At 62.8% G+C, this 40,753-nt stretch carries 38 protein-coding genes (1 of these 38 running past the window's edge); 6 read left to right on the top strand and 32 right to left on the bottom strand.

What is annotated here, in order from left to right:
- Positions 1 to 156 precede the first annotated feature (156 nt).
- From pssA to rluD, 6 genes are all read right to left on the bottom strand, one after another.
- Complete coding sequence (gene pssA, locus ACGLWX_RS16950; RefSeq protein ID WP_396241481.1) at positions 157 to 1,032, bottom strand: CDP-diacylglycerol--serine O-phosphatidyltransferase; 876 nt, start codon at positions 1,030 to 1,032, stop codon at positions 157 to 159.
- A gap of 206 nt (positions 1,033 to 1,238) precedes the next feature.
- Positions 1,239 to 1,730 (bottom strand): acetolactate synthase small subunit, encoded by a 492-nt coding sequence (gene ilvN / locus ACGLWX_RS16945; protein ID WP_252109586.1) that lies wholly within the window; start codon positions 1,728 to 1,730, stop codon positions 1,239 to 1,241.
- Entirely contained in the window at positions 1,730 to 3,454 is a 1,725-nt protein-coding gene (locus ACGLWX_RS16940) for an acetolactate synthase 3 large subunit (protein ID WP_396241479.1), read from the bottom strand. Before ACGLWX_RS16940 ends, ilvN begins: the two co-directional genes overlap by 1 nt.
- Before the next feature lie 432 nt (positions 3,455 to 3,886).
- The gene (gene clpB, locus ACGLWX_RS16935; protein WP_396241477.1) at positions 3,887 to 6,475 is read right to left on the bottom strand and encodes an ATP-dependent chaperone ClpB; all 2,589 of its coding nucleotides are present in this window, start codon (positions 6,473 to 6,475) and stop codon (positions 3,887 to 3,889) included.
- A 140-nt stretch (positions 6,476 to 6,615) separates the two neighbouring features.
- The gene (gene pgeF, locus ACGLWX_RS16930; RefSeq protein ID WP_252109583.1) at positions 6,616 to 7,383 is read right to left on the bottom strand and encodes a peptidoglycan editing factor PgeF; all 768 of its coding nucleotides are present in this window, start codon (positions 7,381 to 7,383) and stop codon (positions 6,616 to 6,618) included.
- Positions 7,380 to 8,339 carry a 23S rRNA pseudouridine(1911/1915/1917) synthase RluD gene (gene rluD / locus ACGLWX_RS16925; RefSeq protein WP_396241475.1) on the bottom strand — a complete coding sequence of 320 codons (960 nt, stop codon included), beginning with the start codon at positions 8,337 to 8,339 and terminating at the stop codon, positions 7,380 to 7,382. The genes pgeF and rluD overlap by 4 nt, the downstream gene beginning before the upstream one ends.
- Before the next feature lie 162 nt (positions 8,340 to 8,501).
- On the opposite strand from rluD, the gene ACGLWX_RS16920 reads away from it, so the two are divergent.
- Positions 8,502 to 9,317, top strand: coding sequence for an outer membrane protein assembly factor BamD (locus tag ACGLWX_RS16920; RefSeq protein WP_396241473.1), 816 nt, complete (start codon positions 8,502 to 8,504; stop codon positions 9,315 to 9,317).
- 236 nt (positions 9,318 to 9,553) lie between these two features.
- The gene (locus tag ACGLWX_RS16915) at positions 9,554 to 11,245 is read left to right on the top strand and encodes a methyl-accepting chemotaxis protein (protein WP_396241471.1); all 1,692 of its coding nucleotides are present in this window, start codon (positions 9,554 to 9,556) and stop codon (positions 11,243 to 11,245) included.
- An 81-nt stretch (positions 11,246 to 11,326) separates the two neighbouring features.
- On the opposite strand, the gene ACGLWX_RS16910 is transcribed toward ACGLWX_RS16915, so the two are convergent.
- Positions 11,327 to 12,958, bottom strand: coding sequence for an NAD+ synthase (locus ACGLWX_RS16910; protein WP_396241469.1), 1,632 nt, complete (start codon positions 12,956 to 12,958; stop codon positions 11,327 to 11,329).
- A gap of 218 nt (positions 12,959 to 13,176) precedes the next feature.
- Between ACGLWX_RS16910 and ACGLWX_RS16905 the strand changes: the two genes are divergently transcribed.
- Complete coding sequence (locus ACGLWX_RS16905) at positions 13,177 to 13,437, top strand: PP0621 family protein (protein WP_396241467.1); 261 nt, start codon at positions 13,177 to 13,179, stop codon at positions 13,435 to 13,437.
- Here the strand turns inward: ACGLWX_RS16905 and thiO are convergent.
- Entirely contained in the window at positions 13,434 to 14,531 is a 1,098-nt protein-coding gene (gene thiO / locus ACGLWX_RS16900; protein ID WP_396241465.1) for a glycine oxidase ThiO, read from the bottom strand. The two genes, ACGLWX_RS16905 and thiO, sit on opposite strands and share 4 nt — an antisense overlap.
- A gap of 110 nt (positions 14,532 to 14,641) precedes the next feature.
- Between thiO and ACGLWX_RS16895 the strand changes: the two genes are divergently transcribed.
- On the top strand, positions 14,642 to 15,160 hold the full coding sequence (locus ACGLWX_RS16895; protein WP_396241463.1) for a GspH/FimT family pseudopilin: 519 nt from the start codon (positions 14,642 to 14,644) through the stop codon (positions 15,158 to 15,160).
- Here ACGLWX_RS16895 and trxB read toward each other — a convergent pair whose 3' ends face one another.
- Positions 15,161 to 16,111, bottom strand: coding sequence for a thioredoxin-disulfide reductase (gene trxB / locus ACGLWX_RS16890; RefSeq protein WP_396241461.1), 951 nt, complete (start codon positions 16,109 to 16,111; stop codon positions 15,161 to 15,163).
- A gap of 348 nt (positions 16,112 to 16,459) precedes the next feature.
- Between trxB and acnA the strand changes: the two genes are divergently transcribed.
- Positions 16,460 to 19,195 (top strand): aconitate hydratase AcnA, encoded by a 2,736-nt coding sequence (gene acnA, locus ACGLWX_RS16885; protein ID WP_252109574.1) that lies wholly within the window; start codon positions 16,460 to 16,462, stop codon positions 19,193 to 19,195.
- Between the two features lie 114 nt (positions 19,196 to 19,309).
- Here the strand turns inward: acnA and ACGLWX_RS16880 are convergent, their stop codons facing one another.
- The 20 genes from ACGLWX_RS16880 to gloA form a co-directional block, all read right to left on the bottom strand.
- Positions 19,310 to 20,986: an NAD-dependent malic enzyme gene (locus tag ACGLWX_RS16880; protein ID WP_252109573.1), complete on the bottom strand. Its 1,677-nt coding sequence runs from the start codon at positions 20,984 to 20,986 to the stop codon at positions 19,310 to 19,312.
- Positions 20,987 to 21,152: 166 nt separating this feature from the next.
- Positions 21,153 to 22,379, bottom strand: a complete 1,227-nt coding sequence (locus ACGLWX_RS16875) for a YeeE/YedE family protein (protein ID WP_252109572.1) — start codon at positions 22,377 to 22,379, stop codon at positions 21,153 to 21,155.
- A 65-nt stretch (positions 22,380 to 22,444) separates the two neighbouring features.
- Positions 22,445 to 23,476: an AI-2E family transporter gene (locus ACGLWX_RS16870; RefSeq protein ID WP_396241459.1), complete on the bottom strand. Its 1,032-nt coding sequence runs from the start codon at positions 23,474 to 23,476 to the stop codon at positions 22,445 to 22,447.
- Between the two features lie 174 nt (positions 23,477 to 23,650).
- Positions 23,651 to 24,670, bottom strand: coding sequence for a tryptophan--tRNA ligase (locus ACGLWX_RS16865; protein ID WP_396241457.1), 1,020 nt, complete (start codon positions 24,668 to 24,670; stop codon positions 23,651 to 23,653).
- 50 nt (positions 24,671 to 24,720) lie between these two features.
- Complete coding sequence (locus tag ACGLWX_RS16860) at positions 24,721 to 25,194, bottom strand: hypothetical protein (protein ID WP_396241455.1); 474 nt, start codon at positions 25,192 to 25,194, stop codon at positions 24,721 to 24,723.
- Entirely contained in the window at positions 25,181 to 25,651 is a 471-nt protein-coding gene (locus ACGLWX_RS16855; protein WP_396241453.1) for a prepilin-type cleavage/methylation domain-containing protein, read from the bottom strand. Before ACGLWX_RS16855 ends, ACGLWX_RS16860 begins: the two co-directional genes overlap by 14 nt.
- Positions 25,648 to 26,049 carry a prepilin-type N-terminal cleavage/methylation domain-containing protein gene (locus ACGLWX_RS16850; RefSeq protein WP_396241451.1) on the bottom strand — a complete coding sequence of 134 codons (402 nt, stop codon included), beginning with the start codon at positions 26,047 to 26,049 and terminating at the stop codon, positions 25,648 to 25,650. The genes ACGLWX_RS16855 and ACGLWX_RS16850 overlap by 4 nt, the downstream gene beginning before the upstream one ends.
- Positions 26,050 to 26,469, bottom strand: coding sequence for a type IV pilin protein (locus tag ACGLWX_RS16845; protein WP_396241449.1), 420 nt, complete (start codon positions 26,467 to 26,469; stop codon positions 26,050 to 26,052). It abuts the gene before it with no gap.
- A 61-nt stretch (positions 26,470 to 26,530) separates the two neighbouring features.
- Positions 26,531 to 27,520 (bottom strand): 4-hydroxy-3-methylbut-2-enyl diphosphate reductase, encoded by a 990-nt coding sequence (gene ispH, locus ACGLWX_RS16840; RefSeq protein WP_396241447.1) that lies wholly within the window; start codon positions 27,518 to 27,520, stop codon positions 26,531 to 26,533.
- Positions 27,521 to 27,737: 217 nt separating this feature from the next.
- Positions 27,738 to 28,181 (bottom strand): FKBP-type peptidyl-prolyl cis-trans isomerase, encoded by a 444-nt coding sequence (gene fkpB / locus ACGLWX_RS16835; protein ID WP_252109539.1) that lies wholly within the window; start codon positions 28,179 to 28,181, stop codon positions 27,738 to 27,740.
- 10 nt (positions 28,182 to 28,191) lie between these two features.
- Positions 28,192 to 28,737: a signal peptidase II gene (gene lspA, locus ACGLWX_RS16830; RefSeq protein ID WP_396241445.1), complete on the bottom strand. Its 546-nt coding sequence runs from the start codon at positions 28,735 to 28,737 to the stop codon at positions 28,192 to 28,194.
- Positions 28,730 to 31,561: an isoleucine--tRNA ligase gene (gene ileS, locus ACGLWX_RS16825; protein WP_396241443.1), complete on the bottom strand. Its 2,832-nt coding sequence runs from the start codon at positions 31,559 to 31,561 to the stop codon at positions 28,730 to 28,732. The genes lspA and ileS overlap by 8 nt, the downstream gene beginning before the upstream one ends.
- Before the next feature lie 8 nt (positions 31,562 to 31,569).
- Positions 31,570 to 32,673: a bifunctional riboflavin kinase/FAD synthetase gene (gene ribF, locus ACGLWX_RS16820; protein WP_396241442.1), complete on the bottom strand. Its 1,104-nt coding sequence runs from the start codon at positions 32,671 to 32,673 to the stop codon at positions 31,570 to 31,572.
- Between the two features lie 126 nt (positions 32,674 to 32,799).
- A complete protein-coding gene (gene murJ / locus ACGLWX_RS16815; RefSeq protein WP_396241441.1) occupies positions 32,800 to 34,371 on the bottom strand; it encodes a murein biosynthesis integral membrane protein MurJ in 1,572 nt (523 codons plus the stop codon).
- A 70-nt stretch (positions 34,372 to 34,441) separates the two neighbouring features.
- Positions 34,442 to 34,708 (bottom strand): 30S ribosomal protein S20, encoded by a 267-nt coding sequence (gene rpsT / locus ACGLWX_RS16810; RefSeq protein WP_252109534.1) that lies wholly within the window; start codon positions 34,706 to 34,708, stop codon positions 34,442 to 34,444.
- Between the two features lie 237 nt (positions 34,709 to 34,945).
- Positions 34,946 to 35,752, bottom strand: coding sequence for a 3'(2'),5'-bisphosphate nucleotidase CysQ (gene cysQ, locus ACGLWX_RS16805; RefSeq protein WP_396241439.1), 807 nt, complete (start codon positions 35,750 to 35,752; stop codon positions 34,946 to 34,948).
- Entirely contained in the window at positions 35,753 to 36,283 is a 531-nt protein-coding gene (locus tag ACGLWX_RS16800; RefSeq protein WP_396241437.1) for a mobilization protein, read from the bottom strand.
- 10 nt (positions 36,284 to 36,293) lie between these two features.
- Complete coding sequence (locus ACGLWX_RS16795; protein WP_396241435.1) at positions 36,294 to 36,473, bottom strand: hypothetical protein; 180 nt, start codon at positions 36,471 to 36,473, stop codon at positions 36,294 to 36,296.
- Between the two features lie 128 nt (positions 36,474 to 36,601).
- Complete coding sequence (locus tag ACGLWX_RS16790; RefSeq protein WP_396241433.1) at positions 36,602 to 37,057, bottom strand: META domain-containing protein; 456 nt, start codon at positions 37,055 to 37,057, stop codon at positions 36,602 to 36,604.
- Positions 37,058 to 37,069: 12 nt separating this feature from the next.
- The gene (gene gloA, locus ACGLWX_RS16785) at positions 37,070 to 37,510 is read right to left on the bottom strand and encodes a lactoylglutathione lyase (RefSeq protein ID WP_252109530.1); all 441 of its coding nucleotides are present in this window, start codon (positions 37,508 to 37,510) and stop codon (positions 37,070 to 37,072) included.
- Positions 37,511 to 37,716: 206 nt separating this feature from the next.
- Here gloA and ACGLWX_RS16780 point away from each other — a divergent pair, with 206 nt between their 5' ends.
- Positions 37,717 to 38,808, top strand: coding sequence for a metal-dependent hydrolase (locus ACGLWX_RS16780; protein ID WP_396241431.1), 1,092 nt, complete (start codon positions 37,717 to 37,719; stop codon positions 38,806 to 38,808).
- On the opposite strand, the gene ACGLWX_RS16775 is transcribed toward ACGLWX_RS16780, so the two are convergent.
- The 3 genes from ACGLWX_RS16775 to ACGLWX_RS16765 all read right to left on the bottom strand — a co-directional run.
- Positions 38,805 to 39,524 (bottom strand): MliC family protein, encoded by a 720-nt coding sequence (locus ACGLWX_RS16775; RefSeq protein ID WP_396241429.1) that lies wholly within the window; start codon positions 39,522 to 39,524, stop codon positions 38,805 to 38,807. The two genes, ACGLWX_RS16780 and ACGLWX_RS16775, sit on opposite strands and share 4 nt — an antisense overlap.
- Before the next feature lie 82 nt (positions 39,525 to 39,606).
- A complete protein-coding gene (locus ACGLWX_RS16770; protein WP_396241427.1) occupies positions 39,607 to 40,113 on the bottom strand; it encodes a DUF3087 family protein in 507 nt (168 codons plus the stop codon).
- 125 nt (positions 40,114 to 40,238) lie between these two features.
- Positions 40,239 to 40,753 carry the end of a lactonase family protein gene (locus ACGLWX_RS16765; RefSeq protein ID WP_396241425.1) on the bottom strand. The gene runs 583 nt beyond the window's last position, so only the last 515 of its 1,098 coding nucleotides appear in the window; the start codon falls outside the window, past its right edge; it ends in the stop codon at positions 40,239 to 40,241.

Raw genomic sequence — 40,753 nt, 5'->3', positions numbered from 1 at the left:
TAACTTCCTGACAAACCGAAGGTTTTCACCTTCATTCACCGCCTGAAACGTTGTGCGTCCCCGGCAGCGGATGCGTACTTTACGGATTCACCGCCGAGAGCGCAAGGGCTTTTTTCAAAAAGATGCGCACCGACATCAGGGCGTCACATAGCGGTATCAGGCACGCCCCTTCTTGCCGCCGTTTTTAGCCTTGCGCATCACAGCGTGTACCGGCCCGGACAGCACGTAGGCGCCGAACAGTAGCAGCAGCATAGCGGATGGCTCGACCGAGATCATCACGAAACCGAGCACCACCGCTAGCAGCACCACAAACGGCACCGGCTTTTTGAAGTCGAGTTCCTTGAAGCTGTAGTAGCGGATATTGCTGACCATCAGGATGCCCGCCGCACCCACCAGCACCAGCATCAAAAGCTTGAAGCCGAAAGCGTCGGCGTCGAAGCTGTGAAAGGTCCAGACGCTGGCCGCGACCACTGCCGCTGCCGAGGGGCTCGGCAGGCCGATGAACCACTTCTTGTCGGTGCTGCCGATCTGGACGTTGAAGCGGGCAAGCCTTAACGCGGCGCAGGCTACGTACAGAAAGGCGACGACCCAGCCGGTCTTGCCGATATCCTGCAAAATCCAGCTAAAGGCCACCAGCGCCGGCGCCATACCAAACGAGATCATGTCAGCGAGGCTGTCGTACTCGGCGCCGAAAGCGCTTTGGGTATTGGTCATGCGCGCCACGCGCCCATCCAGGCCGTCGAGCACCATGGCGATGAAAATAGCGATGGCCGCCGAGCTGAAATCGCCGTTGATACCGGCCACCACGGCAAAGAACCCGGAAAATAGCGCCGAGGTGGTGAAGAGATTGGGCAGCAGATAAATACCCTTGCGGCGAATTTTTTTGCCGTCCTCGACGGACTCCTCGACCACCTCGGTTTCACGTAGAAACGCCGTGGCAAGGTCTTCGTTGCTCACCGATTCGCTATCGCGGTCGGGTTTGTAAGACGGCGGCGTATGTCCTGGCTCTTGATCGTGAGCGTCCTGATTCATGTGCGTCATCCCTAATTTGAAATCGTTTGTAGGCCAGTTTTCATTCTACACGCTACCCGGCCGGCGGCTACCGCGATTGCGGCCATCGCCACAGCCTGGCCCAAACGCCGGCGGAGCGCGACAACCAGCACGCCGCTATGCCTGCGAAGCGCTGACAAAAAAGCCGCCCCGTGGGGCGGCTTTTAAACGCAAGTGAAAAGCGAGCGCTAAAGCGACAGCACCTTGTCGCCCCGAGCGATACCGGAAACCCCGGTACGTGCCACTTCGAGAATGCCCACCGGCGCCATAGCCTGCAGGAACGCGTCGAGCTTGGCGGCATCGCCGGTGATCTGCACGGTGTAGAGGCTCGGCGTGACATCCACCACTTGGGCGCGGAAGATGTCGACCGTGCGCTTGACCTCGTCGCGGGCAGCGCCCAGCGCTTTCACTTTCACCAGCATCAGTTCGCGCTCGATGTGGTTGCCCTCGGTCAAATCCACCAGTTTGACCACGTCGATCAGCTTGTTGAGGTGCTTGGTGATCTGCTCGATCACACGATCGTCACCCACGGTGGTGACCGTCAACCGCGAGAGTGACGGATCATCGGTGGGTGCGACGTTGAGCGTTTCGATGTTGAAGTTACGCTGAGAAAACAAGCCCACCACACGTGATAGCGCACCCGGTTCGTTTTCCAGAAGAATCGAGATGATATGACGCATCAGGTACGCTCCGTTTTGGACAGCAGCATGTCACGCATCGCGCCGAGCGGCACTTGCATCGGATAGACGTGCTCGAAGGGGTCGACCTTGATATCGAGGAACACCAGTTCGTGCTTGTCCTCGAAGGCGCGGGCCAGCGCTGGCTCCAGCTCCTCTTTCGTGGTCACGGTAATTGCGGTGAACCCGTAGGCCTCGATCAGGAGATGGAAGTCCGGCAAGGATTCCATGTAGGAGTGGGCGTGACGCGACTTGTAGTTCAAGTCCTGCCACTGGCGCACCATTCCAAGCGACTGGTTGTTAAGGTTGACGATCTTCACCCCTACCCCGTACTGCTTACAGGTAGAGAGCTCCTGCATCATCATCTGAAAGCTGCCTTCGCCGGTGATGCAGACCACGTCATCGTCGGGGTAGCTTTTCTTGATCCCCATGGCCGCCGGGAAGCCAAAGCCCATGGTACCCAAGCCACCGGAGGTGATCAGCCGGTTGGGCTTGTCGAACTTGTAGTACTGGGCGGCAAACATCTGGTGCTGGCCGACATCTGTGGTGACGAACGCCTCTCCCCGGGTCACGCGGCAAAGCGCCTCGACCACTTCCTGAGGTTTGAGCGCCTCACCGGCGTTCGACGGCTCATAGAGCTTGCCTTCACGCTCGGCGCGCCAGCCGTCGATCTTCTCCCACCACTCGCCAAGCGCGTCGGTGTTTTCCACCGTGCGCCCTTGAACGAGGCTGATCATCTCGTCGATGACTCCGGCGGCAGGGCCGACGATCGGCACGTCCGCGCGCACGGTCTTTGAGATCGAGCTCGGGTCGACGTCGACGTGAACGATTTTCGCCGTGGGGCAGAACTTCGAGGTGTTGTTGGTCACACGGTCGTCGAAGCGCGCGCCGATGGCGATGATCAGATCGGCGTGGTGCATGGCCATGTTGGACTCATAAGAGCCGTGCATACCAAGCCACCCCAAACACTGCTTGTCGCTTTGCGGGTAGGCACCGATGCCCATGAGCGTGGTGGTGATCGGAAAGCCGAGCTTTTGAACCAGATCGGTCAGGCCTTCGCTGGCACGGCCCGTGACCACGCCGCCGCCGGTGTAGAACACCGGGCGCTTGGCCTTGAGCATCAACTCGACGGCCTTTTTAATCTGACCAGTGTGGCCGCGGCTGACCGGGTTGTAGGAGCGCAGCTTGACCTTTTTCGGGTAAGCGTACTCGTAGCGCTCGGTAGGCGCGGTCATGTCCTTCGGAATATCGACCACCACCGGGCCCGGGCGGCCGGTCGAGGCGAGATAGAACGCCTTTTTCAGCACGTCCGGAATCTCACTGGGGTGACGAATCGAGAAGCTGTGCTTCACGATCGGGCGGGTCACGCCAATGATATCGGTTTCCTGAAACGCGTCTTCGCCGATCAGATGGCTCATGACCTGGCCGCACAGCACGACCATGGGAATGGAGTCCATGTAGGCGGTGGCGATGCCGGTCACGGCGTTGGTCGCGCCGGGCCCGGAGGTCACCAGTACCACGCCGGGCTTGCCGGAGGCGCGGGCGTAGCCGTCGGCGGCGTGGGTCGCCGCCTGCTCGTGGCGCACCAGAATGTGTTTGACATCGTCCTGGCGGAAGAGCGCGTCATAGATATGCAGCGCCGCCCCACCGGGGTACCCATAAATGTATTCGACGCCCTCGTCTTTCAAGAAGCGGGCGATCATGTCTGCGCCGGAAAGCAGTTCCACAGTAATTCTCCCCTAAAGGTCTCGAGTGCGATCCGCAGATGGCTGCGGGGTCGAGTGCGGCGGTATGCCGCTGCCGGCGATGCCGACACCTGATGCCAAACCCTGGCATACGGCCCGGTTAGGGCCAGCACTCTCATCGGAGGCCGTGTTGAAACGGCCTCCTTTCGCGGCGGTTCACCGCGTCGGGGCATTGGCCAGGCCAAGCGGTTGACTTGAGCCCGGAAGTCCTTCGGCGGGTAAAGGCGAAAGCCTACCCTTCACGCGGGGATAGGGGGTTACCCGTGGGGTCCGCGTCCGCAAATCAGGAACCCACAAGATTCCAATAGCGCCTCTTGCCTGTCAACCTTTCATCGCCCCAAACCGGGGCGGGTGCACCAAAACAAAAACCCCGCCGGCAGGCCGGCGGGGTCGGGTCGATCGCGTCAAGCGCTATCAGGTGAAGACCAGCCTGCCCTCCTCAGCGCTGACGTGGATGGTCGCCCCCGGCGCGTACTTGCCGGCGAGCAGGTCCTGAGCCAGCGGGTTTTCGATCCGGCTCTGGATCGCTCGCTTGAGCGGGCGCGCCCCGAACACCGGGTCGAAACCGACCACCGCGAGCTGCGCCATGGCCTCATCGCTGACCTCGAGACTCAGGCCATGCTCGGCCAAGCGCGCCTGCAGACGCTCGAGCTGAATCGAGGCGATCGCCTGGATCTGCGCCTGACCAAGGGCATGGAACACCACCACTTCGTCGATGCGGTTGATGAGTTCCGGGCGGAAGTGATTGCCCACCACGTCCATCACCGCCTCCTTCATCGCATCATAGCCGGCGTCGTCGCTGGCCTCACCGCCCATACGCTGGATGATGTCCGAGCCCATGTTCGAGGTCATCACGATCACGGTGTTGCGAAAATCTACCGTGCGGCCCTGGCCATCGGTCAGGCGTCCGTCCTCCAGCACCTGCAGCAGGATGTTGAACACGTCCGGGTGCGCCTTTTCCACCTCGTCGAGCAGCAGCACCGAGTAGGGCTTACGGCGCACGGCTTCGGTCAGGTAGCCGCCCTCTTCATAGCCCACGTAGCCGGGAGGCGCGCCGATCAGCCGCGCCACGGAGTGCTTCTCCATGAACTCGGACATGTCGATGCGCACCATCGCCTCCTCGGTATCGAAAAGGAAGTTGGCCAGCGACTTGCAAAGCTCGGTCTTGCCCACCCCGGTCGGGCCGAGAAACAGAAACGAGCCGTTGGGCCGGTTCGGGTCGGCAAGCCCCGCCCGCGAGCGGCGTACCGCGTTGGCGACCGCCTCGACCGCTTCCTCTTGGCCGATCACGCGCTCGTGCAGCGCCTCTTCCATACGCAGAAGCTTGTCGCGCTCGCCTTCGAGCATTTTCGAGACCGGAATGCCGGTCCAGCGTGAAACGACCTCGGCGATCTCTTCTTCAGTGACGTTGGAGCGCAGCAGCTGGTGGCTGGCGATATCCGCCTCGCCTTCGCCGCTCTCCGCGATCTTCTTCTCGAGCTCGGGAATCTTGCCGTACTGGATTTCGGACATGCGGCCAAGGTCGCCCTGGCGGCGAGCCTGCTCGAGATCCAGACGCGCCTGCTCGAGTTCGGCCTTGAACTGGGCGGCGCCCTGAATGCTGGCTTTTTCGGCCTTCCAGATCTCGTCGAGGTCGGCGTACTCGCGTTCCAGCTCATGGATGTGATCGTTCAGCGCCTCGAGGCGTTTGCGGGTCGCCTCGTCGGTCTCTTTCTTGAGCGCCTCACGCTCCATTTTGAGCTGGATTAGGCGCCGGTCGAGGCGGTCCATCGATTCGGGCTTGGAATCGAGCTCCATGCGGATGCGCGAGGCCGCCTCGTCGATCAAATCGATCGCCTTGTCCGGCAGCTGGCGGTCGGTGATGTAGCGGGTCGAGAGCTTCGCCGCGGCGATGATTGCGGAATCCGTGATCGCCACGCCGTGGTGCACCTCGTAGCGCTCCTTCAAGCCGCGCAGGATGGCGACGGTGTCCTCTTCCGAGGGCTCGTCGACCAGCACCTTCTGGAAGCGGCGTTCGAGCGCGGCGTCCTTTTCGATGTACTTGCGGTACTCGTCGAGCGTCGTTGCGCCCACGCAGTGTAGCTCGCCGCGGGCCAGTGCGGGTTTGAGCATGTTGCCGGCGTCCATCGCGCCGTCGGCCTTGCCGGCACCGACCATGGTGTGCAGCTCGTCGATGAACAGGATCACCCGCCCCTCTTCCTGGGCGAGCTCCTTGAGCACCGACTTCAAACGCTCCTCGAACTCGCCGCGAAACTTCGCGCCGGCAAGCAAAGACCCCATGTCCAGCGACAGCACGCGCTTGTCCTTGAGCCCTTCCGGCACCTCGCCATCGACGATACGACTGGCCAACCCCTCGACGATGGCGGTCTTGCCCACGCCGGGCTCGCCGATCAATACCGGGTTGTTCTTGGTGCGCCGCTGAAGCACCTGAATCGTGCGGCGAATCTCGTCGTCGCGGCCGATCACCGGGTCGAGCTTGCCTTCGAGCGCCCGCTGGGTGAGGTCAAGGGTGTACTTGTTGAGCGCCTCACGCTGATCCTCGGCGTTGGCATCACTCACACTCGCGCCGCCGCGAAGGCTCTCGATCGCGCTTTCGAGATTTTTACGCTCGATGCCGGCCTCTTTCATCGCCTTCGCCACCGCGCCGCCGGCCTCCAGGGCGGCGAGCAGCACGAGTTCGCTGGCAATGAACTGGTCGCCGCGCTTTTGCGCTTCGCGGTCGGTGAGGTTGAAAAGCTTCACCAGATCGCGCGAGGGCTGCACATTGCCATCGAACTGGCTGACCTTTGGCAGGTCGTCGAGCTGACGTTTGAGCGCGTCGCGCAGCCGTGAACTCGCCCCACCGGTCTTGTCGATGAGCGCCTTGATACCGGTGTCGCGGGTATCGAGCAAGGAGAGCAGAAGGTGAACGGGCTCGAGCTGGTTATGGCCCTGGCCGACGGCAAGGGACTGCGCCTCGGCAACGGCGGACTGGAGCTTCGCGGTGAATTTATCGAATCGCATGGCATTCTCCTGGGATGGCCACGCGGTTGGACGCGCGGCGTGGCCCTGAACGGTTTCAATTTGCCAGAAAGTTTGGCTTGACAAATTAAATGGTGCCGATTCAGGGCGCTTTCAAGAGGTCATGCAGGGTTAAATTCGACTCACGCCGGGTCGTTGGCGAGCCAGATGACGCTGGCCATGCGCCCGGTGCGCCCCGAGTCACGGCGATAGGAGTAAAAGCGCGACTCGCAAGCGGTACAGAAGTGGCCGCCGCTGATGTGGTGAATGCCCAGGGTCGCCAGGCGAAAGCGCGCCAGCCGGTAAAGATCGGCCATGTAGTGGTTGAGCCGGTAGGGGCTGTGCTCGAAGGCGTCCGCGCTTTCCGGATGCGCACCGACGAAGGCGCCGTACACCTCCGGGCCGACCTCGAACTGGGCGTTGGAGATCGCCGGGCCCAGCCACACCAGAATGTCGTCGGCGTCGCAGTTCATCGCCGCGACCGTCGCCTCCAGCACGCCGCTGGCAAGCCCGCGCCAGCCGGCGTGGGCCACCGCTACCTGGCTGCCCTGGCGGTTACAGAAAAACACCGGCAGGCAGTCGGCGGTAAGCACCACGCAGGCGTACTCGCTAGTCGTTGCGATCGAGGCGTCCGCCTTGGGTGGGCTCGCTTGAAAGCTCTGCTGCACGCGGGCGCTGTGAATCTGGTCGAGCCACAACAGCGGGCGGTCGTCGCCGATCTCCTTTTGCAGCAGGCGCCGGCAAAGCGCCACGTGATCCGGATGATCGCCGACATGATCCGCCGGATTGAAGGCGGCGAAGTCGTTCTGGCTGGGGCCGGTTTCGCGGGTAGTGACGAAGCCGCGAACGTTGTCCGGCGCCGGCCAGTCCGGCACCACCTTACTCGGGTGCAGGTCGATGGCATCGCTCATCGTTTGGTCTCGCTATCGTCGCGCAGGTAATCCAGCAGCATCAAAAGCTCGTCGGGCAGCGACGCTCTAAAGGTCATGGGCTCTTCGCTGACCGGATGAATGAAGCTTAGCTTGCGCGCGTGCAGCGCCTGCCGGGGGAACTCGCGCAGGATTTCCTTCAACTGCTCGCCGGCGCCTGGCGGAAGGCGTGCGCGCCCGCCGTAGAGCGGGTCGCCGATCAGCGGGTAGCGGGCGTGGGCCATGTGCACGCGAATCTGGTGAGTGCGCCCGGTTTCGAGCTGGCAGCGCACGTGGGTGTGGGCGCGAAAGCGCTCGACCACGCGGTAGTGCGTGACGGCGGGCTTGCCCGAGGCGGTCACAGCCTGGCGCTTGCGATCCTTTGGGTGGCGGCCGATCGGCGCGTCGATCGTGGCGCCGGATACGGGCTTGCCGATCACCACCGCGTCGTACTGGCGCGAGACGCTTCGCGCCTGCAGCTGTTCGACCAGCCGGGTTTGGGCGGTCAGGGTCTTGGCCACCATCATCAGGCCCGTCGTGTCCTTGTCCAGCCGGTGGACGATCCCCGCCCGGGGGATCTCGGCAAGCGACGGGCAGTGAAACAGCAGCGCGTTCAAAAGCGTCCCGTCCGGGTTGCCTGCCGCCGGGTGCACCACCATGCCCGCGGGCTTGTTGAGCACGATAACCGCCTCGTCTTCGAACACGATATCGAGGGCGATCTCCTGGGCGGCGAAGCGCGTATCCTCCTCGAGGGTGGCGCAAAGGCGCAGGGTCTCCAGGCCGTGAAGCTTTGCCTTGGGTTTGGCGGTCGCGCCGTCCACGGTCAGCTCGCCGCCATTGATCCACGCTTTCAAGCGCTCGCGAGAGTATTCGCTGAACAACTCCGCCGCCGCCTGGTCCAGGCGAGCGCCCGCAAGCGCGGCGGGCACCTGGTGTGTGGCTTCGATGATGTGCGACATGCAGAACCTCTTAGGACGCAGACCCGAGCAGCAAAACGCGGTGATGCCTGCGTTTTGCGCCAAGGTGTTTTATAGTGGGCCAATTGCGACCTATTCTACCATTTCTACTTATGGCCATCTTCGCTTTTCGGTGATTGAGGCTTGTTTGCAACGAGGATGATGATGCGCGTTTTCTCCACTGCCCACCGCTTTGGCGCCGTAGCCTTGAGCCTTGCTCTACTGGCCGGCTGTGCCAGCAATAGCAACAACGATGACGCCGCCGAGCAGGATGAGGCCGAGTTCTCCAACGTCCAGGAGCGCGAGCTCTACGAGCTTGCCCGCACCGCGCTTGAAGACAACCGCTACCCCATCGCCATCGACCGCCTGGAAGCGCTCGACACTCGCTATCCCTTCGGCGCCCACGCCGAGCAGGCCCAGCTCGAGCTGATCTACGCCTACTACGAAAACGGCGATTGGGAAGAGGCGCGCGCTGCGGCCAGCCGCTTCATCCGTTTGCAGCCGGATCATCCTCAGGTCGACTATGCCTACTACCTGCGCGGGCTCTCCGCCTGGCAGGCCGGGCGCTTCAGCCTCGAGCGCCTGCGCCTGATCGACATTTCCAAGCGCGACCTGGGCGCCTCGCGGGACGCCTACAACGATTTCCGCGAGCTGATCCAGCGCTTCCCGCAAAGCGAATATGCCCCGGATGCCCAGCAGCGCATCGTCTACCTGCGTGAGCTTTTGGCCCAGCACGAGCTGCACGTGGCGGACTACTATCTGCGCCGCGGCGCGTATCTTGCCGCCGTCGAGCGCGGACGCTGGGTGATCGAAAACTTCCCCGAGGCCAACGCCACCCGCGACGCCCTGGCCACCATGATCGAAGGCTACCAGGGCATGGGCATGAACGACCGCGCCGAGGAAGTGCTCGCTGTGCTGCGTGAAAACGACCCGAATCACGAGCAGCTTCGCGGCGGACGTTTCGTGCCCAAGCACGGCTAATCCCCGCGCTGATAGCACTCGATAAAGCCCCTGATCGGCCAAGCGCCGGCCAGGGGCTTTTTTGTGGGCAAGCTTAGCGCCACTTGCCTATTCTCGAAAACTTCTGGCGGCCTTCCCAACTGGTACTTTTTAACTAACGATAATAAAAAAATATCAAAAAATGTTATGCAATATATGTACATCATTATAATATTGCATCAGCCAATAACAGCTATCGCTTCAAGGGAATTGTACGCATGTCCGCTCAACGCCAGCTAAAAATCAGTACCCGCCTCACCATCGCTTTCTCGATTCTGCTCTTTTTTCTTGCCGCGCTCACCGCCATCGGGATCTATCAGGTGGGCCAGATCAACCGTGACCTGGCCGAGATCAACGACGTCAATGCCGTCAAGCAGCGCCATGCCATTGACTGGCGCGGCAGCGTTCACGACCGGGCCATTGCCCTTCGCGATCTCGTCATTACCGCGACGGAAAATCAGTACCGCGACCTGAGTAGCGAAATCCAGCGGCTTCAGGACAACTACTTAAACGCCTCTCAGGAAATGGCGGAGATCACCCGCGAATACCCGGGCCCAGCTGAGGAAGCGCGCATTATCGAGAGCGTTCAGGCGCAGCAGGCATTAGCGCTCGAGCTGACCGAAGCGGTGGTCGGCGCGCGGCTGGCGGGCGACTTCGCCCAGGCGCAAACGCTTTTGATCGAACGAGCGGGGCCGGCGTACGCCGAGTGGCTGTCGCTTATCAACCAGTTCATCGACCTGCAGGAGCGGCTCAACAACGTCACCACCGACCACGCCCGAAACGCTGCCTCGAGCTTTCAAAACCTCATGCTCGGCCTGACCCTGCTGGCGCTGATCATCGGCGGGCTCATGGCGTTTTGGCTGTCGCGCCAGCTCTTGGGCGAACTGGGCGCCGAGCCCTTCGAAGTCCAAACGTTTTCCAACGCCATCGGTAACGGCAATCTGGCCGTGGCGAACGAGCGTCACAACAAGCGCGAACGAGGCATCATGGCCTCGCAAGTGGCCATGGCAAAGCAGCTCGAGGAGATCGTATTGAAAGTGCGCGGCTGTGCCGAGGCGGTGGCCAGCAACAGCGAGCAGATCGCCGAAGGCAATACCAACCTCGCCTCGCGCACCGAGCAGCAGTCAAGCGCTCTGGCCCAAACCGCGGCCGCCATGGAGCAGCTCAACAGCACCGTGACCCAGAACGCCGACAACGCCGAACGGGCAAGCCTGGAAGCGACGCAGGCGACCGCCACCGCTGCCCAGGGCGGCAAGGCGGTTCGTGAAATGACCACGACCATGAACGAGCTGGACCAAAGCTCCCAGGAGATTTCCGGCATTATCTCGACCATCGACGCGATCGCCTTTCAGACCAACATTCTGGCGCTGAACGCCTCGGTAGAGGCGGCACGCGCCGGCGAACACGGCCGCGGCTTTGCGGTGGTGGCCGGCGAAGTGCGCAATCTCGCCCAGCGAAGCGCCAGCGCGGCCAAGGAGATCAACGAGCTGATTTCGAAAAACCTCGAGCGCGTCAAACACGGCAACGAACGCGCAAGCCTGGCGCGTCAGTCTACCGAAGAGATTATCGGCGCCATCGAGCGGGTCAACGTCATCATGAACGAGATCAGCAGCGCCAGCGCCGAGCAGAGCGCCGGCGTACGCGAGATCAACCAGGCCGTTTCCGAAATGGATCAAATGACCCAGGACAACGCCAACCTGGTCAGCGAGAGCGCCAGCGCTTCCAATACGCTGCGCCACAATGCTCGGGAGCTCATAAACGCCATGCAAACGTTCAAACTCCCCGCCTCGACCTCAGCCTCGACCCCCACCGCGCCGGTATCGTCCGCCAGAGCCTTGGCCGCGACTCGCAACACGGCTTCCAAACCGCTCGTTCAGAGCCCCACGGAGCCCGCCTGGGAGAGCTTCTAACTTTTCATCGCTTTCTAACGCAAACAAGCCAGGCAATGCCTGGCTTGTTTTATGATTAAGGGCCGTTCACCGCGCGACTATTCAGTCGCCGGGCTGCCAGCCGTTGACGATCGGGTAGCGACGGTCGCGGCCAAAGCCCCGGGCGGTGACGCGCACGCCGACCGGCGCCTGACGGCGCTTGTACTCGCAGCGGTCCACCAGTTTGACCACCTGATAGACGTCGGCCTCTGTAAAGCCCTCGTTGATGATCGCCTCGGCACTCATGTCGCCTTCGATATAGCGCGACAGAATCGCGTCGAGCACGTCGTAATCTGGCAGCGAGTCGCTGTCCTGCTGGTCCGGGGCGAGCTCGGCGCTCGGCGCGCGTTTGATCACGCGCTCCGGCACCGCCGGCGACTGCGTATTGCGCCAGCGCGCCAGTTTGTACACCCAGCTCTTGTAGACATCCTTGATGGCGTTGTAGCCGCCGACCATGTCGCCGTAGAGCGTGGCGTAGCCCACCGCCATCTCGCTCTTGTTGCCGGTGGTTAGCACCATCAGCCCTTTCTTGTTGGAGATCGCCATGAGCAGCACGCCGCGACAGCGCGACTGCAGGTTCTCCTCGGTGGTGTCGCGCTCGGCACCGGCGAAGCTATCAGACAGCGTTTGGGTAAACGCCTCGACCATCGGCGCGATCGGCATGACGTCATATTCGACGCCGAGCATTTCGGCCTGCTGCGCGGCGTCCTCTTTCGAGATGTCCGCGGTGTAGTGATACGGCATCATCACCGCCTGCACTCGCTGTGGGCCGAGCGCGTCCACCGCGATCGCCAGTGACAGCGCCGAGTCGATGCCGCCGGAAAGCCCCAGCACCACGCCCTTAAAACCGCTCTTGTTGACGTAGTCGCGAAGCCCGGTGACCAGCGCGCAGTAGAGACTCTCCTCGGGTGATACCGCCTCTTCGATCTCGCCGGCCTCCGGCACCCACGCACCGTCAGACTCGACGAAGCTCACCGGCATCAGCCCGGCCTGCCAGTAAGGAGCAAGCACCTTGAGCGCGCCGCTTGCATCGATCACGCTCGAGCCGCCGTCGAACACCAGCTCGTCCTGCCCGCCGATGGTGTTGACGTAGACGATCGGCCGGCTCACCGCGCGGGCGCGCTGCTCGAAAAGCGCCAGCCGCTCGCTGGGCTTCTCCTGGTGATAGGGCGAGGCGTTGAGCGTGACCAGCACGTCGGCGCCGGCCTCCTTCGCCGCTTCGATCGGCGCGCTTTCCCACAGATCCTCGCAGATCAAAAGGCCGAGCCTTGCGCCCTTGTGTTCGAACACCAGCGGCTCGCGCCCGGCGGTGAAGTAGCGCTGCTCGTCGAACACCTGGTAATTGGGCAGCGCCTGCTTGGCGTACTCCGCCTGCCACTGCCCGTTGTAGAGCACGCCGGCCAGATTAAACCGCTTGCCGTCTCTCACGCCCGGGTAGCCGATGATCACTAGAACGTCGCGGGCGACTTTCTCGGCCATGGTGGCCCGGGCCTTTGCAAGGCGCGACTCCATCGAGGCCCGCAGCAACAGATCCTCCGGCGGGTAGCCGGTCAAAAACAGCTCGGGAAAGACCACCACGTCCGCCCGGTGCTCGATACGCGCCTCGCGAACGGCTTCGATCGCCTTGGCGGCGTTACCGGCAATATCCCCGACCAGTGGGTCGAGTTGGGCCATGACCAGCGTTAACTCTTGCATGGGGGGTAAAATCTCTTGAGAATCCTTGAAACATACCGTTTGGACGCGAAGCGCTCAAAAGCATACGGCGCTTGCTCGCCTCCAAACCGTACCGGGTCGCCCGCATTGTCCCGCAAGGGCTCGCCGCTGGCAAAGGGCGTGGGGCACGGTTAAGCACCTCGAGCGCCGGCGCCAGTGCGCACCCCGGTTACCCCCGTCCCGTTGGGAGCGATAAAAGGATGAACCTGTTGATCATTCGGCTACTTATTTTTGCGCTGGTGTTTTATATCGGCTTGAAGCTCTACGGCCGGTACCGTCAGCACAAACTGGCAAAAGATGAGACACCCCGGCGCGTGGAAGGCGGCGCCATGGTGCGCTGTCGCTGGTGCGAGGTGCACGTGCCGGAAAGCGAAGCGCTGCGCTTCGAGGAGAAGTGGTTCTGCTCCAGCGCCCATCGAGAGCGCTACATCGAGGAGCAGAAAAAGGATGATCCGGCCTAAAGCACTAGCCGCTCTTCGGTCGGCACAAAGGGCGCCGGGTCGATCAGCGGCGAGCGCTCCAACAGTGTATCGACCAGCAGATGCGTCGACGCCGGCGCCAGCACCAGCCCGTTGCGATGATGCCCGGCGTTGATATAAAGCGAGGAGTATCCGGGCACCGCGCCGATAAAGGGAAGCCCGTTTGGTGAGCCCGGCCGTAGCCCCGCCCAGTGGTGCGCTACCGGATAGCCGGCGAGCGCCGGCACGATCTCCTCGGCGCTTTGAACGAGCGAGGCGCGGGCGGCTTCATCGGTGGTCTTGTCGAACCCGGCCTCTTCGAGCGTCGACCCCACCAGCAGCAGGCCGTCACCTCGCGGAATGATGTAGCGCCCATCCTTGAGCACGACGCGCTCGACGAGCCCCTTCGGCGCTTGGTAGGCGATCATCTGCCCTTTCACCGGGCGCACCGGAAGCTCGATGCCAAGTGGCGCCAAAAGCGCCGCCGTCCAAGCCCCGGCGCAGAGCACTACGCGCGGCGCTCGCTGCTTGCCCGCCTGCGTCTCGATGCCCGTTACCTGACCGTGCTCGACGACCAGCCCGCCGACCTGTTGATGCTCGAAAAGCGCAACGCCCGGCATGGCCTCAAGCCGGGCGCGCAGCGCCTGGCCGAGTCGCGGATTGCGCACGCTTCCCAGGGTCGGCATCCAAAGCGCGCGATCGGCCGGGGCGGCCTGGGGCTCTTTCTCGGCCACGAAGGCGCGGCTGACGCGCTCCAAAGGCTTGCCGAACTGGCGCGACCAATTGAGTGCCGCCTCGTCGTCCTCGACGCTCAGGTACAAAAGCCCTTTCTGGCGATACTCCGGGTCGATGCCGGTCTCTTCCAGCAGGCGTAGCGCAAGCGTGGGGTAGGCGCCTTCCGACCAGCGCGAAAGCGTTGAGATCGCCGGGCCGTGACGCCAGGGATAAAGCGGTGAGACGATACCGCCGCCGGCCCAGGACGCTTCCTGACCGCACACGCCACGCTCGACGATCGACACCGTTTGGCCGGCGTCCGCCAATTGAAGCGCGGTCATCATGCCGATAACCCCGCCGCCTACAATCAAGAAATCGCTCACGATAACCGTTCCTTATTTCCTACACGCGTCTGCGCTCGCGCCTACCTTCTCCGATTCGAAGGCTGATTAATCTAGCATCAGGACACTCGGCGCCTTAGGAGGGCCGACTCATGCCTCGTTTGCTTAAGCGCTCACCCGCTGCAGGCGGCTTTACCCTGCTGGAGCTGGTCGTCGCGCTGCTCATCACCGCCATTTTGACCCACGGGGCGTACTTTCATCTTCAAGCCCTTGGTCATGCCGTCGCGCTCAAAAGTGAGATCAACCGTTTTCAGCGGGCGTTTTCGCTGGCGCGCAATACGGCCATTACCCAGCGAAGAACCGTCACACTTTGCCCCATCACCCAAGCGCGCCGGTGCAGCGATGACTGGAGCCAGCCGCTGGCGGTCATCGAAACCGCGCTCGATGGGGAGCGTGCGTCGCGGCGCGTGGTGCGTATCTTTCCCACGCACCCTGACAGTGACATCACCTACAACCGGGGCTGGAGGCAGGTGCGCTACACGCCGCTGGGCCACGCCAGCGGCTTCAACGGGACGTTTTATCTGTGTACTGGCGCCGACACCGGCCGGGTGCTCGTACTGAGCCAGCTCGGCCGGCTTCGAGTCAACGAGCAGCGTCTGGACTGCTCCTGATCAGGCGATGCCGTCCAGATAGCGCTCGGCATCAAGCGCTGCCATGCAGCCGCTGCCCGCCGAGGTGATCGCCTGGCGGTAGATATGGTCCATGACGTCGCCGCAGGCGAACACGCCGGGCACGCTGGTCGCGGTAGCGTTGCCTTCAAGCCCGGAATTGACGGTAATGTAGCCGCCCTTCATCGCCAGCTGCCCCTCGAAGATGCCGGTGTTGGGGCTGTGGCCGATGGCGATGAACAGCCCCGGCGCGTGCAATTCCTTGATCGTGCCGTCGAGCGTGGACTTCAAGCGCACGCCGGTCACGCCGCTGCCGTCGCCCAACACCTCGTCGACCTGCTGGAACCACTCGAGCGCAATGCTGCCCGCCTCGACCTTCTCCAACAGCTTGTCCTGGAGGATCTTCTCTGCGCGCAGCGTATCGCGGCGGTGTACCAGCGTCACTTTGGAGGCGATGTTGGAAAGATAGAGCGCCTCTTCCACGGCGGTGTTACCCCCGCCGACCACCACGACTTCCTGATTGCGATAGAAAAAGCCGTCGCAGGTCGCGCAGGCGGAAACGCCTTGGCCCATGAACTGCTGCTCGGTGGGCAGCCCCAGGTAGCGGGCGCTGGCGCCGGTGGCGATGATCAACGCGTCGCAGGTGTAGGTGCCGCTATCGCCCTTGAGGGTATAGGGCTTTTCGCTCAGGTTGACTTCGCTGATATGGTCGAACAGCACCTCGGTGTTGAAGCGCTCGGCGTGGGCCTGCATTTTTTCCATCAGCGCCGGGCCCTGAATGCCCTCGGCTTCGCCGGGCCAGTTGTCCACGTCGGTCGTCGTGGTTAGTTGCCCGCCGGCCTGAAGCCCGGTGATGAGCACCGGCTTCAGGTTGGCGCGAGCGGCGTAAACCGCCGCGGTGTACCCGGCAGGCCCGGAGCCGAGAATGATCAAACGTTCATGACGCGTTTCCATGACACCACCTATAAATCTCGATAAAACCGATGACCCCACCAGCCATGCGCTGGTAGCGGTCGAAAATAGACAAGAGAGTCTGCCTGAAATGGCGTCGAGTACAAGCAATTACAAGGCCCGCGCTCATCCATTGGGTGTGGCGCGCTTGAAAGCCCGGATTAAAATGCCCATGTACCATTAACAAGTACCATTAATAAGCTAGGCTTTACACAACGACCCATCGCGGCGGAAAAAAGGCCTGGCGCCAAAAGAGCGCCACCGAATGCGCGCTTATTTAGGGCCTGAACATGACTTACCGTGGCACTGCAAAAGCCTAAAAACGCCCAGCTATCAAGAGAGGAGCATGGAATGAGCAAGATCCCCGATACGCTCAGCACCCTGGAGGTAGGCAATCGCTCTTACGCCTACTACAGCTTGCCCAAAGCGGCCGAGTCGCTTGGCAATATTGAACGGCTACCCAAGACTCTAAAAATTCTGCTGGAGAACCAGCTACGCTTCGGCGACGACGAAAGCGTCGAAAACGACGATCTGCAGGCGCTCGTCGATTGGCAGAAAGAGGGCAAATCGAGCCGCGAAATCGGCTACCGCCCGGCCCGCGTTCTCATGCAGGATTTCACCGGCGTGCCCGGTGTGGTCGATCTGGCCTCGATGCGCGACGCGGTCGAAAAGCTCGGCGAAGACCCGGCACGTATCAATCCGCTTTCGCCGGTGGACCTGGTCATCGACCACTCGGTCATGGTCGACGAATTCGGCCATGCCACGGCGTTCGATGAAAACGTCGAAATCGAAATGGAGCGCAACCGCGAGCGCTACGAATTTCTGCGCTGGGGCCAACAGGCCTTCGACAACTTCAAGGTCGTCCCGCCGGGCACCGGTATCTGCCACCAGGTCAACCTGGAGTACCTAGGCAAATCGGTCTGGACCAAGGAAGAAGACGGCAAAACCTACGCCTTCCCCGATACGCTGGTCGGTACCGACTCGCACACCACCATGATCAACGGCCTTGGCGTACTCGGCTGGGGCGTGGGTGGCATCGAGGCAGAAGCTGCGATGCTTGGCCAGCCGGTGTCGATGCTGATTCCCGAAGTCATCGGTTTCAAGCTCGAAGGCAAGCTGCAGGAAGGCATTACCGCAACGGATCTCGTGCTGACCGTCACCGAAATGCTGCGCAAGAAAGGCGTGGTCGGCAAGTTCGTTGAGTTCTACGGCGACGGCCTAAAGGATTTGCCGCTGGCGGACCGCGCGACGATCGCCAACATGGCGCCTGAGTACGGCGCGACCTGCGGCTTCTTCCCGGTGGACGACGAAACCCTGAACTACATGCGTCTGACCGGCCGTGATGACGACCAGATCGCGCTGGTGAAAGCCTACTGCCAGGAGCAGGGACTGTGGCGCGAGCCCGGCGACGAGCCGGTCTTTACCGACGCCCTGGGTCTCGACATGAGCACCGTCGAGGCGAGCCTGGCCGGGCCCAAGCGCCCGCAGGATCGTGTATCGCTCAAGAACTTGCCCGACGCCTTCAACAAGGTGATGGAGGACGACGGCAAGCTCGAGCAGAACACCGAAACCGGCAAGCTCGCCTCCGAAGGCGGCCAGACCGCGGTGGGTATCGAGCGAAGCTTCGAGCACAACGACAGCCAGGACGTGGCCTACAACGGCCAGAACTTCCGCCTTAACCCGGGCGCGGTCGTGATCGCCGCGATCACTTCCTGCACCAACACCTCCAACCCGAGCGTGATGATGGCCGCAGGCCTTCTGGCGCGCAAGGCGCGGGAGAAAGGCTTGGAAACCAAACCCTGGGTCAAGACCTCGCTGGCGCCAGGCTCCAAGGTCGTTACCGACTACTTGGCCGCGGCAGAGTTGAACGAGGATCTGGACGCGCTAGGCTTTAACCTGGTGGGCTACGGCTGCACCACCTGTATCGGCAACTCTGGTCCGCTGCCCGAGGAGATCGAAAAAGCAATCAACTCCGGCGATCTGGCCGTGGCCTCGGTGCTCTCGGGTAACCGCAACTTCGAAGGCCGCGTGCATCCGCTGGTGAAAACCAACTGGCTCGCGTCACCGCCCCTGGTGGTCGCCTACGCCCTGGCCGGCAACGTGCAGTGCAACCTGGTTGATGAACCGCTCGGCGATGACGCCGACGGCAACCCGGTCTACCTGAAGGATATCTGGCCCTCCCAGGCCGAGATCGCCGAGGCGGTCGAGAAGGTCAACACCGACATGTTCCGGAAGGAGTATGGCGAGGTGTTCGAAGGCGACGAGACTTGGAAAGCGATCAACGTGCCGGAAAGCCAGGTGTACGAGTGGCCGGAGTCCACCTACATTCAGCACCCGCCGTTTTTCGAGGGCATGGGCCGCGAGCCGGAGCCCACCGAAGACGTCAAAAACGCCCGGGTGTTGGCAATGCTCGGCGACTCGGTGACGACCGACCACATCTCGCCGGCGGGGTCGATCAAGCCGGACAGCCCCGCCGGGCGCTATTTGCAGGAGCATGGCGTCAAGCCGGTGGACTTCAACTCCTACGGCTCGCGGCGCGGTAACCATGAAGTGATGATGCGCGGCACCTTCGCCAACGTACGCATTCAAAACGAGATGCTCGATGGCGTGGTCGGCGGCGAAACTCGCCACGTGCCGAGCGGCGAGCAGATGGCCATCTATGACGCGGCCATGAAGTATCAGGAAGAAGGCACGCCGCTGGTCGTGATCGCCGGCAAGGAGTACGGCACCGGTTCGAGCCGCGACTGGGCCGCCAAGGGTACGCGCTTGCTCGGCGTGCGCGCGGTGCTGGCGGAGTCCTACGAGCGTATCCACCGCTCCAACCTGATCGGCATGGGCGTGGTACCGCTGCAGTTCCCCGAAGGTGAAGGCCGCCAAAGCCTGGGGCTGACCGGTGATGAGGAGGTTTCGATCGAGGGACTTTCCGATCTAAGCCCGGGCTCGAACGTGAAGGTCACCATCAAAAACGGCGACGGCGAGCGCACCATCGAGGCGAAATGCCGTATTGATACGGTGAACGAACTGGCGTACTACCGTCATGGTGGTATTCTTCACTACGTGCTGCGCAAGATGATCGGCGCAGCCTAAGCAGTAGATAAACCCAATGCTTGCATGCCCTCACCTCGGTGGGGGCTTTTTTTTCGCCCATAAAAAAGCGCCGCTGCCAGGGCAGCGGCGCTGGGGCCTACGCGGCGTGAAGGCTTACACGGCGCGGCGGCGGTACTCGCGGTAGTCCGGGTCCCAGCTCGCGCTTTCGATATCGCGACGAAGCTGGGTGCCGCTGGTGGTCAGCGCCACGCCGTTGTGCTGGGCGGTGGCGGCCACCTCGAAGGCGATCGACTGGCTGATCTCGCGGATTCTGGACAGCGGCGGCAAAAGCGCCCCTTTGCCCTCCTTGACCAGCGGCGCTTCGCGCGCCAGCGCCCGGGAGGCGCTCATCAGCATCTCATCAGTCACGCGGTGAGCTTTCGCCGCGACCACGCCCAGGCCGATGCCAGGGAAGATATAGGCGTTGTTGCACTGGGCGATCGCGTAGGTGCGCCCGTTGTACACCACCGGCGCGAAGGGGCTGCCGGTGGCGACCAGCGCCTGGCCATCGGTCCAGCGAATCACGTCTTCCGGTAGCGCTTCTGCCTGAGAGGTCGGGTTGGAGAGCGGCATGATCACCGGATTCTCACAGCCGGCGTGCATGGTACGCACCACCTGCTCGGTGAAGATACCGCGCTGGCCGCACACGCCGATCAGCACAGTCGGTTTGATCCGGGCGATGGTCTCCTCTAGCCCCTGCCCATTCCAATCCTGTACCAGCGACGGGTCGTGGGCCAGCCGGCGCTGGAAATCGCGCTGCCAGCTCTGATCCGAAGTCATCAATCCGTCGCGGTCGATGACGTAGATGCGCTCGCGCGCTTCGCGCTCCGAAAGCCCTTCGGCCTGCATCGCGACCACCACCTGCTCGGCGATGCCGCAGCCGGCGGAGCCGCCGCCGACGAACACCACCCGCTGCTTGGCGATACTCTCTTCCCGGGCGTGGCAGGCGGCCATCAGCGTGCCGACGACCACCGAGGCGGTGCCCTGTACGTCGTCGTTGAAGCAGCAGAGTTCGTTGCGGTAGCGCTCCAGAAGCGGCACGGCGTTGGCCTGGGCGAAATCCTCGAACTGCAGCAGCACGTTGGGCCAGCGGCGCTTGACCGCGGCGATGAAGTCCGCCATGAAGGCGTCGTACTCGTCCTGCCCAACCCGCTCGTGGCGCCAGCCCATGTACATCGGGTCATCCAGCAGCGCCTGATTGTTGGTACCCACGTCGATCATGATCGGCAGCGTATAGGCCGGGCTGATGCCGCCGCAAGCGGTGTAGAGGGCCAGCTTGCCGATCGGAATCCCCATGCCGCCGATGCCCTGGTCGCCGAGGCCCAGAATGCGCTCGCCGTCGGTGACCACGATCACCTTGACGTTGTCCTTAGTGGCGCTGCGCAGGATGTCGTCCATATGCTCGCGATCCGGGTAGCTGATAAAAAGCCCCCGGTGATTACGATAGATATTGGAAAACTCCTGACACGCCTTGCCGACCGTCGGGGTATAGATGATCGGCAGCATCTCCTCGAGATGCTCGGAGACCAGCCGGAAGTAGAGCGTTTCGTTATCGTCCTGAATCGCTCGCAGGAAAATGTGGCGGTCCAGGTCGTTATGGCACTGCTGGTACTGGCGGTAGCTACGCTCGAGCTGGTCTTCGATGGTCTCGACCTTCTGCGGCAGCAAACCGATCAGGTTGAACGCGAGTCGCTCCTTTTGAGTAAACGCACTGCCTTTGTTCAATAGCGGCATCTCGAGCAGGGAAGGACCGGCGTAAGGAATGTACAAGGGGCGTTTGCTTTCAGTCATGGGGCTCTCTTCTCGTCCATTACTGCTGCAGCGCAGCAATATCAAGCGTTTACAGTATGACGGCGTAATGTACCACGCTACTACGACAAAGGTGGCACGCGCATCTACTTAGCGCAAAAAAATGCCCCGCTTTTTGGGCGGGGCACGAGACATCAATCAGTTAGCGTCAGGCGGTTTTCGCTTTCGGCTTGCGCCCTTCCACTCCGCTGAAAAACAGCGGCCGCATTTTGACCCCCAGCATGTTGCCGGCGAAGGCCGCGGCCATCCAGACCCAGCCGTGCAGGCTACCCGAGGCGATGCCACTAAAGTAGGCGCCGATGTTGCAGCCAAAGGCGAGCCGCGCGCCGTAGCCGAGCATCAGCCCGCCGAGGATGGCCGCCACCACCGAGCGAATCGGAATGTTGAAGTTCGGCGCAAAGCGCCCGGCCAGATGCGCCGCCGCCAGCGCCCCCAGCATGATGCCGATGTTCATTACCGTGGTGATATCCGAAAAGATACTGGCGTTGAGCGCCGCTTCATTGGAGGCAGACTGCCAGTAGCCCCACTGGCTAACGTCGCCGCCGATGAATTCGAACACCTTTGCGCCCCACAGCGCAAAAGCCGAGGTAATGCCCCAGGGGCGGCCCGCCAGCGCCAGCGTGGCGAAGTTCAAAAGCGCTAGCGCCACGGCCCCGGCGTACAGCGGCCAAGGCCCCGCCAGCCAGCGCTCGCGCAGTGGCCGCGTGACGGCCGGCGCCTTTTCGAGCTGACCGTGACGGCGGCGCTCCAGCACCAGCGTGGCCGCGGCGATCGCGGCAAAGATCACCAGGCTAATGGCGATGCCCACGCTCGGGCCTGCCACATCGACGAGTGACACCGGCGCGAACGCCGGCAGGCTCTGCCACCAGGCGAAGTGCGCGGTGCCGATAACCGAGCCGACCACGAAGAACAGCAGCGTGATCAGCATGCGCGCGTTGCCGCCACCGGCGGTGAAGAGCGTGCCCGAGGCGCAGCCGCCACCTAGCTGCATGCCGAGCCCGAAAATGAACGCGCCGACCACCACGGACACGCCGATGGGCGCAACGAAACCGGCCACCGGCGTACCGGAGAGCGTACCCGCGCCGAGGGCGGGGAAAAACAGCACGACGGCAATGGCGAGCATGACCATCTGCGCGCGCAGGCCCCGGCCGCGGCGCTCGGTAATGAACGCCCGCCAGGCCGCGGTAAAACCGAAAGCGGCGTGATAAAGCACGACGCCAAACAGCGCGCCGATGATCATCAAAAGCCCGGTATTGGCGCTAAAGAACACGCCGATCAATAGCGCACCGATCACCGTCGCCGCCATGGCGATCAGCGGCACCCGGTACTTGTTGGAGAATGTTTCGGCCTCCGGTGAGGCAGACGTGGTCGACATGATGCACCCTCGATGGTTGAGCGTTGATTCCAAGCGCTGATTATAAAACCGGGCAGCGTTTTGGCCTATTCGACAGGACTCTGGTCGCCCTCTTCGCGCTGAACGTAGAGCTCGTTGATCAACACGAAACCGATCACGGTCAGCGGCGCAGCCAAGAGCACCCCGGCGACGCCGAACAGCGTGCTGGCGGCGAATAGCGAAAACAGCAGCATCGCCGGCGGTAGGCTCACCGCGTGCTGCTGCACCAGCGGCTGCAGCACGTTGCCCTCGATCTGCTGGATGATCACGTAAGCGATCAGCGCGAACAGCGCGGTTTGAGGACTGACCGTATAGGCGAGCAAAAGTGCCGGCACCGCGGCAATCAAGGGCCCTACCAGCGGTACGAAATCCAGCACACCGGCAATTAGCCCAAGCCCCAGCGGAGCGGGCACGCCGATCAACCACATGCTCACACCGACCAGAATGCCGGTACCTGCCATAGCAACCAACTGACCACCGAGCCAGAACCGCAGCGCCTTGCCGCTGGCATCCAGCGCATCGGCCAGCTTGCTGCGGCTTTTGATCGGCGCGAGCAGCAACAGCCCGTGACGGTAAACGCTGGGCTGGGCGGCGAAGTAGATCATCCCCACGATCAGCGCGAAGAAGTTCACCAAGCTGCCCCCCATCGACACCACCACCATGCCGAACTGGGCGATACCGTTTTCGAACATCGATCCGGCGCGCTCGCCGGCATTGTCCATCAATGGCTCCAGAGGCGTGCCCTGAAGCCGCTCCTGGAGCTGCTCCCAAGCGTCGGGCAGAAGCGACGTTAGCGCCTCGAGCTCGGAGGCGACCTGAGAGCCGAAAGCCAAGCTAATGCCGGCCAGCAGCAGCGTCAGCCCGACCACCACGATCATAAGCGCCAGCCAGCGCGGCATTCCGCGCTTGAGCAGCGGCGTCATGCAGGTTTGCAGGATACAGGCCCCGACCACCGCGCCGAAAATCAACAGCAACAGCCCCACGAGCTTCCAAAGCACCAGCGCCACGACCGCCAGCGCCAGCGCCAGCACGATCATCGCCTTTTCGGTAAACGTTTGATGACGGTACGTTGATTGCATTCACTCATTCCCTTGTTGATGCGGTGACCCTGTAGGCGCGCGGCGTCCTACTCATCGCGTCCCTGCCGCCTGACTGTAGCTTATGAGCCACGAAACGGTTAGGACTCCGGCGCTAAAAAAGGCCCTGCCTAATGGCAGAGCCTATCGTTTGAAGCGGTGCCCAGGGTTTGCTGATTAACTAAAGCGCCCCAGCCCCATCGCCGAGCGCAGCGCCTCGATGGTGCGTGTGGCCTCTTCGCGGGCGCGCTCGGCGCCCTGCTGCAATACGTTTTCGATATGGCCCGGGTCTTCGAGGAGCGCCGAATAGCGCTCGCGGGGCGCCTGCAGGTGCGCATTCAGGTAGTCGAACACCTGATTTTTGGCATCGCCCCAGCCGATGCCGGCAGCGTACTGCTCGCGCATAGCGGCCGCTTCCTCGGTGCTTGCGAAGGCCGCGTAGATTTGAAACAGCGTGCAGGTATCCGGGTCTTTCGGCTCGCCAGGCTCCAGCGAGTTGGTCTTGATCTTGCGAACGAGCTTCTGGAGTTTTTTCTCCGGGGCGAACAGCGGGATGGTGTTGTCGTAGCTTTTCGACATCTTGCGCCCGTCGAGGCCCTTCAATACCTCGGTCTTCTCGTCGACTACCGCCTCGGGCTGGACAAAGTAGTTGCCCTTGTAAAGGTGGTTGAAGCGCCCGGCGATGTCGCGCGCCATCTCGATGTGCTGAATCTGGTCGCGCCCGACCGGCACCTTGTGGGCGTTGAACATCAGGATATCCGCCGCCATCAGCACCGGATAGCCAAACAGCCCCATGGTGACGCCTTTGTCGGCATCCTGGTTGCCCGCTTCCTCGTTATCCGCCACCGCCGCTTTATAAGCGTGGGCACGGTTCATCAGCCCCTTGGCGCAGACGCAGGAGAGCATCCACATGAGCTCGGGAATTTCCGGAATATCCGACTGGCGGTAGAAGACGGCATTGTCGGTATCGAGGCCCAGCGCCAGCCAGGTCGCGGCGATCTCCAGGCGCGACTGCTGCACCCGCTTGGGGTCCTGGCACTTGATAAGCGCGTGGTAGTCGGCCAAGAAGTAGAACGGCTCCACGTTCGGGTCCTGGCTTGCCTCGATTGCGGGCTTGATGGCGCCGACGTAGTTGCCCAGATGGGGCGTTCCAGAAGTGGTAATCCCGGTCAGCACGCGGGTTTTGGCGTTGCTCATGGTGTGATCAATCCAGCGTCGTAAAATTCGAAAGTGGCTCGATTGTACACTCAATCCCACAAAAGCGTCGCCCCGGGCTCGCGCTCTTCGTTGACCCGCAGCAGTATTGGCGCACTGTGCGCGGCAAGCGCCCCGTTACTCGCGCGGCTCACGCCGAGTGCCAATACCCAACGCTCGGCGCCTCGCATCATGGGCAAATAAAGACACGCCTCCTCGACACAGCGGTGCACCGCGGCGGGGTGCGAGGTGAATACCGGCCAGCGAGCGTTTTGACCGGATTCGAGTACCGGCGCACTATGCCAGTCGAGCGTATCAACGGCGGAAAGCGCTTTCGCGGCGGCAGTCTCGGCGCGCATCTGCGCCTTGAGCGCGGCGCGGTAGTTGGCGGACTGACGCTGGTCCACCAGCGCCGACTGAACGCCAACGAGGCCGAGCATTAGCGCGCCGGTCAAAACGACCATGACCACCACCAGCGCCGCACCGCGCTGACGGCCAAGCGCGGGGGTGTTATCAGTGGGGCGCATCGTCACTCGCTAGCCCATAGGGACGCTTGGTGACATGAAAGGCAATCCGTTGCCCGTTGGGGCCAAGCGGCAGCGCGACGCGAAACACGCCGTTCTGAACGGGTTCGACCAACGCATCTGTTTGCGCGCAGGCGCCCGGCCCGAGCCTGTCGAAAGAGACCAGCGGCTGGGCCTCTTCACTGTCCTGCACGGTACAGCGGCACTCCCCCGGCTCGCCGCGACACTCAAGGTAAAAAGCCGCTGCGTTTTGTGCGCTGGAGGCACCCGGGCGCCGCAGCCGGTCGACCATGGTCGTGGCGGTATAGATGAGGGTTTGCTGCTGACGGCCCAGCCGGTCCACCTGCTCGAAAGTGTGAAAGCTCGACAGCAAAAGCTGCCCGGCGCCAATCACCACGGCGCTGGAAAGCACCACCGCGACCAGCGCATCCACCAGCGTCAAACCGCGCTGCCCGTTCATGGGCGCCCCTTCGGACGGGCAGGCAGCTCGAGTCGGTACGTCGCGGGCTCAAACGACACGCGCGTCACGGTGATCAAAAACGCGCAGCCCTCACGTTCGATGGTGCCAAGGGCATCGCCGGCAAGCAGCGCCGCGCCCTCTTCGAACCAGTACTGGCGCCAGTGTCGCTCGACGCGGCCAAGCGCAATATCGGCGCAGGCGGGCGCCGTGCGGTACTCAGCCCAGAGTCGCTCCTGAGCATCCAGCGCGGCGACGCTTGCCAACGTCTGACGATAGCCGTCACGAGCGCTTTGCAGGTATTTCAACTGGAGAGCTGCCATGGCGACCAGCCCAAGTGAGAGTACCAGCAGCGCGACCAGCGACTCGACAAGCCCAAAGCCGCGCTGGTTGGCACTCATTTACCAGCACCGCTCGGGTTCACGCTCGCCGAGCGCGTTCAGGGTGAGCGGATCACTGCAGCCGTCGTTTTTATCGGTCGTGGCCGTCAGTAGAAAGCCGCCGTCGTAGTCGGGCGTATTTTCGTTCGTATTGCCGAGGGTGCGTTCGATGGCGTAGTGGCCATCAGGCGAGGTATCAGCAATGGCGCAGCCATTGTCGTAGCTATAAAACTGGGCGTAGCAACGCTCGAGTTCGGCAGCGGCGTTTATAAGTCCCGCTTGGGCGTCGGTGCGAAGCGCATTTTGTGTATAACGCTGATAGCTCGGGTAGGCGATGCCCGCCAAAATAGCGACAACCGCCACCACGATCAGTATTTCGATGAGGGTAAAGCCGCGCGGGCGCATCGAAGCGCCAGCGCGTGGGTCAAAACGGTGGGTCACAACGTCACCTCGTTTTAGTTAGCCCATATTTAGAGTATGGCTAAAACGAGCGTTGAAAACATCAGCTGCTTGCGATCACCTGGTCGCGAAGTTCCTTCGGCATCGAGAAAACGATGGTCTCTTCGCGGCCGGAAAGCTCCGAGGGGTCCGTTGCGCCGAGTGACTTGAGCCGCTCGATCACGCCTTTGACCAGCACTTCCGGGGCGCTGGCGCCGGCGGTCACGCCGATACGTGAGACGTTGTCGAGCCAGTGATCCTCGATCTGGTCGGCGTTGTCGATGAGATAAGCGGGCGTACCGATCCGCTCGGAGAGCTCGCGCAGGCGGTTGGAGTTGGAGCTATTGGGGCTGCCGACCACCAAAATGAGATCGTTTTGCGCCGCCAGGTCGCGCACCGCGTCCTGGCGGTTTTGCGTGGCGTAGCAGATGTCGTTCTTGCGCGGGCCCTGGATCTCGGGGAATTTACCTCGCAGCGCGTCTATCACCTTAGCGGTGTCGTCCATCGAGAGCGTCGTCTGGGTGACGAACGAGAGCGTCGAAGGATCCGCCACGTCGAGCTTCGCTACGTCCTCCTCGTCTTCGACCAGATAGATGCGTCCGCCGAAGGAGGTGTCGTAGCGGCCCATGGTGCCCTCGACCTCGGGATGGCCTTCGTGGCCGATCAAAATGCACTCCTGGCCGCGCTTGGCATAGCGCAGTACTTCCATGTGCACCTTGGTCACCAGCGGGCAGGTGGCGTCGAACACCTTCAAGCCTCGGCGGTCGGCATCTTCCTGCACCGCTTGGGACACCCCGTGGGCAGAGAAGATCACGATGACGTCGTCCGGCACCTCGTCGAGCTCTTCGACGAACACCGCGCCGCGCTCGCGAAGCGAATCCACGACGAACTTGTTATGGACCACTTCGTGGCGCACGTAGATCGGCGGGCCGAAGACGTCGAGCGCCCGGTTGACGATGTCGATGGCGCGGTCCACCCCGGCGCAGAAGCCGCGCGGGTTGGCCAGCTGAATGGTGATCGGCGTCGTTTGAGACTCGGTTTCGGGTGCGTTCATGGTAGCGCCTTGATGCGTGAGCGCATCGCTGAGTGAATAGTGGCTGCCTGTCAGTAATGGCTAGCTGCCAATATGACTAGTGATCGATAGTGGCGATCGGCCTGGAGCTTTCCTACAGACACCGCCGCGCTCGGCGTGTTCGCACGGCCCTCGAGCGCATGATAGCCGTCATTGACGCATCGGCATGTGTCGGTTTCGTGACCGGTGCCGCGCAGGCTCAGTGCGTGGTCGTCGGTTTGACCTCGAGCACGTCGACTTCGAAGGTCAGTGTACGCCCGGCCAGCGGATGATTGAAGTCCACCTCGACTCGGTCGCCGTCGATGGTCTTGACCACGCCGGGAAGCTCGGTGCCGGCCTTGTCGGCAAAGGACATCACCATGCCGATCTCCGGCTCTTCGTCGCCGAAATCCGCGCGCTTGAGCGTCTGGATGTTCTGCGCGTTGTGCTGGCCGAAGGCGTGCTCCGGGGTGATCTCGAACGTGCCGCTTTGACCCGGCGCGAGCCCCTTGATCGGGTGCTCGAAGCCTGGCGGCAGGTTGCCGTCGCCGAAGACGAAGGTGGCCGCGGCTTTCTCTTTGGTCGAGTCCACCACCGTGCCGTCTTCGAGTTTCAGGGTGAAATGCAGGGTAATTTCCATACCCTCGTCGATCACGTAATCCATGCGTTTCTCGCTATTGGGTGGTTTCGTTGACGGCGGCCTTTTTACGCCGCCGATCGCCCATGACCGACTCCCAGATCAACAGGGCAGCGCCGATCACGATGCCCATGTCGGCCACGTTGAACGCCGGGTAGTACCATCCGGCAACGTGGAAGGAGAGAAAGTCGACCACGTAGCCGTGGATCAACCGGTCGTACAGGTTGCCCAGCGCCCCGCCGATGATCAAGGGCAGCGCCACGGCCAGGATTTTTTCGTCGCGGCGAATACGCGAGAGCCACACGGTCAGGGCGACGCTCGCCCCGACCGCGATGATGGCAAAGAACCAGCGCTGCCAGCCCGGATGATCGGCCAAAAAGCTGAACGCCGCGCCGAAGTTGTGCATCAGGCGCAGATCGAAAAACGGCAGCACCTGCACCGGCGCGTTGTAATCGAGCGCGTGGCTAAGCCAGTACTTGGTCAATAGATCGACCGCGATGACCGCCGCGGCGATCCATAAAAAGCGCAGCGGCCGTCGCATCGGCGCCCTTTCCGCTACCGGCGCCTGAGTCGCGTTAGGCATAGCGGCGAACCTCGCCGGGGCCATCCGGCAGGTTCAAAATCGAGCGCTCGCAAAGCGTCGGGTGCTCCGGGTGGCTGCCCACGTCCGGGCGGCGCTCCCAGCTGCGCTCGCACTTCTCATAAGGGCTTGGCGAGACCGCCACCTTGAGCCCCTCGAGCTCGCTATGGGCACCGGCTTCGGCCTCGTTCAGCGGCTTGAGCGTCGCGTTCGAGGTGATCAGCACGAAGCGCAGCTCGTCGCCCAGGCTTTCCAGCAGCGCCTTTAGCTCGTCGCTGACATAGAGCGTCACTTCGCTATCCAGCGAGCCCTTGATGGTGCCTTCGCCGCGGGCCTCTTCCAGGCGCTTGTTGACCGCCTGCTTGACCTCGAGCACCTGCTCCCAGAACGCCCGGCCCATCTCGGCATCATTGGGAAGCGCCGAGAGCCCCTCGTAGTAGGTTTCCAGCAGCACGCTGTCGCCCCGCTCGCCGGGGATATGCTCGAAGATCTCCTCGGCGGTGAAGGAGAGAATTGGCGCGACCCAGCGCGAGAGCGCCTCAACCACATGATACAGCGCGCTCTGGCAACTACGGCGCGCCAGCGAATCCGCTTGAGTGGTGTACTGGCGATCCTTGATGATATCCAGGTAGAAGCCGCCCAGATCGCGGGCACAGAAGTCGTGCACCTGCTGGTAGACATCGCGGAAGCGGTACTCGTCATACGCGGTCTTGATGCGTGCCTGGAGCTGGTCGGCGCGGTCGACGATCCAGCGATCGAGCGCGATCATGTCGTCGAACGCCACCATATCGCGGCTCGGCTCGAAGCCGGTCAGGTTGCCGAGCAAAAAGCGCGCGGTGTTGCGAATGCGCCGGTAAACGTCGGCGGTGCGCTTGAGGATCTCATCAGACACCGCCATTTCGCCGGAGTAGTCGGTGGATGCGGTCCACAGGCGCAGAATGTCGGCGCCGAGCTTGTCCATCACCGTTTGCGGCGCGACCACGTTGCCAATCGACTTGGACATCTTGCGCCCCTGAGCGTCGACGGTGAACCCGTGGGTCAGAAGCTCACGGTACGGCGGGTGGCCGTCGATGGCTGAGCCGGTCAAGAGCGACGAGTGGAACCAGCCGCGGTGCTGATCCGAGCCTTCCAGATACAGATCCGCCCGCGGGCCGGACTCGTGGCCGTGGGGGTGCGAACCTCGAAGCACGTGGCGGTGGGTGGTGCCGGAGTCGAACCACACGTCCAGCGTGTCGGTGATTTTCTCGTACTCGTCGGCCTCGGCGCCAAGCAGCTCCGTGGCACCCAGGTTAAACCAGGCGTCGATCCCCTCCTCTTCCACACGTTTGGCAACCTCTTCCATCAGGCCGACGGTGTTGGGGTGCAGCTCGCCGGTCTGTTTGTGCAAAAAGAACGGAATCGGCACGCCCCAGTTACGCTGGCGCGAGATGCACCAGTCCGGGCGGTTGGCGATCATGCTGTGAAGGCGCGCCTGGCCCCAGGCCGGGGTGAAATGGGTGGCTTCGATGCCGTCGAGGGCTTTCTGGCGCAGGGTCTTGCCGTCACGGCCTTCGATATCCATACCCACGAACCACTGCGCCGTCGCGCGGTAGATCACCGGCGTTTTGTGGCGCCAGCAGTGCATGTAGCTGTGAGTAATCGGTGTGTGCGCCATCAAGGCGCCGGCATCAGAAAGCGCTTCGACGATTTTCGGGTTCGCCTTCCAGATCATCTGCCCGCCGAACATCGGTAGATCATCGACGTAGACGCCATTGCTCTGTACCGGGTTCAACATGTCATCGAAGCTCATGCCGTAGTCGCGGCAGGTGTTGAAGTCGTCCACGCCATAGGAAGGCGCGGAGTGGACGATCCCGGTGCTGCCGACCTCAGACTCGACGTAGTCCGCCAGATACACCGGCGACAGCCGCTCATAAAGCGGGTGACGGAAGTTGATCAGCTCGAGCGCCTGGCCTTTCGTCGTGGCGATTACCTCGCCTTCGAGGCCAAAGCGCTCGAGGCAGCTTTCGACCAGCTCTTCGGCAAGCAGCAGCAGCCGCTCGCCGGTATCGACCAGCGCGTAGGTGAACTCGGGGTGTACGTTCAGCGCCTGGTTGGCGGGAATGGTCCAGGGCGTGGTGGTCCAGATGACCACGGCGGCGGGTTTGGAAAGCTCTTCCAACCCGAAGGCCGCGGCCAGCTTGTCGGCGTCTTCGATCGGGAAGGCGACGTCGATGGCGTCGGACTTCTTGTCCTGATACTCGACTTCGGCTTCCGCCAGAGCGGAGGCACAATCAAAGCACCAGTTGACCGGCTTTAAGCCTTTGAACACGTAGCCCGCTTCGACCATCTCGGCCAGCGCTCTGATCTCGCCGGCCTCGTTGACGAAATCCATCGAGCGGTAGGGATGATGCCAGTCACCGATCACGCCCAGGCGCACGAAGTCGGTCAGCTGGGTTTCGATCTGGGCGGCCGCGTATTCGCGGCAAAGCTCGCGGGCCCTGGAAGGCGACAGGTGCTTGCCGTGGGTGGTTTCGACCTTGTGCTCGATCGGAAGCCCGTGGCAGTCCCAACCCGGCACGTAAGGCGCATCGAAGCCGGCCAGGTTCTTGGACTTGACGATGATGTCTTTCAGGATCTTGTTGACGGCGTGACCGATATGGATGCTGCCGTTGGCGTAGGGAGGGCCATCGTGCAGTACGAACAGCGGGGCGCCGGCGCGGGCATCGCGCAGGCGCTGATAAAGATCCATGTCCTGCCATTTGGAAACCCGGCCCGGCTCCTGCTTGGGCAGCATGCCGCGCATGGGAAAGTCGGTATCGGGCAGATTGAGCGTGTGCTTGTAGTCCATAGGTCCGGTCAGCCGTCGTTAGCCTCGGCGTCGCCCGCCGAAGAGAAATCAGAAGAAGCGGCCTCTCGCCCGAGCGGGGCCGAAGCCAGCCAGGCCTCGAGCGCGCCGCCATCAAAAGGCGCCCTCGAAACCGATGATGTGAAATCCGCCTCAGCGGTGGTCGCGGCGTCCGACGAGGCGGTCTCGGCAGGGGCAAAATAGCGCCGCGCGCGCGCCTGGTCGCGCTGGATCTGCGCCTTGAGCGCGTCGAAGTCGTCGAACTTGACCTCGCCTCGCAGCCGCGCGCAGGGGTAAACGGTCAGCCGCTGGCCGTACAGGTCGCCGTCGAAATCGAACAGATGCACCTCGAGGGTCGGGCGCTTGGCGCCGACGGTCGGGCGAAAGCCGACGTTGGCCACCCCCGGATAGCGGCGGCCGTCTGCCAGCTCGCCGATCACCGCGAACACGCCGCGAAGGGTCAGGGGCTGCGGTAACAGCGGCAGGTTCGCCGTCGGTGCGCCGATGGTGCGACCAAGCTGCTGGTCGCGCACTACGCGCCCGGACACCGAATAGGGCCGACTCAGCAGGCACTGAGCGGCGGAAAAATTGCCGCTGGCGAGCATCGTGCGCACCCGGGAGCTCGATACGCGCTCGCCCTCTATTGTGAAAGTGCGCGTGTGCTCGACCGCGAAGCCCTCTTCGTCACCCACCGCCTTTAAAAGCGCGAAGTCGCCGCGCCGATCGCAGCCAAAGCGGAAGTCGTCGCCCACCACCAGGTGCTTCACGCCGAGCCCTTCGATCAGCACGCGGTCGATGAACTCGCGCCCGGTCAGGCTTCGAAGCGCCTCGTTAAAGGCCAGGCACAGCACCCGTTCGGCGCCGTGCTGGCCCAAAAGGCGCACCTTCTCGCGCAGCCGAGTAAGCCTGGGCGGCGCCTGCTCGCCGGCGAAGTACTCTCGCGGCTGGGGCTCGAACACCACCACCGTCAGCGGTAGCCCAAGGCGCGCGGCGTGCTCGCGGCACTGCTCCATGATCGCCTGATGGCCGCGGTGCACGCCGTCGAAATTGCCGATCGTCGCCACGCAGCCGCCTTCGCTTGCGCCCAGATTGTGCAGACCTCGTATAACGTGCATGGCCCCTCTTTCGGTTGAAGCGTGCCAGTCTACGCGTGGGTGAAGATGCTTTTAAATCAACAAAGCCCTTGATTATAACGAACGCGCGGTGAAGGTGCAGTCACGATTGCGCCCACCCCGCACCACTCAGCTCGAAAGCCGAAAATGGCGAAGCCGCAGCCCCCAGGCGGCAAGCCAGGCAAAATAGAGCCCGCCACCGAGCGCCACCAGCCCCGCTACCCAGCCGACCCGCGTCCACAGCCCGACATCGAGCCATACCTGCCAGGGCGGCGTAAGTAGATAAAGCGCAGCGCCCATGAGCGCGCTTCCGCCGAGAAGCTGGATCGCGTAGCGCCCCCAGCCGGGCTGAAACACCAGCACCTTTTCGCGATGCAGCAGGTAGCCCAGAAGCCCGGCGTTGAGAAACGCCGACAGCGCCGTTGCCAGCGCCAGCCCTGCATGAGCCAGCGGCCAGATCAACAGCAGATTGAAGACCATGTTGGCGACCATGGCGATGATGCCGACCTTGACCGGCGTTTTGGTGTCCTGACGGGCGAAAAAGCCCGGCGCCAGCACCTTGATCAGCATGAACGCCACCAGCCCCACGGCGTAGGCGCGCAGGCTCATGGCGGCCATCTGGATGTCGTTGTCGGTCATCGCGCCGTAGTGAAACAGCGTGATCAAAAAGGGCTCGGCCAGCACGACCAGCGCCAGCGCCGCCGGCACGCCCAAAAGCAGAACCACGCGAATCGCCCAGTCAAGCATGGCGGCGAAGTGATCGCTGGATTTCTCTGCGTGGCGCTTGGAGAGCGCCGGCAGAATTACCGTGCCGATCGCCACCCCAAACACGCCCAGCGGCAGCTCCACCAGCCGGTCCGAGTAGTAGAGCCAGGAGACGCTGCCCGCCGCCAGAAGCGAGGCCAATACGGTATCCAGCAGCAGGTTGATCTGCGATACCGACACACCGAACAGCGCCGGCGCCATCAGCTTCAGGATGCGCTTCACCCCGTCGTGGGCGAAGTTGGGCCAGGGCGTGGGCAGAAGCCCCAGCCGGTAAAGAAACGGCACCTGGAAAACGAGCTGGGCGCACCCGGCGATCAGCACGCCCCAGGCCAGTGCCATGGCAGGCTCTTCCATCAGCGGCATCAAAAAAAGCGCCGCCCCGATTAGCGAGAGATTCAACAGTACCGGCGTGAACGCCGGTACGGCGAACCGGTTCCAGGTGTTGAGCACCGACCCCGAGAAAGCGGTCAGCGAAATCAGCAACAGGTACGGAAAGGTCAGGCGCAGCATGTCCGCGGTGAGCGCGAGCTTTTCCGGATCGCGGCCAAAGCCCGGCGCGAACAGCCAGATCAGCCAAGGCGAGAGCAGCATGGCAAGCGCGGTAATGAGCGCCAGCATCGCGGTGAGGCTGCCCGCTACCGCGTTCAAAAGCTCGCGGATCTCCTCGCGGTTTTGCCGCGTCGAATACTCGGAGAGCACCGGCACGAAGGCCTGGTTGAACGCCCCTTCGGCAAACAGTCGACGCAGAAAGTTGGGGATCTTGAAGGCGACGAAAAACGCATCCGCCCCGTTGCCGGCGCCGAGAAACGTAGCCACCACGACGTCGCGCACTAAGCCCATGACCCTGGAGAGCATGGTCATGGCGCTGACGATCAGCCCCGAGCGCATCAGAGTGCGCCGGGGGGCCGCGGCTTGCTGAGGGGAAGAGTCCGTCATCGCGTTATCCGTGGACGTATACAGGCACAAAAAAACCGGCCGTAGCCGGTTTTTTCAAGACGCTGCCGGCTTACGCTGCCAGCGCTTTAATTCGCTTGTTCAAGCGGCTTTTCAGACGAGCGGCCTTTTTCTTGGACAGCACGTCCTTGTCAGCGATGCGGTCGACGACCGGCTGCATCTGCTTGAACTCTTCCATTGCCTTGCCATGGTCGCCGGTGCCGATCGCTTTGATCACACGCTTGATGTAGGTGCGGACCATGCTGCGCTGGCTGGATTTCAGGGCACGACGTGTCTCGGCCTGGCGGGCGCGCTTGCGAGCTTGCTTGCTGTTCGCCACTGGTATCTCCTTGGAGAATAAAGGTTGCCTGAACGGCAACGAATTAACTATGTGTTGTCGAGTGACTAACGCCGATCTCGACATTACCTAAACAACCAACTGATTTTGCAGGCGTTTTCGCTCTGCCAAACGTGTAACGGCAAGCCCTGGGCCCGCTCGTTCTCACGCTTTGTCTGTCTTAGCTGCCTGAGAGGATGGCGTAGCCTATCACACCTGCCCCGGCCGTGCCAGCGCTTGTCAAGCGTTAAAGTGCTCGCGCGCGCTTTTGCTCCAAACGAAAAAGCTCGGGTTCAAAAGCTCGGCCGGCGTGTGGTAGCCAAGCGCCGCGCCGGTGTCATCGACGATCATCCCGCCGGCCTGTTCGACCACCGCCTGGGCGGCGGCGGTATCCCAAAGGCTGGTCGGTCCGAAGCGCGGGTAGACATCCGCCCGCCCCTCGGCGATCAGGCAGGCCTTGAGCGAGCTTCCAAGCGGGGTAATCTCGTGCTCACCGAGTGCGTCGAGCCAGGCCTTCAATCGCGGGTCCTGGTGCGAGCGGCTGCCCAGCACCCGATAGCCCCGGGCCGGATCGAACTCGGCGCAGCGAATCGGCTGCCAGGCGCCCTCGCCTTCGGCCTTGAATGCGCCTAGCCCACGCCCGGCCAGATAGCGTTTGCCAAGCGCCGGAGCTACCACCACGCCAAGCACCGGCTCGCCTTGATGGATCAAGGCGATGTTCACGGTGAACTCGTCGTTACGCTTAATGAACTCCCGGGTGCCGTCAAGCGGATCGACCAGCCAGTAGGTGCCTGCTGGCCCCGGCCCGTCAAAGCGCTCGACGCTCTCTTCAGAAAGCACCGGCGTTTCAGGCGTCAGCTGGGCCAACCCGGCCAGAATCACCTCGTTGGCGCGAAGGTCCGCCTCGGTGAGCGGGCTTTGATCCGTTTTGAAGGTGACCTCGATCTCGCGGCGGTAAACCGCGAGAATCGCCTCGCCGGCCTTTTGGGCGAGCCGCTCGATGGCCTCGAGCAGCGCCCGATCGGGGGTGGGCTGGGCGCCTTGCATCTACGCCTCCCCGGTATTGGGTGCCGGCTCAACGCCCAACGCCACGACTGCATCGAGCTCGCGATAGGCCTGGCGCAGCCACACTTTCATGCGCTGACGCTCGGCGATGTTCATCAGGCGGCGATCGTTGGCCACCGCCCAGAAGCTGCTGTCGTTGAAGTCGATTTTCTGGGTCAGTTTGGCGTGAAGCCGTGGCAGCTCGATCAGCTGCGCGCCCCGGGCTTTCGCCTGGCGGCAGGTCTCGCTCTGGCGAAAGCGCTCGAAGCTCTCGCCGCGTCCCAAATTCTGCACCACCACCACGCTCACCGGCTGATCACTCAGGCGCTTCAACAGCGTTTGCAGCAGCGCCACCGAGTCAGCGCCGTCATCCATGACGTGCCACCACTGCACGCGTGCACCAAGCTCGTCGAGCAGTGCGAACACATCGGTGCCATCGAGCCAGCGGCCCAGCGCCTGGGACGACTGCGCGGCCAGGTCGATGATCAGGTCGCGCTCGGGCTGCGCCTCCACCGCCATCAGCACGGCGTCCATACTCTCGTCGTCACCGACGAACGGGTGAGGCGTAGTCCGCGTAAAAGCGTGAGAACGTTTTGTGAGAGGCGTCGCCATCGAAGCCGATGAACGCCCGGTCGTGATCGATGTAGTACTGCGCGAGCACGCGCGCGGTCATCGATTTGCCCACGCCCCCTTTTTCACCACCGATAAAATGTACGCAGGCCATCGTTACTCGTCTCTGATGAAAACCGAACCCCGTCGCGAATTTAGCAAAAAAACCGCGCCGCGCCTTCACTACTTCGTGCCTGGCACGCATTTATATCTGACGCCAAAACGTCGGCGACCCGGTCGGCGTTAGTTACCCTTGCGCCAGCCGCCCAGCACGCGGCTGTCCGGGCCAAAAAAGACCACCCGGTCGTGATCGATCAGATAGCGGTAGGCGGTTTCGAGCATGCCGGTCACTCGGCGGGCGTCCTCGAGCTCGGCGCAGCCCATGCGCGTGGTGGAGAGCTCGCCCACCTCGATGCGCTGGCTCTCACCGAGGCTCACGCTGCCCTGAAAGTTGTTGCAGCCGTCGCTTCCGGTAATGCGCCCGTCGCGGCCAATCTGGAAAAACGCCGTTTGCGGCATCGACAGGCGCTCGTCGGTCCCCATCAGCAGTAGATTCCAGCGCGTGCCGACCAGCGGGCCCGACAGCGTTTTGCCGCTAGCGACCGGCGCCGGCCCGCCCTGTTGAACGGGGCCACTGCTACACGCGCTCAAAAGCAGCGCCGCGCTGACGGCAAGCGCGCCAATAACATGTTTTTTCACCGATAACGTCCTTTACCAGCTGCCGCTATTGTCCATGGAAGCCCAAGGCTCCTGGGGCTCGAAGGCGTCCCCTTTTTGCAAAAGCTCGATGGAGATGCCGTCCGGGGATTTAACGAACGCCATGTGGCCGTCGCGCGGCGGGCGGTTGATGGTGACCCCGGCGTTTTGCAGCCGCTCGCAGGTCGCATAGATATCGTCGACGCGAAAAGCCAGGTGGCCAAAGTTGCGCCCGCCCGAGTACTCCTCCGGGTCCCAGTTATAGGTGAGCTCGAGCTCCGGGGCGCTCAGGCGCTCGCTGCGCCCCACGTCGTCTCGCGCCGCCAGAAAGATCAGCGTAAAGCGGCCCTTTTCGCTCTCCTTGCGGCGCACTTCTTCGAGCCCCAGCAAATCACAGTAGAAGTGAAGCGAGGCATCGATATCGCTGATGCGTACCATGGTGTGTAGAAACTGCATTAGATTCCCTCCTTCGAGCACGAAACGTAGAAACGATAACGGGAACAGAATAGCGGCGATTGGGCAATTCATGAAGCGGCACCGCACTTTTCATTGAGCGCGCATCATGCAAACGCCTATCAAAACAAGAAACCGTGCAGCACGGCGGCGCGATGCTACGCTTAAGCTTTTTTTAACCGGCCTCTCGAGGCCAGAAAGGAAACCCCGTGGATTCGATTACGCAGGCGGCGCTGGGCGCCGCGGTGGGTGGCGCCGTCATGGGCCGACGCCTTGGCCGCAAGGCGGTGGTGGTCGGTGCGCTTTTAGGCACTCTGCCGGATTTGGACGTTGCGCTGGACTACGGCGATGCGATCGCCAACGTCACCGAGCACCGGGGGTTCAGCCACTCGCTGTTCGTGCTGACGGGCCTTGGAACGCTGCTTGCTCTTGTATGCCGCTACGCGCTGCCGGGGCGAGCATCGCTTGCCCGCTGGTGGTGTTTTTTCACGTTGATTTTGGTCACTCACCCGCTGCTCGACTCGCTCACCACCTACGGCACGCAGCTTCTCTGGCCGCTGGATAGGCCGCCCGCCGCCTGGCCGGTCGTGTTCATCATCGACCCGCTCTACAGCCTGGCGCTGCTGGGCGGTCTGGTTGCCGCCTGCGTCTCGCGCCGAGTGGTGCGCTACTGCGCGTTCGGCCTTGCGCTGTCGTGTGCCTATCTGTTGATGGCGGCGGGCATGAAGTGGTCGATCGAGATGCGCCTGGCGCCGGCGCTCGAGGCGCGCGGGCTCGACGATGCGCCGCTGATCGTGCAACCCACGCCGTTCAACATTCTGCTGTGGCGCGCCACGGCCATCGAGGGAGAGCGCTATTATGAGGGCCTAGTGAGCGTGTTCGACGACGAGGACGCCCCGCGCGTCGAGGCGTTCCAGCGCCAGCGCGCGCCGCTCGAGGAGGTAGCGCTGTCCGGCGCGCTGGGCCAGCGCCTCACCTGGTTCAGCGGCGCGTTTTTGCGCTATGAGCGCCAATCGATCGACGGCGTCGAAACGCTCGTCGCCACCGACCTGCGCCTGGGCTTTCCGGGCTTTCACCCGTTCAATTTCACCCTGGCCACGCGCCAGAACGGCGAGTGGCAGGCGGTGCCTGAAAGTGAACAGCTCCCATCCGAGCGCGGGCTTAACGCACAGACTCTGTCGCGCCTGGCTGCCCGCATCGCAGGCAACGAAGGCGCGCTGTGCGCCAGCGACTTCATCGAGCGCACCTGGCGCGTTGCCGGTGAAACCTACGCCTGCCGGCCCAAGCGGCTGGCGGATTAGTTTGGCGCGATGCCCTGGCCACACCCGCTGTACTGCTCGCCCTGGTAGGTGAGCGTGACGCGGGCCGGGTACGGGGCACGGCTGGTCTTGTCGAAACAGGCGCCGGCGTCGATGCGCACGCGGAAAAACGGCGCCACGTCGGCGCTTTCCAGCACCACCCGGCCGGCGTCGTTATCCAGCGTGCTGATCATGTAGGTCAGGCGCGTTGGCGGGTTTTCGCCGGTTTGAACGCTCAGGGTCGGCGTATCGTGGGCAAGCGTGAGCGCCCAGGCCGGCGCCGTACCAACGCCTTTGAACATCACGCCGGGGTTGTCGGCCCGGGTCATCGCCTGGCGCTCGCCGCCGGCGTCACAGGCGAGCTGGCCGCGGGGCGTTTCGACCCGCGCGGTGTCGCCGCGCTCCCAAAAGCTGATCTCGCCGTTTTGATAGCGCGCGCCGCTGGCCACCACCGCCTGGGGCAGGCGCCAAGCGCCGTGCAGCGACCAGAGCCTCAGCACCTGGTCGTTGTCCGCACTGATCAAATCCTGGTTGGCGGGCTGGCAGTGCCAGGCCCTGAAGCGCTCGGCGCTACCGGGGAAAAGCGACGACGGCAGCAGCGGCGCGGCGTTGTTCGCCACTGGGCGCTGCGGCTGGCTGTCAGGCGACGTCGCACAACCGACAAGCCATAGCCCCAGACAAGCGGCGCCGAGCGCCTTGAGCGGTGTTGAATCGAGCATGAAAGTTCCCTGTAACGCTTTTTTAGTAAAGGCTAATTTTTAGCAAGGACCGAGTTCGGAAAAACTCGTTTTAAAAGGGAGACTAGCGGCGCGTAAATGCACTCAAATCGTGAGGATCGAAGGCCGTCACGCGATCCGGTAGCGCCAGCGCCTGACGGTGCTCCAGTACGCGCTCTTTTTGTGCCACGCGCGCAGGATCCGGCGCTTTACCGTTGAGCGCGGCCACCTGGTCCACGCCTTCGTGGTAGAAACTTAAAATATCGAGGGCGGCGCGATTGTCCTCTTTAACCGCGCGCTCGAGCGACGCTTGGTAGCCCTGAATACGCGAAAGATGATTTTTAAGCTGCCAGACGTAGCTGATTTCGCCCATCCACGGCCGCTCCTTGAGGCCGGCAAAGAGTGCGCTGGTGGCCAAAAGCCCCAGCGCGATTCCCAGACCGTGAGCCCAAAGGCTACTTTCCATCACCGAGCTCAGCAGCAGCGAAAACAGCATACTGAAAATAATCAGCTGGCCGACCATCATCACGCTGATCATGCGCGCCTTGCGCCGGTAGCGCTGCGGGTCTTGCTCTTGAAGGGTAAAGGCCATGACCATCTCCGTTAAATAGCCACCATCATAAGAGAGTGGCCACGGCATACAAGTCATGGCGTGATCTTCTTTTTTTGGGGCGATTCAATCGCCCCCCCGTTCAACGATCGTGGCGGCCAGCGGTATCAGTCGAAGGAGACGATCTCTACCCAGTTGGCGTTTTTACCGGTAGGCGCGTCGTCGACCAGAGTAAGCTCGCCGTTGTCAGGGTCGATCCGGTAAAGGCCGACGCTGTCGTCGAGCTGCCCGGTGACGACCATGTAGCGACCCGAATCGTCGATTTGGAACCCGCGAGGCTGACGCTCTACCTGGAGATGGTTCAGGTAGGTGAGCTCGCCGGTCTCGGGGTTGGCCTCGAACGTACTGATGACGCTGCTGGTTCGCTCGGAGGTGTACACGTAGCGCCCGTTCGGGGTGACCTGAATATCGGCGGCCCAGATGCGCGGCGTATCATCGCCCTCGGGTATCGTTTCACGCGCAACGCCCTGGGCGAGATTCAGCGAATCCGCAATGCCCGGCTCGACCGATACCTGAGTCAGGGTGCCTTTCCCGGCATCAAACGCGTAGGTCGTAACGGCCCCCGAAAATTCGCCGAGCACGTAGACGTAGCGACCGTTGGGAGAAAAGACGAAGTGACGCG

Source organism: Halomonas sp. HMF6819, assembly GCF_044335525.1.
Classification (GTDB): Bacteria; Pseudomonadota; Gammaproteobacteria; order Pseudomonadales; family Halomonadaceae; genus Vreelandella.
This window is presented reverse-complemented; position numbering and strand designations above follow the sequence as displayed.

Excerpts from the sequence above, each read along its gene's own strand:
- clpB (WP_396241477.1), bottom strand. The coding sequence starts at position 6,475 with ATGCGATTCGATAAATTCACCGCGAAGCTCCAGTCCGCCGTTGCCGAG.
- ACGLWX_RS16800 (WP_396241437.1), bottom strand. The coding sequence starts at position 36,283 with ATGGACGCCGTGCTGATGGCGGTGGAGGCGCAGCCCGAGCGCGACCTG.
- ACGLWX_RS16870 (WP_396241459.1), bottom strand. The coding sequence starts at position 23,476 with ATGCAATCAACGTACCGTCATCAAACGTTTACCGAAAAGGCGATGATC.
- ribF (WP_396241442.1), bottom strand. The coding sequence starts at position 32,673 with ATGCACGTTATACGAGGTCTGCACAATCTGGGCGCAAGCGAAGGCGGC.
- ileS (WP_396241443.1), bottom strand. The coding sequence starts at position 31,561 with ATGGACTACAAGCACACGCTCAATCTGCCCGATACCGACTTTCCCATG.
- ACGLWX_RS16855 (WP_396241453.1), bottom strand. The coding sequence starts at position 25,651 with ATGAACGGGCAGCGCGGTTTGACGCTGGTGGATGCGCTGGTCGCGGTG.
- ACGLWX_RS16905 (WP_396241467.1), top strand. The coding sequence starts at position 13,177 with ATGAACCTGTTGATCATTCGGCTACTTATTTTTGCGCTGGTGTTTTAT.
- gloA (WP_252109530.1), bottom strand. The coding sequence starts at position 37,510 with ATGCAGTTTCTACACACCATGGTACGCATCAGCGATATCGATGCCTCG.
- fkpB (WP_252109539.1), bottom strand. The coding sequence starts at position 28,181 with ATGGATTACGTGATCGACGAGGGTATGGAAATTACCCTGCATTTCACC.
- ACGLWX_RS16865 (WP_396241457.1), bottom strand. The coding sequence starts at position 24,670 with ATGAGCAACGCCAAAACCCGCGTGCTGACCGGGATTACCACTTCTGGA.
- ACGLWX_RS16860 (WP_396241455.1), bottom strand. The coding sequence starts at position 25,194 with ATGCGCCCCACTGATAACACCCCCGCGCTTGGCCGTCAGCGCGGTGCG.
- ACGLWX_RS16850 (WP_396241451.1), bottom strand. The coding sequence starts at position 26,049 with ATGAGTGCCAACCAGCGCGGCTTTGGGCTTGTCGAGTCGCTGGTCGCG.
- rluD (WP_396241475.1), bottom strand. The coding sequence starts at position 8,339 with ATGTCGCACATCATCGAAGCCACACACCAGGTGCCCGCCGCGCTTGCG.
- ACGLWX_RS16915 (WP_396241471.1), top strand. The coding sequence starts at position 9,554 with ATGTCCGCTCAACGCCAGCTAAAAATCAGTACCCGCCTCACCATCGCT.
- ACGLWX_RS16895 (WP_396241463.1), top strand. The coding sequence starts at position 14,642 with ATGCCTCGTTTGCTTAAGCGCTCACCCGCTGCAGGCGGCTTTACCCTG.
- pssA (WP_396241481.1), bottom strand. The coding sequence starts at position 1,032 with ATGAATCAGGACGCTCACGATCAAGAGCCAGGACATACGCCGCCGTCT.
- lspA (WP_396241445.1), bottom strand. The coding sequence starts at position 28,737 with ATGCCTAACGCGACTCAGGCGCCGGTAGCGGAAAGGGCGCCGATGCGA.
- ACGLWX_RS16920 (WP_396241473.1), top strand. The coding sequence starts at position 8,502 with ATGCGCGTTTTCTCCACTGCCCACCGCTTTGGCGCCGTAGCCTTGAGC.
- cysQ (WP_396241439.1), bottom strand. The coding sequence starts at position 35,752 with ATGCAAGGCGCCCAGCCCACCCCCGATCGGGCGCTGCTCGAGGCCATC.
- ACGLWX_RS16795 (WP_396241435.1), bottom strand. The coding sequence starts at position 36,473 with ATGGCCTGCGTACATTTTATCGGTGGTGAAAAAGGGGGCGTGGGCAAA.
- ACGLWX_RS16770 (WP_396241427.1), bottom strand. The coding sequence starts at position 40,113 with ATGGCCTTTACCCTTCAAGAGCAAGACCCGCAGCGCTACCGGCGCAAG.
- trxB (WP_396241461.1), bottom strand. The coding sequence starts at position 16,111 with ATGGAAACGCGTCATGAACGTTTGATCATTCTCGGCTCCGGGCCTGCC.
- pgeF (WP_252109583.1), bottom strand. The coding sequence starts at position 7,383 with ATGAGCGATGCCATCGACCTGCACCCGAGTAAGGTGGTGCCGGACTGG.
- murJ (WP_396241441.1), bottom strand. The coding sequence starts at position 34,371 with ATGACGGACTCTTCCCCTCAGCAAGCCGCGGCCCCCCGGCGCACTCTG.
- ACGLWX_RS16875 (WP_252109572.1), bottom strand. The coding sequence starts at position 22,379 with ATGTCGACCACGTCTGCCTCACCGGAGGCCGAAACATTCTCCAACAAG.
- ACGLWX_RS16880 (WP_252109573.1), bottom strand. The coding sequence starts at position 20,986 with ATGACTGAAAGCAAACGCCCCTTGTACATTCCTTACGCCGGTCCTTCC.
- ACGLWX_RS16910 (WP_396241469.1), bottom strand. The coding sequence starts at position 12,958 with ATGCAAGAGTTAACGCTGGTCATGGCCCAACTCGACCCACTGGTCGGG.
- acnA (WP_252109574.1), top strand. The coding sequence starts at position 16,460 with ATGAGCAAGATCCCCGATACGCTCAGCACCCTGGAGGTAGGCAATCGC.
- ispH (WP_396241447.1), bottom strand. The coding sequence starts at position 27,520 with ATGAACGCACCCGAAACCGAGTCTCAAACGACGCCGATCACCATTCAG.
- ilvN (WP_252109586.1), bottom strand. The coding sequence starts at position 1,730 with ATGCGTCATATCATCTCGATTCTTCTGGAAAACGAACCGGGTGCGCTA.
- ACGLWX_RS16775 (WP_396241429.1), bottom strand. The coding sequence starts at position 39,524 with ATGCTCGATTCAACACCGCTCAAGGCGCTCGGCGCCGCTTGTCTGGGG.